This window comes from Enterobacter sp. D2 (genome assembly GCF_034427575.1).
Lineage (GTDB): Bacteria > Pseudomonadota > Gammaproteobacteria > Enterobacterales > Enterobacteriaceae > Enterobacter > Enterobacter cloacae_M.
Genome location: NZ_JAXQPP010000003.1, coordinates 1 through 57,671, shown reverse-complemented (window position 1 = coordinate 57,671; position 57,671 = coordinate 1). Strand labels below are relative to the sequence as shown.

General features: G+C 55.4%; 50 protein-coding genes and 1 rRNA gene (1 of these 51 running past the window's edge). 35 read left to right on the top strand and 16 right to left on the bottom strand.

Annotated elements, in window-relative coordinates; translation table 11 throughout:
- The 5 genes from mrcB to fhuB form a co-directional block, all read left to right on the top strand.
- Positions 1 to 2,227 carry the 3' portion of a bifunctional glycosyl transferase/transpeptidase gene (gene mrcB / locus SPG90_RS15730; RefSeq protein ID WP_023310439.1) on the top strand. It extends 299 nt beyond the left edge of the window, so only the last 2,227 of its 2,526 coding nucleotides appear in the window; its start codon lies beyond the left edge, outside the window; the stop codon is at positions 2,225 to 2,227.
- Positions 2,228 to 2,462: 235 nt separating this feature from the next.
- Positions 2,463 to 4,712: a ferrichrome porin FhuA gene (gene fhuA / locus SPG90_RS15725; protein WP_239631937.1), complete on the top strand. Its 2,250-nt coding sequence runs from the start codon at positions 2,463 to 2,465 to the stop codon at positions 4,710 to 4,712.
- 50 nt (positions 4,713 to 4,762) lie between these two features.
- Positions 4,763 to 5,560 (top strand): Fe3+-hydroxamate ABC transporter ATP-binding protein FhuC, encoded by a 798-nt coding sequence (gene fhuC / locus SPG90_RS15720; RefSeq protein WP_033144663.1) that lies wholly within the window; start codon positions 4,763 to 4,765, stop codon positions 5,558 to 5,560.
- Entirely contained in the window at positions 5,560 to 6,450 is an 891-nt protein-coding gene (gene fhuD, locus SPG90_RS15715) for a Fe(3+)-hydroxamate ABC transporter substrate-binding protein FhuD (protein WP_023310442.1), read from the top strand. Before fhuC ends, fhuD begins: the two co-directional genes overlap by 1 nt.
- Positions 6,447 to 8,429: a Fe(3+)-hydroxamate ABC transporter permease FhuB gene (gene fhuB / locus SPG90_RS15710; RefSeq protein WP_239631941.1), complete on the top strand. Its 1,983-nt coding sequence runs from the start codon at positions 6,447 to 6,449 to the stop codon at positions 8,427 to 8,429. The genes fhuD and fhuB overlap by 4 nt, the downstream gene beginning before the upstream one ends.
- Before the next feature lie 93 nt (positions 8,430 to 8,522).
- Here fhuB and hemL read toward each other — a convergent pair whose 3' ends face one another.
- Positions 8,523 to 9,803 (bottom strand): glutamate-1-semialdehyde 2,1-aminomutase, encoded by a 1,281-nt coding sequence (gene hemL, locus SPG90_RS15705; RefSeq protein WP_023310444.1) that lies wholly within the window; start codon positions 9,801 to 9,803, stop codon positions 8,523 to 8,525.
- A gap of 177 nt (positions 9,804 to 9,980) precedes the next feature.
- Between hemL and clcA the strand changes: the two genes are divergently transcribed.
- Together clcA and erpA are read left to right on the top strand one after the other, a co-directional pair.
- A complete protein-coding gene (gene clcA / locus SPG90_RS15700) occupies positions 9,981 to 11,381 on the top strand; it encodes a H(+)/Cl(-) exchange transporter ClcA (protein WP_126303551.1) in 1,401 nt (466 codons plus the stop codon).
- A 79-nt stretch (positions 11,382 to 11,460) separates the two neighbouring features.
- Positions 11,461 to 11,808, top strand: a complete 348-nt coding sequence (gene erpA, locus SPG90_RS15695; protein ID WP_023310446.1) for an iron-sulfur cluster insertion protein ErpA — start codon at positions 11,461 to 11,463, stop codon at positions 11,806 to 11,808.
- A 93-nt stretch (positions 11,809 to 11,901) separates the two neighbouring features.
- On the opposite strand, the gene SPG90_RS15690 is transcribed toward erpA, so the two are convergent.
- From SPG90_RS15690 to mtnN, 3 genes are read right to left on the bottom strand one after another with little or no spacing between them, the layout of a single operon-like run.
- A complete protein-coding gene (locus SPG90_RS15690) occupies positions 11,902 to 12,525 on the bottom strand; it encodes a TRIC cation channel family protein (RefSeq protein WP_023310447.1) in 624 nt (207 codons plus the stop codon).
- Positions 12,526 to 12,552: 27 nt separating this feature from the next.
- Positions 12,553 to 13,353, bottom strand: a complete 801-nt coding sequence (btuF, locus tag SPG90_RS15685) for a vitamin B12 ABC transporter substrate-binding protein BtuF (protein WP_248162664.1) — start codon at positions 13,351 to 13,353, stop codon at positions 12,553 to 12,555.
- Positions 13,346 to 14,044: a 5'-methylthioadenosine/S-adenosylhomocysteine nucleosidase gene (gene mtnN / locus SPG90_RS15680; RefSeq protein ID WP_014882620.1), complete on the bottom strand. Its 699-nt coding sequence runs from the start codon at positions 14,042 to 14,044 to the stop codon at positions 13,346 to 13,348. The genes btuF and mtnN overlap by 8 nt, the downstream gene beginning before the upstream one ends.
- 82 nt (positions 14,045 to 14,126) lie before the next feature.
- Here mtnN and dgt point away from each other — a divergent pair, with 82 nt between their 5' ends.
- From dgt to cdaR, 3 genes are all read left to right on the top strand, one after another.
- Positions 14,127 to 15,641 (top strand): dGTPase, encoded by a 1,515-nt coding sequence (dgt, locus tag SPG90_RS15675; protein WP_248184080.1) that lies wholly within the window; start codon positions 14,127 to 14,129, stop codon positions 15,639 to 15,641.
- 131 nt (positions 15,642 to 15,772) lie between these two features.
- A complete protein-coding gene (degP, locus tag SPG90_RS15670; protein WP_322408227.1) occupies positions 15,773 to 17,209 on the top strand; it encodes a serine endoprotease DegP in 1,437 nt (478 codons plus the stop codon).
- Between the two features lie 146 nt (positions 17,210 to 17,355).
- Positions 17,356 to 18,513, top strand: a complete 1,158-nt coding sequence (cdaR, locus tag SPG90_RS15665; RefSeq protein WP_045355183.1) for a DNA-binding transcriptional regulator CdaR — start codon at positions 17,356 to 17,358, stop codon at positions 18,511 to 18,513.
- Between the two features lie 92 nt (positions 18,514 to 18,605).
- Here cdaR and SPG90_RS15660 read toward each other — a convergent pair whose 3' ends face one another.
- From SPG90_RS15660 to map, 4 genes are all read right to left on the bottom strand, one after another.
- Positions 18,606 to 18,992 carry a DUF3461 family protein gene (locus SPG90_RS15660; RefSeq protein WP_014168696.1) on the bottom strand — a complete coding sequence of 129 codons (387 nt, stop codon included), beginning with the start codon at positions 18,990 to 18,992 and terminating at the stop codon, positions 18,606 to 18,608.
- Positions 18,993 to 19,103: 111 nt separating this feature from the next.
- The gene (gene dapD / locus SPG90_RS15655) at positions 19,104 to 19,928 is read right to left on the bottom strand and encodes a 2,3,4,5-tetrahydropyridine-2,6-dicarboxylate N-succinyltransferase (protein WP_008501915.1); all 825 of its coding nucleotides are present in this window, start codon (positions 19,926 to 19,928) and stop codon (positions 19,104 to 19,106) included.
- Between the two features lie 32 nt (positions 19,929 to 19,960).
- Entirely contained in the window at positions 19,961 to 22,636 is a 2,676-nt protein-coding gene (glnD, locus tag SPG90_RS15650; protein ID WP_029741204.1) for a bifunctional uridylyltransferase/uridylyl-removing protein GlnD, read from the bottom strand.
- Between the two features lie 63 nt (positions 22,637 to 22,699).
- Entirely contained in the window at positions 22,700 to 23,494 is a 795-nt protein-coding gene (map, locus tag SPG90_RS15645) for a type I methionyl aminopeptidase (protein ID WP_023310454.1), read from the bottom strand.
- A 321-nt stretch (positions 23,495 to 23,815) separates the two neighbouring features.
- Between map and rpsB the strand changes: the two genes are divergently transcribed.
- The 20 genes from rpsB (at position 23,816) to tilS (ending at position 47,297) form a co-directional block, all read left to right on the top strand.
- Positions 23,816 to 24,541, top strand: coding sequence for a 30S ribosomal protein S2 (gene rpsB, locus SPG90_RS15640; protein WP_003856207.1), 726 nt, complete (start codon positions 23,816 to 23,818; stop codon positions 24,539 to 24,541).
- A 117-nt stretch (positions 24,542 to 24,658) separates the two neighbouring features.
- Entirely contained in the window at positions 24,659 to 25,510 is an 852-nt protein-coding gene (tsf, locus tag SPG90_RS15635; protein ID WP_014882627.1) for a translation elongation factor Ts, read from the top strand.
- Positions 25,511 to 25,660: 150 nt separating this feature from the next.
- Entirely contained in the window at positions 25,661 to 26,386 is a 726-nt protein-coding gene (pyrH, locus tag SPG90_RS15630; RefSeq protein WP_008501910.1) for a UMP kinase, read from the top strand.
- A 167-nt stretch (positions 26,387 to 26,553) separates the two neighbouring features.
- Positions 26,554 to 27,111 carry a ribosome recycling factor gene (gene frr, locus SPG90_RS15625; protein ID WP_003856180.1) on the top strand — a complete coding sequence of 186 codons (558 nt, stop codon included), beginning with the start codon at positions 26,554 to 26,556 and terminating at the stop codon, positions 27,109 to 27,111.
- Between the two features lie 95 nt (positions 27,112 to 27,206).
- Positions 27,207 to 28,406 (top strand): 1-deoxy-D-xylulose-5-phosphate reductoisomerase, encoded by a 1,200-nt coding sequence (ispC, locus tag SPG90_RS15620; RefSeq protein ID WP_239631945.1) that lies wholly within the window; start codon positions 27,207 to 27,209, stop codon positions 28,404 to 28,406.
- 186 nt (positions 28,407 to 28,592) lie between these two features.
- Positions 28,593 to 29,351, top strand: a complete 759-nt coding sequence (gene ispU / locus SPG90_RS15615) for a (2E,6E)-farnesyl-diphosphate-specific ditrans,polycis-undecaprenyl-diphosphate synthase (protein ID WP_024907522.1) — start codon at positions 28,593 to 28,595, stop codon at positions 29,349 to 29,351.
- Positions 29,352 to 29,363: 12 nt separating this feature from the next.
- On the top strand, positions 29,364 to 30,221 hold the full coding sequence (gene cdsA / locus SPG90_RS15610) for a phosphatidate cytidylyltransferase (RefSeq protein ID WP_023310457.1): 858 nt from the start codon (positions 29,364 to 29,366) through the stop codon (positions 30,219 to 30,221).
- A gap of 11 nt (positions 30,222 to 30,232) precedes the next feature.
- Complete coding sequence (gene rseP / locus SPG90_RS15605; RefSeq protein WP_045401105.1) at positions 30,233 to 31,585, top strand: sigma E protease regulator RseP; 1,353 nt, start codon at positions 30,233 to 30,235, stop codon at positions 31,583 to 31,585.
- A gap of 29 nt (positions 31,586 to 31,614) precedes the next feature.
- Entirely contained in the window at positions 31,615 to 34,032 is a 2,418-nt protein-coding gene (gene bamA / locus SPG90_RS15600; RefSeq protein WP_023310459.1) for an outer membrane protein assembly factor BamA, read from the top strand.
- A gap of 121 nt (positions 34,033 to 34,153) precedes the next feature.
- Positions 34,154 to 34,648, top strand: a complete 495-nt coding sequence (skp, locus tag SPG90_RS15595; RefSeq protein ID WP_023310460.1) for a molecular chaperone Skp — start codon at positions 34,154 to 34,156, stop codon at positions 34,646 to 34,648.
- Between the two features lie 3 nt (positions 34,649 to 34,651).
- The gene (lpxD, locus tag SPG90_RS15590) at positions 34,652 to 35,677 is read left to right on the top strand and encodes a UDP-3-O-(3-hydroxymyristoyl)glucosamine N-acyltransferase (RefSeq protein WP_045355193.1); all 1,026 of its coding nucleotides are present in this window, start codon (positions 34,652 to 34,654) and stop codon (positions 35,675 to 35,677) included.
- 102 nt (positions 35,678 to 35,779) lie between these two features.
- The gene (gene fabZ, locus SPG90_RS15585; protein WP_010426706.1) at positions 35,780 to 36,235 is read left to right on the top strand and encodes a 3-hydroxyacyl-ACP dehydratase FabZ; all 456 of its coding nucleotides are present in this window, start codon (positions 35,780 to 35,782) and stop codon (positions 36,233 to 36,235) included.
- 3 nt (positions 36,236 to 36,238) lie between these two features.
- A complete protein-coding gene (gene lpxA / locus SPG90_RS15580) occupies positions 36,239 to 37,027 on the top strand; it encodes an acyl-ACP--UDP-N-acetylglucosamine O-acyltransferase (RefSeq protein WP_023310462.1) in 789 nt (262 codons plus the stop codon).
- Positions 37,027 to 38,175, top strand: coding sequence for a lipid-A-disaccharide synthase (gene lpxB, locus SPG90_RS15575; RefSeq protein WP_045619397.1), 1,149 nt, complete (start codon positions 37,027 to 37,029; stop codon positions 38,173 to 38,175). The genes lpxA and lpxB overlap by 1 nt, the downstream gene beginning before the upstream one ends.
- Positions 38,172 to 38,768: a ribonuclease HII gene (gene rnhB, locus SPG90_RS15570; RefSeq protein ID WP_023310464.1), complete on the top strand. Its 597-nt coding sequence runs from the start codon at positions 38,172 to 38,174 to the stop codon at positions 38,766 to 38,768. Before lpxB ends, rnhB begins: the two co-directional genes overlap by 4 nt.
- Positions 38,769 to 38,806: 38 nt before the next feature.
- The gene (gene dnaE, locus SPG90_RS15565) at positions 38,807 to 42,289 is read left to right on the top strand and encodes a DNA polymerase III subunit alpha (protein WP_045355195.1); all 3,483 of its coding nucleotides are present in this window, start codon (positions 38,807 to 38,809) and stop codon (positions 42,287 to 42,289) included.
- Between the two features lie 12 nt (positions 42,290 to 42,301).
- The gene (gene accA, locus SPG90_RS15560; protein ID WP_023310466.1) at positions 42,302 to 43,261 is read left to right on the top strand and encodes an acetyl-CoA carboxylase carboxyl transferase subunit alpha; all 960 of its coding nucleotides are present in this window, start codon (positions 42,302 to 42,304) and stop codon (positions 43,259 to 43,261) included.
- Positions 43,262 to 43,361: 100 nt separating this feature from the next.
- Positions 43,362 to 45,494 (top strand): lysine decarboxylase LdcC, encoded by a 2,133-nt coding sequence (locus SPG90_RS15555; protein ID WP_322408226.1) that lies wholly within the window; start codon positions 43,362 to 43,364, stop codon positions 45,492 to 45,494.
- Positions 45,495 to 45,559: 65 nt separating this feature from the next.
- Positions 45,560 to 45,949: a VOC family protein gene (locus SPG90_RS15550; protein ID WP_023310468.1), complete on the top strand. Its 390-nt coding sequence runs from the start codon at positions 45,560 to 45,562 to the stop codon at positions 45,947 to 45,949.
- A gap of 58 nt (positions 45,950 to 46,007) precedes the next feature.
- Positions 46,008 to 47,297: a tRNA lysidine(34) synthetase TilS gene (tilS, locus tag SPG90_RS15545; protein ID WP_047173301.1), complete on the top strand. Its 1,290-nt coding sequence runs from the start codon at positions 46,008 to 46,010 to the stop codon at positions 47,295 to 47,297.
- 28 nt (positions 47,298 to 47,325) lie between these two features.
- Here the strand turns inward: tilS and rof are convergent, their stop codons facing one another.
- The gene (gene rof, locus SPG90_RS15540; RefSeq protein ID WP_008501890.1) at positions 47,326 to 47,586 is read right to left on the bottom strand and encodes a Rho-binding antiterminator; all 261 of its coding nucleotides are present in this window, start codon (positions 47,584 to 47,586) and stop codon (positions 47,326 to 47,328) included.
- Complete coding sequence (locus SPG90_RS15535; protein WP_008501889.1) at positions 47,573 to 47,773, bottom strand: YaeP family protein; 201 nt, start codon at positions 47,771 to 47,773, stop codon at positions 47,573 to 47,575. The genes rof and SPG90_RS15535 overlap by 14 nt, the downstream gene beginning before the upstream one ends.
- Before the next feature lie 196 nt (positions 47,774 to 47,969).
- Between SPG90_RS15535 and SPG90_RS15530 the strand changes: the two genes are divergently transcribed.
- The 3 genes from SPG90_RS15530 to nlpE are packed head-to-tail and all read left to right on the top strand — an operon-like array spanning position 47,970 to position 49,667.
- A complete protein-coding gene (locus SPG90_RS15530) occupies positions 47,970 to 48,515 on the top strand; it encodes a YaeQ family protein (protein WP_115876397.1) in 546 nt (181 codons plus the stop codon).
- Positions 48,512 to 48,934: an alternative ribosome rescue aminoacyl-tRNA hydrolase ArfB gene (gene arfB / locus SPG90_RS15525; protein ID WP_126303735.1), complete on the top strand. Its 423-nt coding sequence runs from the start codon at positions 48,512 to 48,514 to the stop codon at positions 48,932 to 48,934. Before SPG90_RS15530 ends, arfB begins: the two co-directional genes overlap by 4 nt.
- 34 nt (positions 48,935 to 48,968) lie before the next feature.
- Entirely contained in the window at positions 48,969 to 49,667 is a 699-nt protein-coding gene (gene nlpE / locus SPG90_RS15520) for an envelope stress response activation lipoprotein NlpE (RefSeq protein ID WP_126303546.1), read from the top strand.
- Positions 49,668 to 49,715: 48 nt separating this feature from the next.
- Here the strand turns inward: nlpE and proS are convergent, their stop codons facing one another.
- The 6 genes from proS to metN all read right to left on the bottom strand — a co-directional run bounded on the left by proS (position 49,716) and on the right by metN (position 55,295).
- Positions 49,716 to 51,434: a proline--tRNA ligase gene (proS, locus tag SPG90_RS15515; RefSeq protein WP_126303545.1), complete on the bottom strand. Its 1,719-nt coding sequence runs from the start codon at positions 51,432 to 51,434 to the stop codon at positions 49,716 to 49,718.
- A gap of 112 nt (positions 51,435 to 51,546) precedes the next feature.
- A complete protein-coding gene (gene tsaA, locus SPG90_RS15510; protein ID WP_126303544.1) occupies positions 51,547 to 52,254 on the bottom strand; it encodes a tRNA (N6-threonylcarbamoyladenosine(37)-N6)-methyltransferase TrmO in 708 nt (235 codons plus the stop codon).
- Positions 52,251 to 52,655 carry an Rcs stress response system protein RcsF gene (gene rcsF, locus SPG90_RS15505; RefSeq protein ID WP_008501883.1) on the bottom strand — a complete coding sequence of 135 codons (405 nt, stop codon included), beginning with the start codon at positions 52,653 to 52,655 and terminating at the stop codon, positions 52,251 to 52,253. Before rcsF ends, tsaA begins: the two co-directional genes overlap by 4 nt.
- 106 nt (positions 52,656 to 52,761) lie before the next feature.
- A complete protein-coding gene (metQ, locus tag SPG90_RS15500) occupies positions 52,762 to 53,577 on the bottom strand; it encodes a methionine ABC transporter substrate-binding lipoprotein MetQ (RefSeq protein WP_014168729.1) in 816 nt (271 codons plus the stop codon).
- A 40-nt stretch (positions 53,578 to 53,617) separates the two neighbouring features.
- The gene (locus tag SPG90_RS15495) at positions 53,618 to 54,271 is read right to left on the bottom strand and encodes a methionine ABC transporter permease MetI (protein ID WP_003856130.1); all 654 of its coding nucleotides are present in this window, start codon (positions 54,269 to 54,271) and stop codon (positions 53,618 to 53,620) included.
- Entirely contained in the window at positions 54,264 to 55,295 is a 1,032-nt protein-coding gene (gene metN / locus SPG90_RS15490; protein ID WP_023310475.1) for a methionine ABC transporter ATP-binding protein MetN, read from the bottom strand. The genes SPG90_RS15495 and metN overlap by 8 nt, the downstream gene beginning before the upstream one ends.
- Before the next feature lie 188 nt (positions 55,296 to 55,483).
- On the opposite strand from metN, the gene gmhB reads away from it, so the two are divergent.
- Together gmhB and SPG90_RS15480 are read left to right on the top strand one after the other, a co-directional pair.
- Complete coding sequence (gene gmhB / locus SPG90_RS15485; RefSeq protein ID WP_029741186.1) at positions 55,484 to 56,050, top strand: D-glycero-beta-D-manno-heptose 1,7-bisphosphate 7-phosphatase; 567 nt, start codon at positions 55,484 to 55,486, stop codon at positions 56,048 to 56,050.
- 369 nt (positions 56,051 to 56,419) lie between these two features.
- Positions 56,420 to 57,671: ribosomal RNA gene (locus SPG90_RS15480) — 16S ribosomal RNA — on the top strand; the annotation flags it as partial.

Genomic DNA, 57,671 nt, shown 5'->3' with positions numbered 1-57,671 from the left:
GCTACCTGCGGCAGTGTATGGCCGTATGGTGAACCTTGAGCCAGATATGTCCATCACCAAGAACGAGATGGTCAAACTGCTGGAAGCCACCCAGTATCGTCAGGTGTCTAAAATGACCCGTCCTGGCGAATTTACCGTGCAGTCCAACAGCATTGAGATGATCCGTCGCCCGTTTGATTTCCCGGACAGCAAAGAGGGGCAGGTGCGCGCGCGTCTGACCTTTGACGGCGATCGTCTGGACACCATCGAGAATATGGATAACAACCGTCAGTTCGGTTTCTTCCGCCTCGATCCGCGTCTGATCACCATGCTTTCGTCAGCAAACGGCGAGCAGCGCCTGTTCGTGGCGCGTAACGGCTTCCCGGATCTGCTGGTTGATACCCTGCTGGCAACCGAAGACCGTCACTTCTACGAGCACGATGGCATTAGCCTCTACTCGATTGGTCGTGCGGTGCTGGCTAACCTGACTGCCGGTCGTACCGTGCAGGGAGCGAGTACGCTGACCCAGCAGCTGGTGAAAAACCTGTTCCTCTCCAGCGAACGCTCTTACTGGCGTAAAGCGAACGAAGCCTACATGGCCGTGCTGATGGATGCGCGCTACAGCAAGGATCGTATCCTTGAGCTGTACATGAACGAGGTGTACCTCGGTCAGAGCGGCGATAACGAAATCCGCGGCTTCCCTCTGGCGAGCCTGTACTACTTTGGCCGTCCGGTAGAAGAGCTGAGCCTGGACCAGCAGGCGCTGCTGGTGGGCATGGTGAAAGGGGCGTCCATTTATAACCCGTGGCGTAACCCGAAACTGGCGCTGGAACGTCGTAACCTCGTTCTGCGTCTGCTGCAACAGCAGCAGGTGATTGACCAGGAGCTGTACGACATGCTGAGCGCGCGTCCGCTAGGCGTTCAGCCGCGCGGTGGCGTGATTTCGCCTCAGCCTGCGTTTATGCAGCTGGTGCGTCAGGAGCTGCAAAGCAAGCTCGGTGATAAGGTCAAAGATCTCTCCGGCGTGAAGATCTTCACCACCTTTGACTCCGTGGCACAGGATGCGGCCGAAAAAGCGGCCGTTGAGGGCATTCCGGCGCTGAAGAAACAGCGCAAGCTGAGCGATCTGGAAACCGCGATGGTGGTGGTTGACCGTAACTCCGGTGAAGTTCGCGCCATGGTGGGCGGTGCCGAGCCGCAGTTTGCAGGCTACAACCGCGCCATGCAGGCGCGTCGCTCAATCGGCTCTCTGGCAAAACCGGCAACCTACCTCACAGCCCTGAGCCAGCCAAATCAGTATCGCCTGAATACCTGGATTGCGGATGCGCCGATCTCCCTGCGCCAGCCTAACGGCCAGGTCTGGTCACCGCAGAACGATGATAAACAGTTCAGCGGCCAGGTCATGCTGGTGGATGCGTTGACCCGTTCCATGAACGTGCCAACGGTGAACCTGGGCATGTCGCTGGGACTGCCGGCGATTGTCGATACCTGGCAAAAACTGGGCGTGTCGAAAGATCAGCTGCACCCGGTGCCGGCGATGATCCTCGGCGCGCTTAACCTGACGCCGATCGAAGTGGCGCAGGCGTTCCAGACCATTGCCAGCGGGGGCAACCGCGCGCCGCTGTCTGCCCTGCGTTCGGTGATTGCCGAAGATGGTTCCGTGCTGTATCAGAGCTTCCCGCAGGCGGAGCGTGCCGTTCCTGCTCAGGCCGCCTATATGACGCTGTGGACGATGCAGCAGGTCGTGCAGCGCGGTACCGGGCGTCAGCTTGGCGCGAAGTATCCGGGTCTGCATCTGGCGGGTAAAACCGGAACCACCAACAACAACGTCGATACCTGGTTTGCCGGTATTGATGGCCGCGAAGTGGTGATCACCTGGGTAGGCCGCGACAACAACCAGCCGACCAAGCTGTACGGCGCGAGCGGGGCGATGTCGATTTACCAGCGCTATCTGGCGAATCAGTCTCCTGTGCCGCTGAATCTGGTCGCGCCGGAAGATATCGTTGATATGGGCGTGGACAGCTCCGGTAACTTCGTCTGCGGCGGTGGAATGCGTACGCTGCCTGTCTGGACCGCAAACCCGGACTCGCTGTGCCAGCAAAGCCAGCCAGAACAGCCAACGGGTAACCCGTTCGACCAGTCTTCTCAACCACAGCAGCCGCAGCAGCAACAGCCGCAGCAGCAGAATGAGAAGAAAGACAGCGACGGTGTCGCGGGCTGGATTAAAGACATGTTCGGCGGTAACTAAGCTTTCAAAGCCCTCTTCCCTGGAAGGGGGCTTTTTTTACCCGTAAACCTCATTTCGTTAACCCTCGCTTTAATTCTGATTAACCCTTCGTTTTCTCTTGATGATTTCTTAAACCCTTAATTCTCATAGGGCCGCTTACTGCTTGCTATGCAACCAGCGTTTCGCATATTATTCTGGCGCTCATAATAATAATTCTCGTTTACGTTATCATTCACTTTCACATCAGAGATTCAACATGGCGCTTTCCAATACTGCTCAGCCAATGAATACGTCGCTGCGTAAGCTCGCGGTCGTCGTCGCCACAGCGGTTGCCGGCATGTCTGCTTATGCTCACGCGGCCGAAACCCCGAAAAAAGAAGAAACCATTACGGTAACCGCAGCACCTGCGGCACAGGAAAGTGCCTGGGGGCCTGCTGCGACCATCGCCGCACGGCAATCCGCGACCGGAACCAAAACGGATACCCCTATTCAAAAGGTTCCGCAGTCTATTTCTGTGGTCACGGCCGAAGAGATGGCGCTGCATCAGCCTCGCTCGGTGAAAGAAGCCCTAAGCTATACGCCGGGCGTTGCGGTAGGCACGCGCGGCGCGTCTAACACCTATGACTATTTGATCATTCGCGGCTTCGCGGCCGATGGTCAGACGCAGAATAACTACCTCGACGGCATGAAAATGCAGGGGAACTTCTATAACGACGCGGTGATTGATCCTTATATGCTGGAGCGCGCCGAGATCATGCGCGGTCCGGTTTCCGTTCTGTACGGCAAAAGCAGCCCGGGCGGCTTGCTGAACATGGTCAGTAAGCGCCCAACAACTGAGCCGCTGAAAGAGATCCAGTTCAAAGTCGGCACGGATAGCCTGTTCCAGACCGGGTTTGACTTTAGCGATGCGATCGACGACGACGGCGTTTACTCTTATCGCTTAACGGGCGTTGCGCGTTCTAATAACGCCCAGCAGGAGCGTGCGGAAGAGCAGCGTTACGCCATCGCGCCATCGTTCTCCTGGCGTCCGGATGATAAAACCACCTTCACGTTCCTCTCCTACTTCCAGAACGAGCCTGAAACGGGCTACTACGGCTGGCTGCCAAAAGAGGGAACGGTTGAGCCGCTGCCGAACGGCGATCGTCTGCCGACGAACTTCAACGAAGGCGCGAAGAACAATACCTATTCCCGTAACCAGAAAATGGTGGGATACAGCTTCGACCACGAGTTCAACGATACCTTTACCGTGCGTCAGAACCTGCGCTTTGCCGAGAACAAAACCTCGCAAAACAGCGTATACGGTTATGGCGTCTGTACCGACCCGGCAAACAGCGGCAACAAACAGTGTGCCGCGCTAGCGCCATCGGACAAAGGCCATTATCTGGCGCGTAAATACGTTGTCGATAACGAAAAGCTGCAGAACTTTACCGTTGATACCCAGCTGCAGAGCAAATTCTCAACCGGCGAGGTGGACCACGTCCTGCTGACCGGCGTTGACTTTATGCGCATGCGAAATGACATCAACTCCTGGTTCGGTTACGACGACTCTGTTCCGCTGCTGGATCTCTACAATCCGGTGAACAGCGATTTTGATTTCGGCTCAAAAGATCCCGCGACCTCCGGTCCATATCAGATCCTCAACCGTCAGAAACAGACGGGGCTGTACGTTCAGGATCAGGCGCAGTGGGATAAAGTGCTGGTAACCCTGGGCGGCCGTTATGACTGGGCCGATCAGGAATCCTACAACCGCGTGACGAACACCACCTCCAAACGTGATGATACCCAGTTCACCTGGCGCGGTGGCGTTAACTATCTGTTTGATAACGGCGTAACTCCGTACTTTAGCTACAGCGAATCGTTTGAACCGGCTTCGCAGACCGATGCCCAGGGCAAGCTGTTCTCGCCGTCTAAAGGCAAACAGTACGAAGCGGGCGTGAAATACGTGCCGAACGATCGTCCGATCGTCGTCACCGGCGCGTTGTACCAGCTGACCAAAACCAACAACCTGATGGCGGACCCGGCGGGCTCCTTCTTCTCGGTTCAGGGCGGTGAAATCCGCGCGCGTGGCGTAGAACTGGAAGCGAAAGCGGCCCTGTCTGCGAGCGTCAACCTGGTGGGGTCTTATACCTACACCGATGCGGAATACACCACGGACACCACCTACAAAGGCAACACGCCTGCTCAGGTGCCAAAACACATGGCATCGTTGTGGGGCGATTACACCCTGTTTGACGGTGCGCTGTCTGGTCTGACGCTGGGTACCGGCGTGCGTTACACGGGCTCAAGCTATGGCGATCCGGCGAACTCCTTCAAGGTGGGCAGCTACACCGTTGTCGATGCGCTGGTCAGATACGATCTGGCACGCGTTGGACTGGCTGGCTCAAACGTGGCGCTGCACGTGAACAACCTGTTCGATCGTGAGTACGTTGCCAGCTGCTTCAATACCTACGGCTGCTTCTGGGGTGCTGAACGTCAGGTTGTTGCCACCGCGACCTTCCGCTTCTAATCTCTCTTCGGGCACGGTTCGCCGTGCCCTTTTTATTTAAGTTGGCTGATATGCAGGACATTCAAACGCAACCCGACACCACCTTTACGCTCAACCATCTCTCCTTTCGCGTACCCGGGCGCACGCTGCTGCATCCGCTCTCTCTGACGTTTCCGGCCGGTAAAGTGACGGGACTGATTGGTCACAACGGTTCCGGTAAATCCACGCTGCTCAAGATGCTGGGGCGCCATCAGCCGCCTTCAGAAGGCGATATTCTGCTGGATGACCAACCGCTGGAGAGCTGGAGCAGTAAAGCCTTTGCCCGCAAAGTGGCCTATCTGCCGCAGCAGCTGCCGCAGGCGGAAGGGATGACGGTGCGTGAGCTGGTGGCGATTGGGCGTTATCCGTGGCACGGTGCGCTTGGGCGCTTCGGCGTCGCCGACAGAGAGAAGGTGGAAGAGGCGATTGCGCTGGTCGGGCTAAAACCGCTGGCGCACCGTCTGGTGGATAGCCTGTCCGGCGGCGAACGTCAGCGCGCGTGGATCGCGATGCTGGTGGCGCAGGACAGCCGCTGTCTGCTGTTGGATGAACCGACCTCTGCGCTGGATATCGCCCATCAGGTCGACGTCCTGGCGCTGGTGCATCGCCTGAGCCAGCAGCGTGGCCTGACGGTCATTGCGGTCCTGCACGATATCAACATGGCCGCGCGCTATTGTGACTACCTCGTCGCGCTGCGCGGGGGCGAGATGATTGCCCAGGGGACACCGGCCGAGCTGATGCGCAGCGAAACGCTGGAACATATTTACGGTATTCCGATGGGTATTCTGCCTCACCCGGCCGGGGCTGCACCGGTGAGCTTTGTCTACTGATGCTGAATAACACACGCATTAGCCGCCGTCGCCTGCTGACGGCGATGGCGCTCTCGCCGCTGCTGTTAAAAATGAATACGGCGCGTGCCGCCGCCGTCGATCCGCACCGTATTGTGGCCCTGGAGTGGCTGCCGGTCGAACTGATGATGGCGCTCGGCGTTACGCCCTATGGCGTAGCGGACATTCCTAACTATAACCTCTGGGTGAACGAGCCAAAGCTGCCGGACTCGGTAATCGACGTCGGTCTGCGAACGGAGCCAAACCTTGAGCTGCTCACCCAGATGAAACCTTCGTTCCTGTTCTGGTCAGCGGGCTACGGCCCGTCAGAGGAGACTATGGCGCGCATTGCGCCAGGACGTGGATTTGCTTTCAGCGACGGTAAAAAACCGCTGGCCGTGGCGAAAAACTCGATTAACGAGATGGCGCATTTCCTCAACCGCGAAGCGGAGGCCAAAAAGCATCTCGACGAATTTGATGCCCTGATCGACTCCCTGAAGCCGCGCTTTGCTCACCGGGGCGATCGTCCGCTGCTGATGGTGACGCTGCTGGATGCCCGCCATATGCTGGTCTTCGGTAAAAACTGTCTGTTCCAGGAGGTGCTGGACAGCTTCGGCATTCGCAATGCCTGGGAAGGGGAGATGACCTTCTGGGGCAGTACCGCCGTGGGTATCGATCGTCTGGCGGCGTTTCGCGATGTGGACGTGCTCTGTTTCGACCACGGTAACGAACGCGACATGCAAACCCTGATGGCGACCCCGCTCTGGCAGGCGATGCCGTTTGTACGCGAGAAGCGCTTCCAGCGCGTCCCGGCGGTCTGGTTCTACGGTGCGACGCTGTCGGCCATGCATTTTGCCCGCGTGCTGGATAACGCCCTGGGAGGTAAAGCATGAGTACGCGTATCGCCCGCTTCCCGGCGCTGCTGTTATCCCTGCTTTTTCTGGTTGCGCTGGTATTAACCGGATTCAACCTCTCCGCGGCCTTACCACGCGCGCAGTGGGGGGCCGCTCTGGCCTCGCCGGATATCGACAATATTCAGCAGATGCTGTTCCACTACAGCCTGCTGCCGCGTCTGGCGATCTCCCTTTTGGTCGGGGCCGGCTTAGGGCTGGTGGGCGTGCTGTTCCAGCAGGTTTTACGTAACCCGCTGGCAGAGCCAACCACGCTCGGCGTCGCGACCGGCGCGCAGCTTGGGATCACCATCACCACGCTGTGGGCGCTGCCGGGAGCGTTAACCTCGCAGTTTGCGGCACTCGCGGGGGCGTGCGTGGTGGGCGCGCTGGTCTTTGGCGTGGCCTGGGGCAAGCGCCTTTCTCCTGTAACGCTTATTCTGGCCGGGCTGGTGGTGAGCCTGTACTGCGGGGCGATTAACCAGCTGCTGGTGCTGTTCCATCACGATCGGCTGCAAAGCATGTTCCTGTGGAGTACCGGCACGCTCACCCAAACCGACTGGAGCGTTGTCCTGCACCTGTGGCCGCAGCTGGCTGGCAGCGTCGTGCTGACGCTGCTGCTCCTGCGCCCTCTGACGCTCATGGGGCTGGATGATGGCGTGGCGCGTAACCTGGGGCTGGCGCTGTCGCTGGCTCGTCTGGCGGCGCTGACGCTGGCGATTGTATTAAGCGCCCTGCTGGTCAACGCGGTCGGCATCATCGGGTTTATCGGCCTGTTTGCGCCGCTGCTGGCGAAAATGCTCGGGGCGCGTCGCCTGCTGGCGCGTCTGATGCTGGCGCCGCTGATTGGGGCCCTGATCCTCTGGCTTTCCGATCAGCTTGTTCTCTGGCTGGCGCAGGTCTGGAGGGAAGTGTCCACCGGCTCGGTGACCGCGCTTATCGGGGCGCCGCTGCTGCTGTGGCTGCTCCCGCGCCTGCGCAGCATGAGCGCACCGGCGATGGATGCCGGCGATAAAGTTTACGCTGAACGTCGGTCGGTGCTGTGGTTTAGCCTTGCCGGTCTGGCTGTGCTGATTATCGCTTCGTTTGCGGCGCTCTCATTTGGACGCGATGCCGTGGGCTGGCACTGGGCGACGGGGGATTTACTCAATGAACTGGTGCAGTGGCGCTGGCCGCGTATCTTCGCTGCGCTGATCGCAGGGGTAATGCTGGCGGTGGCGGGGTGCATTATTCAGCGTCTGACCGGCAACCCGATGGCAAGCCCGGAAGTGCTCGGGATCAGCTCTGGCGCCGCCTTTGGCGTGGTGCTGATGCTGTTCTTTGTGCCGGGGAATGCGTTTGGCTGGCTGATGCCTGCCGGCAGTATCGGTGCGGCAGTCACGCTGATGATTATCCTTATTGCCGCCGGTCGCGGTGGATTTTCACCGCACCGCATGCTGCTGGCCGGGATGGCGCTCAGCACCGCGTTTACCATGCTGCTGATGATGCTGCAGGCCAGCGGCGATCCGCGTATGGCGAAGATCCTGACCTGGATTTCCGGCTCAACCTACAACGCCACCGGCAGCCAGGTGGTCTGGTCCGGGATCGCGATGCTCGTGCTGCTGGCGATGGTGCCGCTGTGCCGCCGCTGGATGACCATTCTGCCGCTCGGCGGCGAAACCGCGCGCGCGGTGGGAATGGCGCTGACGCCAGCGCGCGTGGCCCTGCTGCTGCTGGCGGCGTGCCTGACGGCTGTGGCAACCCTGACGATTGGACCGCTGAGTTTTGTCGGATTAATGGCGCCGCACATTGCCAGAATGATGGGGTTCCGCCGGACGATGCCGCATATTGTGATGTCGGCATTGACGGGCGGGATGATGCTGGTGTTTGCGGACTGGTGCGGAAGAATGGTGCTGTTCCCGTATCAGATCCCGGCGGGTCTGCTGTCGACCTTTATCGGTGCGCCGTACTTTATTTATCTGTTGAGAAAGCAGAGCCGGTAATAAAAGTAAACGGTAATCCTTAGATTGCCGTTTTTGTGTTTGCTCCCTCTCCCCGTGGGAGAGGGTTGGGGTGAGGGCATCAAGCCGCACATCTTACAGCTTCGCAAACACCTTGCGCGCCGCGTCGATGGTGTTGTTGATATCTTCTTCGCTGTGCGCCACGGACATAAAGCCCGCTTCGAACGCGGACGGCGCCAGGTACACGCCTTCTTCCAGCATCAGGTGGAAGAAGCGCTTGAAGCGTTCAACGTCGCACTTCACCACGTCCTGATAGCAGGTCACGGTTTTCGCATCGGTGAAGAAAATCCCGAACATGCCGCCCACGTGGTTGACCACCAGAGGGATACCGGCCTCTTCTGCGGCTTCCAGCAGACCGTTTGCCAGCTGCGTGGTCAGGTCGGTCAGGGTTTCGTGAATACCCGGCTGTGCCACTTCGGTCAGGCAGGCAAAGCCCGCCGCCATGGCGATGGGGTTACCGGAGAGCGTGCCCGCCTGGTAAACCGGACCGGTTGGCGCCAGGGCTTCCATCACGTCCTTACGACCACCGAAAGCGCCGACCGGCATGCCGCCGCCGATGATTTTGCCGAGGCAGGTCAGGTCCGGCACGACGTCGTAGTAAGACTGGGCACCCGCCAGCGCGACGCGGAAGCCGGTCATGACTTCATCGATGATCAGCAACGCGCCGAACTCATCGCACAGGGCGCGCAGGCCCGGCAGGAAGTCAGGCTGCGGTGGGATGCAGTTCATGTTGCCGGCAACCGGCTCAACGATGATGCAGGCGATCTCCTGCGGATACTGCTCGAACGCCGCGCGAACGGTAGCAAGATCGTTGTAGGTGCAGGTCAGGGTGTGCTTCGCGAAATCTGCCGGTACGCCAGGCGAGTTCGGCTGGCCGAGCGTCAGCGCGCCGGAACCGGCTTTCACCAGCAGGCAGTCCGCATGACCGTGGTAGCAGCCTTCGAACTTGATGATTTTATCGCGACCGGTAAAACCGCGCGCCAGGCGGATGGCGCTCATGGTGGCTTCGGTACCGGAGTTCACCATACGCACCATGTCCATGGTAGGCACCAGCTCGGTCACCAGCTCCGCCATTTTCACTTCCATTTCGGTTGGCGCACCGAAGCTCAGGCCACGCTGGGCGGCTTCAATCACCGCGTTACGAATGGCAGGGTGGTTGTGCCCCAGCACCATCGGTCCCCAGGAACCTACATAATCGATATAGGCTTTGCCATCGACATCATACAGATACGCGCCGTCAGCACGTTCGATAAACAGCGGCGTACCGCCCACGCCGGTGAAGGCGCGCACAGGTGAGTTCACGCCACCCGGAATAAGCTCGCGGGCTGCACTGTAGAGGTTTTCAGACTTGCTCATGGCGTCGTTCCTGGTTCGAATAAAATGGTTAAGCCCACTATTCTATGTGATTCGATGAAGGTTATGAAATTTTTAGCCGGGCAATGCTTTAAGATTTGTTAAGTAATTTTCAGGAGACGGTGGGGCCGTCTCTGGTAAAATCCTTGCGGCTTTTTGTGTGACAAATAAGAACAGGACATGAAATCAGATTCTCCGTCTTTTGAAGAACAACAGTTTACGCGCGCCCAGCACCGAATCAGCATTCGGCGGCTGCTCAATCGCGATAAAACACCGCTGGCGATCCTGCTGGCCGCTGCCGTGGTGGGCACTCTCGCGGGCCTGGTTGGCGTAGCGTTTGAAAAAGCGGTTAATGCCGTACTCAACTGGCGAGTGGGCACCGTGGCCGGTTTCGCCGACAGCGAATGGCTGGTCTGGATGTGGGCATTCGGGCTGTCCGCGCTGTTTGCCATGGTGGGGTATTTTCTGGTGCGTAAATTCGCGCCGGAAGCGGGGGGATCGGGCATCCCGGAAATTGAGGGCGCGCTCGAGGAGCTGCGTCCGGTGCGCTGGTGGCGGGTGATTCCGGTTAAGTTCATCGGCGGCATGGGGACTCTGGGCGCGGGAATGGTGCTTGGACGGGAAGGACCCACGGTACAGCTGGGGGGGAACGTCGGCCGCATGGTGGGCGATCTGTTTCGGATGCGAAGCGCCGAAGCGCGCCATACGCTGCTGGCAACCGGCGCGGCGGCGGGGCTTTCCGCCGCGTTTAACGCGCCGCTGGCGGGCATTTTGTTTATTATTGAAGAGATGCGCGCGCAGTTCCGCTACAACCTGATCTCGATTAAAGCGGTGTTTACCGGCGTCATTATGTCGAGCATCGTGTTTCGCATCTTTAATGGCGAGGGCGCGGTCATTGAGGTGGGTAAACTCACCAACGCGCCGGTCAATACCCTGTGGCTTTACCTGATCCTCGGCATGATTTTTGGCGTAGTGGGGCCGCTGTTTAACACCTTTATCCTGCGCGCTCAGGATATGTTCCAGCGCATTCACGGCGGGAACACCACGAAATGGGTGCTGATGGGCGGTCTGCTGGGCGGAATGTGTGGCGTACTCGGGTTTATCGAGCCGAATGCCGCAGGCGGCGGGTTCGGGCTGATTCCCATTGCGGCGGCGGGGAATTTCAGCGTGGGTCTGCTGCTGTTTATGTTTATCTCCCGGGTTATCACGACGGTACTGTGCTTCTCTTCCGGCGCGCCCGGGGGGATTTTTGCCCCGATGCTGGCGCTGGGTACGCTGCTCGGGACCGCATTTGGTATGGCGGCTGAAGTGGGCTTTCCCGCCTATCACCTTGAAGCCGGGACCTTTGCGGTGGCCGGAATGGGGGCGCTGCTGGCCGCGTCCCTGCGTGCGCCCTTGACCGGGATCGTGCTGGTGCTGGAGATGACGGACAATTACCAGCTCATTTTGCCAATGATCATTACCTGCCTCGGCGCGACACTATTAGCCCAGTTCCTGGGTGGAAAACCGCTATACTCCACCATCCTCGCGCGTACCCTGGCGAAACAAGAGGCTGAACGGGCCGCCACGCAGAATACTTGAATGAATTACCAGGGTATTAGATAATGAGACAAAGAATTGGGTGAATTTTACCCAATAGCAGTATTCATGGGAGCATAAGATGAGTGATGACGTAGTAGCTGTACCGCTCGAATTTACCGAAGCAGCAGCCAACAAAGTGAAAGTCCTGATTGCCGACGAAGACAATCCGGATCTGAAACTGCGTGTCTATATTACCGGTGGCGGCTGCAGCGGCTTCCAGTATGGTTTTACCTTTGACGATCAGGTTAACGATGGCGATATGACTATCGAGAAACAGGGCGTCGCGCTGGTGGTTGACCCGATGAGCCTGCAATATCTGGTGGGTGGTTCGGTGGATTACACCGAGGGTCTGGAAGGTTCGCGCTTTGTGGTCACTAACCCGAATGCGACAAGCACCTGCGGGTGTGGATCTTCGTTCAGCATCTAAGAGAGTGCGGGCTGATGCCGTTACTCCGTCCCTTTCTCACAGGGATAGGGCGTAAATACTCAAAACGGTAACCTTGCGGTTACCGTTTTGCTTTTACCTGCCATTATCATCCAGCGCAAACGTCGGCAGCTTCAGGTGCCAGCGTATCGCCGCTAAGCGTATCACCAGCGTCACGACCATCCCCAGCATCGCGGCATTTTCCAGCGGGAGGGCAAAGGTGTAGTACGCGGTAGCGTGAACAATCCCGCCCACGATGCAGGCCGTTGCGTAAATTTCAGTACGCAGGATCATCGGCACTTCACGCGCCAGAATGTCGCGAATGATCCCACCGCCCACGCCGGTTAATACGCCCATGCAGATTGCCACCATCGGACCGGTTCCCGCATTAAACGCCTTGTTGACGCCAATACCGACAAACACGGCCAGACCCACGGCATCCAGTACCGGCAATATCCACTTGGGTAAGCGGCGGGGCTGGCGAACCAGCACAATGGTTAACAGACAGGTGACCATCGCGACCACCAGATCGGTAGGATCTTTTACCCAAAACACCGGGCCATTCGCCAGCGCCATATCGCGGATTGTCCCGCCTCCCACGGCGGTCACCACGCCGAGCACCAGCACGCCAAACGGATCCATGCGTAGTTTTCCGGCGAGCAGGACGCCGGAGATAGCAAAAACGGCTGTGCCAAGAATATCCAGCCAATAAACGAGCATCGTTAAATCCTCGAAAAGGGTCTTATGTTAGTGACTCTCTGCCAGCGCGGCACAGAGCTGTTTTGCGGCGAGGATAATACGCGGGCTGGCGCGTTCAAACCAGTCGCTGTTGAGCGGGATCACCGGAATTTTTAGCTGCCTTTGCCAGAATTGTTCAATTTTAGGAATCTCGCTCGCATTTCCGACCACGACGATGGCCTGCGGCTGGCGCGCCAGAACCTGCTCGCGGCTCACCTGCGGCCAGGGTACCCGGCTGGCAGCAAAGATGTTTTCACCGCCGCAGACTTCCAGCACCTGGTTCTGAATCGACCCTTTTCCGGTGGTAAACAGCGGCTGGCTGCCAAACTGCAGGAAGATGCGCTTTTTAACAGGGGTATCGTATCGGGATTTCAGCGCGGCGTAGGCGCTCAGCATCTGATTCGCCGCAGCCTCGGCTTTTTTAGGTGTAGGGCTATAGGGTGCCAGGGCGCGTAGCGCCTGAGCGACCTGCTCAATGCTGACGGCATCAATCCACATGACCTTTATGCCAAGCGAGGTGAGCTGGTTGACCTGCCGCTCGGCGTTGCCGCCGCGCCAGGCCAGCACGAGATCCGGTTTAAGCGCCACGATGCGCTCAAGGTTCATCCCCTGCCAGGTTGCCACCTGTTCAATACCCGCGGCCTGCGGTGGGTAATCCGAAAAGCTACTCACGCCAACGGGCGTGATCCCGGCGGCAAACGCCAGTTCAGTATTTGCGGGAGAGAGGGTAATCACGCGCGGTAACGCATAGAGCCACAGCGGTGCGAGAAGAAGCAGGGCGGCCAGCGCCCTGACGGTATGTTTAGCCACGTGCCAGATTCTGCACCAGGCGCTCCACCATCACGGTGGACTGTTTTGCCGCAACGGTCAGGAACTCGTCGAAGCTGATGTGGGACTGCTGGTCTGCCACGTCAGAGATGGCGCGAACCACCACGAAGGGTACGCTGAAGTTATGGCAGACATGAGCGATCGCGGTCGCTTCCATCTCAACGGCAACCGCCTGAGGGAAGTTATGACGAATTTTCGCCAGCCCAACGGAGCCGTTGATGAAGGCATCACCGCTGACAATCAGACCGCGTACCGCGTTGAGGTTGAGTTCTGCGATGCAGGTCTCTGCCGCCGCAATCAGCTTGTCGTCAGCTTTAAAACCAGCAGGGCAGCCCGGGAGCTGTCCGTACTCGTAACCGAACGCGGTGACGTCGGCATCGTGGTAACGCGCTTCGTCGGAGACAACGATATCGCCCACCTTCAGCGTCGGCGCCAGGCCGCCCGCAGAGCCGGTATTCACGATCACGTCCGGCTTGCAGCGCTCAAGCAGCAGGGTTGCACCCAGCGCAGCAGCCACTTTACCGATGCCTGATTTCAGCAGAGCCACGTCAACACCGTTCAGCTGGCCGGTGTAGATCTCACAACCTCCCAGAGAGAGGGTCTGACGGTTCTCAATTTTGTCACGCAGCAGCGTAACTTCTTCTTCCATTGCACCAATAATGCCGATTTTCATAGATTTACTCGCGATGTGCCTTGTTAAGATGCATAGTCTATCATGCGGTTAAGGGGAAACGCATTCTCACGCGGGGGAGCACATGTCACCAATCGATTTTCGTACCAAAATTAACTGGCACCGACGTTTCCGTTCGCCGCAGGGCGACAAGAGCGAACATGAGATCCTGCGTATCTTCGAGAGCGATCGCGGGCGGATCGTTAACTCGCCTGCCATCCGCCGTCTGCAGCAAAAAACTCAGGTGTTCCCGCTGGAGCGTAACGCTGCGGTACGCACGCGCTTAACCCACTCGATGGAAGTGCAGCAGGTCGGGCGCTACATTGCCAAAGAGATTTTGAGCCGTCTCAAAGAGCAGCGTTTACTGGAAGCCTATGGTCTGGACGAGCTGACGGGGCCCTTCGAGAGCATCGTTGAGATGGCCTGCCTGATGCATGACATCGGCAACCCGCCTTTCGGCCACTTTGGTGAGGCGGCGATCAATGACTGGTTTAAGCAGCGGCTTTATCCTTCGGATGCGGTAAGCCAGCCCCTCAGCGATGACCGCTGCATCGTACGCGATTTACGCCTGCGTGAAGGTGAAGAGCGGCTGAACGACCTGCGCCGCAAAGTGCGCCAGGATTTGTGTCACTTCGAGGGCAACGCGCAGGGGATCCGGCTGGTCCATTCCCTGATGCGCATGAACCTGACCTGGGCACAGGTTGGCTGCATTCTGAAATACACGCGACCCGCGTGGTGGATGGGGGATACGCCCCCGTCCCACAGCTATTTAATGAAAAAACCGGGCTATTACCTTTCCGAAGAGGCCTATATTGAACGGTTACGTAAAGAACTTTCATTGACGCCAAACGGCCGCTTTCCATTGACCTGGATTATGGAAGCCGCGGATGATATTTCCTATTGCGTGGCCGATCTGGAAGATGCCGTGGAGAAAAGAATCTTCAGCGTCGAGGAGCTTTATCAGCATCTTTATGCGGCCTGGGGCACCCATGAAAAAGGTTCGCTGTTTGCGCAGGTTGTCGAAAATGCCTGGGAAAAATCGCGCTCAAATACATTAAGCCGCAGTACGGAAGACCAGTTCTTTATGTATTTGCGGGTCAATACATTAAATAAACTGGTGCCGTATGCGGCGTCGCGTTTTATTGATAATTTGCCGCTCATTTTCAGCGGGGAATTCAACCACGCGCTGCTGGAAGATGACAGCAGTTTCAGTCAACTCCTTGAGCTTTATAAACATGTGGCGATGCGGCATGTATTCAGCCATCCGGATGTCGAGCAGCTGGAGCTGCAGGGCTATCGGGTAATCAGTGGGTTACTGGAAATTTATTCCCCGTTGCTTCAGCTGTCGGTCAATGAATTCAGCGAACTGGTGGAACACGAGCGCGTGCGCAGAATACCCATCGAATCGCGGCTTTATCAAAAACTCTCTACCCGGCATCGTCTGGCGTATGTCGAAGCGATTGGCAAGCTGGAACGCAACTCTCCCGAATGGCCGGTGATGGAATATTATTATCGCTGCCGTCTTATCCAGGACTATATCAGCGGCATGACGGATTTGTATGCCTGGGATGAATACCGCAAGCTGATGGCGGTGGAATAATTCCGGAGTTTTGTAAAGACGGCCAATAAATTTTTACCTTTTCCATAAACTTATCGCCGGAACTAAGCGGTATAAAACGAATCTGAGTTACACAGCAATTTTGCGTTACCTGTAAATCGAGATTGAGAAACATGAAAAAAACCACATTAGCAATGAGTGCACTGGCTCTGAGTTTAGGTTTAGCGCTGTCTCCTCTGACTGCTACTGCAGCCGAGACCGCGTCGTCGGCAGCAACCGCGCAGCAGATGCCAAGCCTGGCACCGATGCTCGAAAAAGTGATGCCATCGGTGGTGAGTATTAACGTTGAGGGCAGCACGACCGTCAATACGCCGCGTATGCCGCGTAACTTCCAGCAGTTCTTCGGCGACAACTCGCCGTTCTGCCAGGACGGTTCGCCATTCCAGAGCTCTCCGTTCTGTCAGGGCGGCGGTGCCGGGGATGACAGCCAGGGCGGCGGCCAGCAGCAGAAATTCATGGCGCTTGGCTCGGGGGTAATTATTGATGCGGCGAAAGGCTACGTCGTCACTAACAACCACGTTGTCGATAACGCGAACAGCATTAAGGTTCAGCTGAGCGATGGCCGCAAGTTTGACGCCAAAGTGGTGGGTAAAGACCCGCGCTCCGACATTGCGCTGATCCAGATTCAGGATCCGAAAAACCTGACGGCGATTAAAATTGCCGACTCTGACGCGCTGCGCGTGGGCGACTATACCGTGGCGATCGGTAACCCGTTCGGCCTGGGTGAAACCGTGACATCCGGTATCGTCTCTGCGCTGGGTCGTAGCGGCCTCAACGCGGAAAACTACGAAAACTTCATCCAGACGGATGCGGCGATCAACCGCGGTAACTCCGGCGGTGCGCTGGTGAACCTGAACGGTGAGCTGATCGGTATCAACACCGCTATCCTGGCTCCGGACGGCGGCAACATCGGTATTGGTTTTGCTATCCCAAGTAACATGGTGAAAAACCTGACCTCGCAGATGGTGCAGTATGGTCAGGTGAAACGCGGCGAGCTGGGTATCCTCGGTACGGAGCTGAACTCCGAACTGGCTAAGGCGATGAAAGTTGACGCTCAGCGCGGGGCATTCGTCAGCCAGGTGATGCCGAATTCCTCCGCGGCGAAAGCGGGCATTAAAGCGGGGGATGTGATCACCTCCCTGAACGGTAAACCGATCAGCAGCTTTGCTGCCCTGCGTGCCGAAGTGGGCTCGATGCCGATTGGCAGTAAAGTGACCCTCGGCCTGCTGCGCGACGGTAAGCCGGTTAACGTGAGCCTGGAGCTGCAGCAGAGCAGCCAGAATCAGGTGGATTCCAGCACCATCTTCAGCGGGATTGAAGGTGCCGAGATGAGCAACAAAGGCGCAGACAAAGGCGTGGTGGTGAACAACGTGAAAGCGAATTCACCGGCAGCCCGTATCGGCCTGAAAAAAGGCGATGTGATCATGGGCGCTAACCAGCAGCCGGTGAAAAACATCGCTGAACTGCGCAAAATTCTTGAGAGCAAGCCTTCCGTACTGGCGCTGAATATTCAGCGTGGTGATAGCTCTCTTTATCTGCTGATGCAGTAATTCTCTTAAGCCCCTGTTCGCAGGGGCTTTCTCGTTTCTGTGATTCTTGCCACAACTCCATACTTCTCCCTCTCTCTTTGTGCATTCGCACAATGCAGCCGTCGCTGAACTTCCCTATGCTTGAGCTCTGCTCACGGGAGGGTTACATGGCTGGCTGGCATCTTGATACAAAAATGGCGCAGGATATCGTGGCGCGCACCATGCGCATCATTGATACCAATATCAACGTAATGGATGCCCGCGGGCGCATTATTGGCAGCGGCGATCGCGAGCGTATTGGGGAATTGCACGAAGGTGCGCTGCTGGTGCTTTCTCAGGGGCGGGTCGTGGATATCGACGATGCGGTAGCGAAACACCTGCACGGCGTACGTCAGGGCATCAATTTACCGCTGCGTCTTGAAGGCGAAATTGTGGGGGTAATCGGCCTCACCGGCGAGCCCGAGTCACTGCGAAAATACGGTGAGCTGGTCTGTATGACGGCTGAGATGATGCTGGAGCAGTCGCGCCTGATGCACCTGCTTGCCCAGGACAGCCGCCTGCGTGAAGAGCTGGTGATGAACCTTATTCAGGCGGAAGAGCATACGCCTGCGCTCAGCGAATGGGCGCAGCGTCTGGGGATCGATCTCAACCAGCCGCGCGTGGTAGCGGTCATTGAGGTCGATAGCGGCCAGCTTGGCGTGGACAGCGCGATGGCCGAGCTGCAGCAGCTGCAAAATGCGCTGGCGACGCCGGAGCGCGACAACCTTGTAGCGATAGTCTCACTGACGGAAATGGTGGTGCTCAAGCCCGCGCTCAATCAGTTTGGACGCTGGGATGCAGACGATCATCGCCGTCGCGTGGAGCAGCTGATCTCCCGGATGGAGGAGAACGGCCAGCTGCGTTTTCGCGTTGCGCTGGGCAACTACTTTACCGGGCCGGGCAGTATCGCCCGCTCCTGGCGTACCGCGCGCACCACCATGATGGTGGGCAAGCAGCGGATGCCGGAGAGCCGCAGCTATTTTTATCAGGATCTGATGCTGCCGGTGCTGCTCGACAGCCTGCGCGGGGGCTGGCAGGCCAATGAGCTGGCGCGGCCATTGGCGCGTCTGAAAGCCATGGACAACAACGGCCTGCTGCGCCGGACGCTGCAGGCGTGGTTCCGCCATAACGTGCAGCCGCTGGCGACCTCAAAGGCGCTGTTTATTCACCGCAATACGCTTGAGTATCGGTTAAACCGGATTTCAGAGCTGACGGGGCTGGATCTGGGAAACTTTGACGACAGGCTGCTGCTGTATGTGGCGCTTCAGCTGGACGAGCAGAGATGACTGAGTGCGGTCTGGTACCCTCACCCCATCCCTCTCCCACGGGGAGAGGGCGCAAACACTAAAAACGGCAATCAAGGATTGCCGTTTTGCTTTTATTTCCGCGTTAATTTCTCAAGATCCGCTTCAATCTCGCTGATCTTATTTGTTACAACGCTTTCAAGGTGACGCAGATCGTCAAGGATCTTACGCTTGAGATCGACTTCGGTGCGGTCGCGCTGGCAGATCTGATCGAGTTCATCGATCACATAGCGCAGGTTAGGGCTGATTTCCTGTACTTCTTTGTAGCCCTGTCCTACACCGTCAGCCACAACGGTCTTACGCTGGCGTGGATATTTAAACTTCACGCTTTTGGCGAAAAACTCTCCTTTGTCCTTGTGAAAATAGATTTTCAGAATATCGTTATTGGCCTCCTGACGGAGGCTGTAACGATCAATTTCATCAGGATTGGTAATGCCCAGACTTTTCAGATTATCGTACATAGCGGTACCCTTGATCTCAACATAACCTTTGAATAATTAACGAAAAAATCTATTTTCGCCACCCTCAGATATAAAAAAAGCGGGGTTGCCCCCGCTTTTTGTTATACCCGATTAATCGATGGTGCGCAGCAATTCGTTGATGCCCACTTTACCGCGCGTTTTCGCATCCACTTTCTTCACGATAACCGCACAGTACAGGCTGTATTTGCCATCTTTTGACGGCAGGTTGCCGGAAACCACCACGGAGCCCGCCGGAACGCGACCGTAGTGAACTTCACCGGTTTCACGGTCGTAAATACGGGTGCTCTGACCGATGTAAACGCCCATGGAGATCACGGAGCCTTCTTCAACGATCACGCCTTCAACCACTTCAGAGCGCGCGCCGATGAAGCAGTTGTCTTCGATAATGGTCGGGTTAGCCTGCAGTGGCTCCAGAACACCACCGATGCCCACGCCGCCGGACAGGTGAACATTTTTACCGATCTGCGCGCAGGAACCGACGGTCGCCCAGGTGTCGACCATGGTGCCTTCGTCAACGTAGGCACCGATATTCACGTAGGATGGCATCAGCACGGTGTTACGTGCGATGAACGCACCCTGGCGAACCGCCGCAGGCGGTACCACGCGGAAGCCTTCTTTCTGGAAACGCGCTTCGTCGTAGTCAGCGAATTTCATTGGCACTTTATCGAAGTAGCGGCTTTCTGCTCCGTCGATAACCTGGTTATCGTTGATGCGGAAAGAGAGCAGCACGGCTTTCTTCAGCCATTGATGAGTGACCCACTGACCGTCGATTTTTTCTGCCACGCGCAGCGCGCCGGAATCCAGAAGGGAAATCACCTGGTTTACCGCTTCACGGGTCACGGTATCCACATTTGCCGGGGTAATCTCGGCGCGACGCTCAAAAGCGGACTCAATAACGTTCTGTAACTGCTGCATTGTTTACTCTTTCCATTTCACTAAAAAACATATCACCCTTTATCGTTTGGATTGAGGGCTGCTGTCAACCGTTGTTGCACTTCAAGCTGCAGGTCATTATTAAGGGCACGCCGGTCCGCTGTCGCGATTATAAATAAATCTTCTACTCGCTCGCCAATCGTTGTAATTCGGGCCCCATGGAGCGAAATTCCCAGATCGGCAAAAACCTGGCCGACGCGGGCAAGCAGCCCTGGCTGGTCGAGCGCGATCAGCTCCAGGAACGATTTACGGTCGGTGTGGGTCGGCAGGAAATTGACCTCGGTATCGACGGTAAAGTGGCGCAATTTCGCCGGCTGGCGACGCGGCTGCGGGGGCTGCCAGCTACGCTGGGTAATCGCCTGTTCCAGACCAAAACGTATCCCTTCATGCCTGTCCGACGAGAGCGGGCTGCCGTCCGGCTCAAGCACGATAAAGGTGTCCATCGCCATGCCGTCGCGGGTGGTGAATATCTGCGCGTCGTGAACGCTCAGGTTACGCCTGTCCAGCTCGGCGCAGACCGCAGCAAACAGGTAAGGTCGGTCCGGGCTCCAGATGAAAATCTCCGTCCCGCCGCGGGTGGCCTGCGGGCTCAGCAGGATCATCGGCTGGGACAGATCGTGCTTGAGCAGATGCCGCGCGTGCCACGCAAGCTGGTTTGGACTATGGCGGACAAAATAGTTGGCGCGGCAGCGGGCCCAAATCTGATGCAGTGCCTCTTCATCAATATTATCCATCCGCAGCAGCGCCAGCGCCTGCAGCTGGTGATGACGCACGCGTTCGCGCATGTCCGGGGTGTTTTGCATCCCGCGACGCAGCTGTTTTTCGGTGGCGAAGTACAGCTCGCGCAGCAGGCTCTGCTTCCAGCTGTTCCACAGGGTCTCGTTGGTGGCGCAGATATCGGCCACCGTCAGGCAGACCAGATAGCGCAGACGGTTTTCCGTCTGAACCTCTTCAGCGAACTGCTTGATCACTTCCGGATCCTGAATGTCACGACGCTGCGCGGTGACCGACATCAGCAGGTGATGGCGCACCAGCCAGGCCACCAGCTGCGTTTCACGCGAGTTCAGGCCGTGCAGTTCGGCAAATTTCAGCACGTCCTGTGCGCCCAGCACCGAATGGTCACCGCCGCGACCTTTGGCGATATCGTGGAACAGGGCGGCAATCAGGATCAGTTCCGGATGGGTCAGGCGCGGCCACAGCTCCACGCAGAGCGGGTGGCGAGAGCGCGTCTCTTCTTTCGCAAAGCTTTCCAGCTTGAGCATCACGCGGATCGTGTGTTCATCCACCGTGTAGGCGTGGAACAGATCGAACTGCATTTGCCCGACAATGTGCGACCACTGCGGCATATAGGCCCACAGCACGCTGTGGCGGTGCATTGGCAGCAGGCCGCGGCTGACGGCGCCCGGGTGGCGGAGCATGCTCAGGAACAGCGAACGCGCTTCCGGGATATAGCACAGCGGCTGCGTCAAATGACGGCGCGCATGGCGCAGATGGCGCAGGGTGGTGGAGTAGATGCCTGTGATGGTGCTGTTGCGCACCATGGTATAGAACATCCGCAGAATCGCTTCCGGCTCGCGGATGAACAGCGTTTCGTCGCGCAGGTCGATAAGCGTGCCGCGCAGCTGGAATTCGTCATCAATCGGGCGCGGTTTTTCGTCCGCCGTCAGGGCCAGAATGGCCTCGTCGAACAGCTGCAACAGCATCTGGTTCAGCTCGGTCACCCGGCGGGTGACGCGGAAGAAATCCTTCATCATGTGCTCAACCGGCTCGTTGCCTTCGCCCTGATAATTCAGGCGCTGCGCCACGCTGAGCTGGCGGTCAAACAGCAGGCGGTTATCGTAGCGGGTGACTTCCAGATGCAGGGCAAACCGGATGCGCCACAGCAGGTGCAGGCACTCGTTCAGCTCGTTACGCTCGGCCTCGGTTAAAAAGCCGAAGCCGACCATCTCGTCCATCGAGGTGGCGCCAAAATGGCGGCGGGCGACCCACTGCAGGGTGTGGATGTCGCGCAGGCCGCCGGGGCTGCTTTTTATATCGGGTTCAAGATTATAGCTGGTGCCGTGGTAGCGCTGGTGGCGCTGATTTTGCTCCTCGACCTTCGCGGCGAAGAACTTTTCTGACGGCCAGAAGCCGTCGCTGAAGATGTGTTTTTGCAGCTCCAGGAACAGAGCGACGTCACCGATCAGCAGGCGGGTTTCAATCAGGTTGGTGGCGACGGTCAGGTCCGATAACCCTTCCAGCAGACACTCTTCCAGGGTGCGCACGCTGTGGCCGACTTCCAGCTTTACGTCCCAGAGCAGCGTCAGCAGTTCGCCAATTTTTTGCGCCTGTTCGTCCGGCAGCTTTTTGCGGCTTAAGATCAGCAGATCGATATCGGAAAGCGGATGCAGCTCACCGCGGCCATAGCCCCCGACGGCAACCAGCGCAACGTCGCTGATTTGCCCAAACCCGTAATCGATCCACAGGCGCTGCAGCAGCTGGTCGATAAATTCGGTGCGCGCTTCAATGAGCTGCTCGGCCGACACGCCTGCGTCGAAGGCGCTGCCCAGCCAGCGATGGAAAACATCCATATGGGCTTTAATATGCGCGCAGGTCAGCTCGTGCGACGGCCAGACGCCCGGGTTATCGGGCTGGTCGGGGAGGGTGGGAAGTGCTGTGTTAGCATACTGTTCGGGTAAAAGATTACTCATCGTGCGCCACCCATAAGAAAAAGCTATAGCCATTAAAAAAGCCGGCATTTGCCGGCTTTTTTATCATTCATCGTGCGTCAGTATCGCCGGGATGGTGTCATCCTTGCGCAACGTCATAATTTCGCAGCCGTTGTCTGTTACCACAATAGTATGCTCGTACTGCGCAGACAAGCTTCTGTCTTTGGTTTTCACCGTCCAGCCGTCTTTCATGGTACGGATGCGGTAATCACCCGCGTTGACCATCGGCTCAATGGTAAAGGTCATGCCTTTTTGCAGCACCACGCCGCCGTCATCTGCGTCATAGTGCAGGACCTGCGGTTCTTCATGGAAGACGCGACCAATGCCGTGACCGCAGTACTCGCGCACCACGGAGAAACCTTCTGCTTCCACAAACTTCTGGATTGCCGCACCGATGGTACGCAGGCGAATACCCGGTTTAACCATTTTCAGCGCCAGATAGAGGCTCTCTTGCGTCACTTTGCACAGACGCTCGCCAAGAATAGTCGGTTTGCCAACGATGAACATTTTTGAGGTGTCACCGTGGTATTCGTCTTTAATGACGGTCACGTCGATGTTAACGATGTCGCCGTCTTTCAGCAGTTTTTCATCGTCCGGAATACCGTGACACACCACTTCATTAATAGAGATGCAGACGGATTTCGGGAAACCGTGGTAGCCGAGGCAGGCGGAAACCGCGTGCTGCTCGTTCACGATATAGTCGTTACAGATACGGTCCAGCTCACCGGTGCTGACGCCCGGCTTCACGAACGGCTCGATCATTTCCAGCACTTCCGCGGCCAGACGACCGGCGACGCGCATCTTTTCAATTTCTTCAGGTGTCTTAATAGAGATAGCCATGTAATCTGTCCATCGGTGTCGATTTTTTCGACAATACTAGTCTAAGTGTCGTCAATGGTATCAGTCAGGCACGCTCCGTGCCAAATTGAGAATCATTAACAGCACACTCCGCCAACAACTGTTGGTTTCTGGTCGTGTTTTGTGATATAAAGCGCGCCGGACTTCCGATCCATCTCAGATACACAGGCTGGACGGAAGCGACAAATCTCACTTTGTGTAACAACACACACGTATCGGCACATATTCCGGGGTGCCCTTCGGGGTCGGTAATATGGGATACGTGGAGGCATAACCCCAACTTTCAATATAGAGGTTTTAAACATGGCAACTGTTTCCATGCGCGACATGCTCAAGGCTGGTGTTCACTTTGGTCACCAGACCCGTTACTGGAACCCGAAAATGAAGCCTTTCATCTTCGGCGCACGTAACAAAGTTCACATCATCAACCTTGAGAAAACTGTACCAATGTTCAACGAAGCCCTGGCTGAGCTGAACAAGATCTCTTCCCGTAAAGGTAAGATTCTGTTCGTTGGTACTAAGCGCGCTGCAAGCGAAGCTGTGAAAGATGCTGCTAACAGCTGCGACCAGTTCTTCGTGAACCATCGCTGGTTGGGCGGCATGCTGACCAACTGGAAAACTGTTCGTCAGTCCATCAAACGCCTGAAAGATCTGGAAACCCAGTCTCAGGACGGTACTTTCGACAAGCTGACTAAGAAAGAAGCGCTGATGCGCACTCGTGAACTGGACAAGCTGGAAAACAGCCTGGGCGGTATCAAAGATATGGGCGGCCTGCCAGACGCGCTGTTCGTAATCGATGCAGACCACGAGCACATCGCAATCAAAGAAGCTAACAACCTGGGTATCCCGGTATTCGCTATCGTTGATACCAACTCCGATCCGGACGGTGTTGACTTCGTTATCCCGGGTAACGACGACGCAATCCGTGCTGTTAGCCTGTACCTGAGCGCTGTAGCTGCTACCGTTCGTGAAGGCCGTTCCCAGGATCTGGCTTCTCAGGCGGAAGAAAGCTTCGTAGAAGCTGAATAATAAGGTTTTACCCCTTATTAGTACCGTGTATGAATAGGGGCCCATTACCGGCCCCTTTTTTCAATTTACACTGTTTGGCCTCCGGCCGGGCAGTTCACATCTCCCGAGGATTTAAGAATGGCTGAAATTACCGCATCCCTGGTAAAAGAGCTGCGCGAGCGTACTGGCGCAGGCATGATGGATTGCAAAAAAGCGCTGACTGAAGCGAACGGCGACATCGAGCTGGCAATCGAAAACATGCGTAAATCCGGTGCGATCAAAGCAGCTAAAAAAGCAGGCAACGTTGCTGCTGACGGCGTGATCATCACTAAGATCGACGGCAACTACGGCATCATTCTGGAAGTTAACTGCCAGACTGACTTCGTTGCTAAAGATGGTGGTTTCCAGGCATTTGCTAACAAAGTTCTGGACGCAGCTGTTGCTGGTAAAATCACTGACGTTGAAGTTCTGAAAGCACAGTTCGAAGAAGAACGTGTTGCGCTGGTTGCTAAAATCGGTGAGAACATCAACATCCGTCGCGTATCTTCTCTGGAAGGCGACGTTCTGGGCTCTTACCAGCACGGTGCACGTATCGGTGTTCTGGTTGCGGCTAAAGGTGCAGACGAAGAGCTGGTTAAACAGCTGGCTATGCACATCGCTGCAAGCAAACCAGAATTCGTTAAGCCAGAAGACGTGTCTGCTGAAGTGGTAGAGAAAGAGTACCAGGTTCAGCTGGACATCGCGATGCAGTCTGGTAAGCCAAAAGAAATCGCAGAGAAAATGGTTGAAGGCCGCATGAAGAAATTCACCGGCGAAGTTTCTCTGACTGGCCAGCCATTCGTAATGGACCCAAGCAAGTCTGTTGCTCAGCTGCTGAAAGAGCACAACGCTGACGTAACTGGCTTCATCCGCTTCGAAGTGGGCGAAGGCATCGAGAAAGTTGAGACTGACTTCGCAGCAGAAGTTGCTGCAATGTCCAAGCAGTCTTAATGATTGAAAAGGAGCCGCCTGAGGGCGGCTTCTTTTTGTCACCCGTCACAGGAAATCAGACAGGCTCCAGTATCGCTGTGCTGATTTGCGGCATATCATGTCGCCAGAATTAACCCCCATCTTAATCGTTGACAGTCTCAGGAAAGAAACATGGCTACCAATGCAAAACCCGTGTACAAACGCATTCTGCTTAAGCTGAGTGGCGAAGCGCTGCAGGGATCGGAAGGCTTCGGTATTGACGCAAGCATCCTTGATCGCATGGCACAGGAAATCAAAGAACTGGTCGAACTGGGTATCCAGGTTGGCGTGGTCATTGGCGGTGGCAACCTTTTCCGTGGTGCTGGTCTGGCGAAAGCGGGGATGAACCGCGTAGTGGGCGACCACATGGGTATGCTGGCAACCGTCATGAATGGCCTGGCAATGCGTGATGCACTGCATCGCGCCTATGTGAATGCCCGCCTGATGTCCGCGATTCCGCTGAATGGCGTTTGCGATAATTACAGCTGGGCAGAGGCTATCAGCCTGCTGCGCAATAACCGCGTGGTGATCCTCTCCGCCGGTACGGGTAACCCGTTCTTTACAACCGATTCCGCCGCCTGCCTGCGCGGTATCGAGATCGAAGCCGATGTGGTACTGAAAGCGACCAAAGTAGACGGCGTGTTTACTGCCGACCCGGCAAAAGATCCTTCTGCCACCATGTACGATCAGCTGAGCTACAGCGAAGTGCTGGATAAAGAGCTGAAAGTGATGGATCTTGCCGCCTTCACGCTGGCTCGCGACCACAAACTGCCGATCCGTGTCTTCAACATGAATAAGCCTGGCGCACTGCGTCGCGTGGTCATGGGCGAAAAAGAAGGCACTTTGATCACGGAATAATTTCCGTTGACGATAAATACAGGTAAGATTCCGCTTTATTTTGTAGTGGTATCTTACCCGGGCGCGCCTTTGGCGTTGTCATGAATTAAACGCGACTATACTTAGCACACCTGTAGCGCTGTGCTGGCGGATAGTCTGCCTGAGACAAGTTTTCAAGGATTCGTAACGTGATTAACGACATCAGAAAAGATGCTGAAGTACGCATGGACAAATGCGTAGAAGCGTTCAAAAACCAAATCAGCAAAATCCGTACTGGCCGTGCTTCCCCAAGCCTGCTGGATGGCATCATCGTAGAATATTACGGTACGCCAACCCCTCTGCGCCAGCTGGCGAGCGTGACGGTAGAAGATACCCGTACGCTGAAAATTAACGTCTTCGACCGCTCTATGAGCCCGGCCGTTGAGAAAGCGATTATGGCCTCTGACCTCGGACTGAACCCAAGCTCTGCGGGCGCAGACATCCGTGTTCCACTGCCTCCGCTGACGGAAGAGCGTCGTAAAGATCTGATCAAAGTCGTTCGTGGCGAAGCTGAGCAGGGTCGTGTATCCGTGCGTAACGTACGTCGCGACGCGAACGATAAAGTGAAAGCACTGCTGAAAGAAAAAGAGATCAGCGAAGATGACGATCGTCGTTCTCAGGACGACATTCAGAAAATGACCGACGCGGCCATCAAGAAAATTGATGCGGCGCTGGCAGAAAAAGAAGCGGAACTGATGCAGTTCTGATTTCTGTCGTACACTGATAAACGCCGTTCAGAGGGACTTCAGGTCTTGCTGGCGGCGTTTTGCTTTTATCTGGTCTAACTTTTTTCGGGCATCCCATGAAGCATTTAATACTCCTTGGCTCAACCGGCTCTATCGGTTGCAGCACTCTCGACGTCGTTCGCCATAATCCTGAACTTTACACCGTGACAGCGCTGGTGGCCGGTAAGAATGTGCAGCGAATGGTCGAGCAGTGCCTGGAGTTTGCGCCCCGCTATGCGGTGATGGATGACGAAGAGAGCGCACGTCTGCTGAAAGCACAGCTGCGTGAAAAGGGCTGCCGAACCGAAGTGCTGAGTGGCCAGCAGGCGGCCTGCGAGATGGCGGCGCTGGACGAGGTGGATCAGGTGATGGCGGCCATTGTCGGCGCGGCAGGGCTGCTGCCGACGCTTGCCGCGATTGATGCCGGTAAGGATGTTTTGCTGGCCAATAAAGAGTCGCTGGTCACCTGCGGACGCCTGTTTATGGATGCGGTGAAGCAGCGCGGCGCGCGTCTTTTGCCGGTCGACAGCGAACACAACGCGATTTTTCAGAGTTTACCGCAACCTTTTCAACAGAACCTGGGGTACGCTGACCTGGAGCAGAATGGCGTGGTGTCTATTCTGCTTACCGGGTCTGGTGGCCCGTTCCGTGAAACGCCACTGTCTGAACTGCGTGCAATGACACCCGATCAGGCGTGCCGTCATCCGAACTGGTCGATGGGGCGTAAAATCTCCGTTGATTCTGCCACCATGATGAACAAAGGTCTGGAATACATTGAAGCACGCTGGCTGTTTAATGCGTCAGCGAAACAGATGGAAGTACTGATTCACCCGCAATCGGTGATTCACTCGATGGTGCGTTATCAGGATGGCAGCGTGCTGGCACAGTTGGGCGAGCCGGATATGCGTACGCCGATTGCCCATTCAATGGCGTGGCCAAATCGAGTGAAATCCGGCGTGAAGCCGCTTGATTTCTGCAAGCTAAGTTCCCTGACGTTCAGTGAACCAGACTACGACCGCTATCCTTGTCTGAAGCTTGCGATGAATGCCTTTGACCAGGGGCAGGCGGCGACGACGGCACTTAATGCAGCCAATGAAATTACCGTTGAGGCATTTCTGAATCAGCAAATTCGTTTTACCGATATCGCGTCGTTAAATTTATCGGTGCTGGAGATGATGGATTTGCGCGAACCACAAAGCGTGGAAGAGGTGCTGGCGGTGGATGCAGCTGCGCGTAATATTGCGCGCCAACAGGTGACACGTCTCGCAAGCTGGTGATAAAGCAAGCACTAGTCGTCGTGCTATTTGTTAGCGTTGGGCTTCAGTGATATAGTCTGCGCCACCTGATCGCAGGTATTTGACTTAATGTGGTCAGGTGAGCCGTGGTTTGACACGGCTTTTTTATGTATAGGCTTCAGTATTCCTGAGTACCGTTAAATCCTTTTCAGGGACAAAAAACGCGTTATGTTGTCTGCGAATCAACCAATAAGCGAAAATTTGCCAGCTCATGGCTGCCGTCATGTAGCAATCATTATGGATGGCAATGGCCGCTGGGCGAAAAGACAAGGGAAGATACGAGCCTTTGGGCATAAAGCGGGGGCGAAATCCGTTCGCCGCGCCGTTTCTTTTGCCGCTAACAACGGCATTGATGCGTTAACGCTCTATGCTTTTAGCAGTGAAAACTGGAATCGACCTCTGCAGGAAGTGACTGCGTTGATGGAATTGTTTGTGTGGGCGCTAGACAGCGAAGTAAAAAGCCTGCACCGCCACAACGTTCGCCTGCGCATCATTGGCGATACCAGTCGTTTTAACTCACGTTTGCAGGAACGGATTCGTAAAGCTGAAGCGCTGACGGAAAATAATACCGGTCTTACGCTGAATATTGCGGCGAATTACGGTGGACGCTGGGATATTATCCAGGGCGTTCGGCATCTGGCCGAACAGGTTCAGGAAGGGCTGTTGAGACCCGACCAAATTGATGAAGAGGCGCTGAGCAAGCAAATCTGCATGAATGAACAGGCACCTGTGGATTTGGTAATTAGGACAGGGGGGGAACATCGCATAAGTAACTTTTTGATATGGCAAATTGCCTATGCCGAACTTTACTTTACGGATGTTCTTTGGCCCGATTTTGATGAACAAGACTTTGAAGGTGCGCTGCATGCCTTTGCCAATCGAGAGCGTCGTTTCGGCGGCACCGAGCCTGGTGGCGACAAAGCCTGATGGGGGTAGCTTTTGCTGAAGTATCGCCTGATTTCCGCTTTTGTATTAATACCCATTGTCATAGCGGCGCTGTTTTTACTGCCCCCGGTGGGATTCGCTATTGTCACGCTGGTGGTGTGCATGCTTGCCGCGTGGGAATGGGGACAGTTTAGCGGCTTTACCTCGCGCACTCAGCGAGTATGGCTTGCGGTACTTTGTGGCTTTATCCTGGCCATAATGCTGTTTACGTTGCCTGAGTATCACCATGATATTCATCAGCCCCTGGTTGCCGGTTCCTTGTGGATATCGCTGGCCTGGTGGGTTGCCGCGCTGTTGCTGGTTCTTTTTTATCCGGGTTCAGCGGCATTATGGCGTAATTCAAAAGTGCTGCGACTGATTTTTGGCTTGCTCACAATTATTCCTTTTTTCTGGGGGATGGTTGCGCTGCGAGCTTGGCACTACGACGAAAACCACTACAGCGGTGCGATCTGGCTGCTTTATGTGATGATTCTGGTCTGGGGGGCTGACTCCGGGGCCTATATGTTTGGTAAACTGTTTGGCAAACATAAGCTGGCACCGAAGGTTTCCCCGGGCAAAACCTGGCAAGGATTCATCGGCGGCCTGTTTACGGCAGCGATCATCTCCTGGGGCTACGGCGTCTGGGCGAATCTTGAAGTGGCACCGTCAATACTGCTGGTGTGCTCGATTTTTGCTGCGCTTGCCTCCGTGCTCGGTGATTTAACCGAAAGTATGTTTAAGCGTGAAGCAGGGATTAAGGACAGCGGACACCTGATTCCAGGGCATGGCGGTATACTGGATCGCATTGATAGCCTGACAGCGGCTGTTCCAGTGTTTGCGTGTTTGCTTTTACTGGTATTCGGGACGATTTAACGGAAGGTTTTATGCTGAGCATTCTCTGGAATCTGGCGGCGTTCATAGTTGCACTGGGTGTACTGATTACCGTGCATGAATTTGGCCATTTCTGGGTTGCTCGCCGCTGTGGCGTGCGCGTAGAGCGGTTTTCCATCGGCTTTGGGAAATCACTCTGGACGCGCACCGACCGCCACGGCACGGAATTTGTCATCGCCCTTATCCCGCTGGGCGGCTACGTCAAAATGCTCGACGAACGCGTCGAGCCTGTCGCTCCTGAGCTGCGACACAGCGCATTCAACAATAAAACCGTTGGACAACGCGCCGCCATCATTGCTGCCGGACCGGTAGCCAACTTCATCTTTGCGATTGTCGCTTACTGGCTGGTGTTTATCATCGGCGTCCCTGGCGTACGTCCGGTGGTGGGTGAAATTGCCCCCAATTCCATCGCGGCGAGTGCGCAAATTACATCCGGGATGGAACTTAAAGCGATTGATGGCATCGAAACCCCTGATTGGGATGCCGTGCGACTGCAGCTGGTAGCTAAAATTGGCGATCCGCAGACCACCATCAGCGTATCGCCGTTTGGTTCAGATACGCGTCAGGACAAAGTACTCGATTTACGTCACTGGCGTTTCGAGCCAGACAAAGAAGATCCCGTCGCTGCGCTGGGCATTCGTCCACGCGGCGCGCAGATCGAGCCGGTATTAGCCGAAGTACAGGCAAATTCGGCGGCGAGCAAAGCGGGTTTGCAAGCGGGCGACAGGATCGTTAAAGTCGATGGTCAACCATTAACAGAGTGGATGACCTTTGTTACTCTGGTGCGCGATAATCCGGGAACGTCTCTCGCGCTGGAAGTTGAAAGGCAGGGCAGTCCGCTTTCGCTGACGCTGATCCCGGATACGAAGTCGGTCGGCAAAAAGGCAGAAGGGTTCGCAGGCGTTGTGCCGAAAGTGATCCCGCTGCCAGATGAGTACAAGACAATACGCCAGTATGGGCCGTTCAGCGCCATCCTTGAAGCCACGGATAAAACATGGCAACTGATGAAGCTGACGGTCAACATGTTGGGGAAATTGATAACCGGTGATGTGAAACTGAACAACCTCAGTGGGCCAATTTCGATTGCTCAGGGGGCTGGGATGTCAGCGGAATTCGGGGTGATTTACTATCTCATGTTCCTCGCGCTCATTAGCGTGAACCTTGGGATAATCAACCTGTTCCCGCTTCCCGTTTTAGACGGGGGTCATCTGCTGTTTTTGGCGATTGAAAAGCTAAAAGGCGGACCGGTATCCGAGCGAGTTCAAGACTTTAGTTATCGCATTGGCTCGATTTTGCTGGTGCTGTTAATGGGGCTTGCACTTTTCAATGATTTCTCTCGGTTGTAAGAGAGTGTTAGGAAGAACGCATAATAACGATGGCGATGAAAAAGTTGCTCATAGCGTCGCTGCTGTTTAGCAGCGCCACCGTATACGGTGCTGACGGGTTCGTAGTGAAAGACATTCATTTCGAAGGCCTCCAGCGTGTCGCCGTTGGTGCGGCCCTCCTCAGTATGCCTGTACGCCCCGGCGATACGGTTAATGATGATGATATCAGTAACACCATCCGTGCTCTGTTTGCCACCGGCAACTTTGAGGACGTCCGCGTCCTGCGCGATGGTGATACGCTGCTGGTACAGGTAAAAGAACGTCCGACGATCGCCAGTATCACTTTCTCCGGTAACAAGTCGGTGAAAGATGACATGCTCAAGCAGAACCTTGAAGCATCCGGTGTTCGTGTGGGTGAGTCCCTGGACCGCACAACCCTTTCAGACATTGAAAAAGGTCTGGAAGACTTCTACTACAGCGTCGGTAAATACAGTGCCAGCGTGAAAGCGGTTGTCACTCCGCTGCCGCGTAACCGTGTTGACCTGAAGCTGGTCTTCCAGGAAGGTGTTTCTGCGAAGATCCAGCAGATCAACATTGTCGGCAACCACGCGTTCAGCACCGACGAACTGATCTCCACCTTCCAGCTGCGCGATGAAGTGCCATGGTGGAACGTGGTAGGCGATCGCAAATACCAGAAACAAAAACTGGCAGGCGACCTTGAAACTCTGCGCAGCTACTATCTCGATCGTGGCTATGCGCGTTTCAACATCGACTCGACTCAGGTCAGTCTGACTCCGGACAAGAAAGGCATCTACATTACGGTTAACATCACCGAAGGCGAGCAGTACAAGCTTTCTGGTGTTGAAGTGAGTGGTAACCTTGCGGGGCATTCTGCTGAAATCGAATCGCTGACCAAAATTCAGCCGGGCGATCTGTACAGCGGTTCCAAAGTAACCAAAATGGAAGACAGCATTAAGAAGCTGCTCGGCCGCTATGGTTATGCCTATCCGCGCGTACAGACTCAGCCGGAAATCAATGACGCGGATAAAACCGTTAAGCTGCACGTGAATGTGGATGCGGGCAACCGTTTCTACGTGCGTAAGATCCGCTTCGTCGGTAACGACACCTCCAAAGATTCCGTTCTGCGTCGCGAAATGCGTCAGATGGAAGGCGCATGGTTGGGAAGCGACCTCGTTGATCAGGGTAAAGAGCGTCTGAACCGTCTGGGCTATTTTGAAACGGTGGATACCGATACCCAGCGCGTACCGGGCAGCCCGGATCAGGTTGATGTCGTATATAAAGTGAAAGAGCGCAACACCGGTAGCTTTAACTTCGGTGTGGGCTACGGTACTGAAAGCGGCGTCAGCTTCCAGGTCGGCGTGCAGCAGGATAACTGGCTGGGTACGGGTTACTCTGTCGGTATTAACGGCACCAAAAACGACTACCAGACCTACTCTGAGTTCTCTGTGACGAACCCATACTTCACCGTAGACGGTGTGAGCCTGGGCGGTCGTATCTTCTATAACGACTTTAAAGCAGATGACGCGGACCTGTCTTCATACACCAACAAGAGTTACGGTGTAGACGGTACGCTTGGCTTCCCGGTTAACGAATACAACACCCTGCGTGCAGGCTTGGGCTACGTGCATAACGACCTGTCCAACATGCAACCGCAGGTGGCAATGTGGCGTTACCTGGACTCTATTGGTCAGTCGGCAAGTAAGTCCAGTGATAATAACGGTTTCGCTGCGGATGACTTCACCTTTAACTACGGCTGGACCTATAACCGCCTTGACCGTGGTTACTTCCCAACGGAAGGTTCTCGCGTCAACCTGAACGGTAAAGTTACCGTGCCGGGTTCCGATAACGAGTTCTACAAGGTCACGCTGGATACCGCATCCTACTTCCCGATTGATGACGATCATAAGTGGGTAGTCCTGGGTCGTACCCGTTGGGGCTATGGAGATGGTCTGGGTGGCAAAGAAATGCCATTCTACGAAAACTTCTATGCGGGTGGTTCCAGCACCGTTCGTGGCTTCCAGTCCAATAACATTGGTCCGAAAGCGGTCTACTACGGCGGGAACGACAAAGACAACTGTTATAAGTCTTCCTCCTCCGAAGTCTGTAGCTCTGATGATGCGGTGGGCGGTAACGCAATGGCGGTGGCCAGCCTGGAGTTCATCACACCAACGCCGTTTATCAGTGATAAATACGCGAACTCTGTCCGTACGTCCTTCTTCTGGGATGCCGGTACAGTATGGGATACCAACTGGCAGAATACAGCCCAGATGCGTGCGGCAGGCGTTCCAGATTATAGCGATCCGAGCAATATTCGCATGTCTGCCGGTATCGCATTACAATGGATGTCACCGCTGGGGCCGTTGGTCTTCTCTTACGCCCAGCCGTTTAAGAAATATGATGGAGATAAGTCGGAGCAATTCCAGTTTAACATTGGTAAAACCTGGTAATAATCCGCTGCAAAGGAATGCGTTGGCAGTGTAGCGCTGACAACTGGCGATCGGAAAACGGTCGCCTTGCCACGCAAAGAACGGTACCTTCTGGTGCCAATGGGATGGTAAGGAGTTAATTGTGAAAAAGTGGTTATTAGCTGCAGGTCTCGGTTTAGCGATGGCAACTTCTGCTCAGGCAGCAGACAAAATTGCAATCGTCAACATGGGTAATTTGTTCCAGCAGGTTGCACAGAAAACGGGTGTTTCTGCGACTCTGGAAAACGAATTCAAAGGCCGTGCAAGCGAACTGCAGGGTATGGAAAACGATCTTCAGTCCAAAATGCAGCGTCTGCAGCGTGATGGTTCTACCATGAAAGCAAGCGAGCGCAGCAAACTGGAAAAAGACGTAATGGCTCAGCGTCAGACGTTCTCCCAGAAAGCTCAGGCTTTCGAGCAGGATCGTCAGCGTCGTTCTAACGAAGAACGTGGCAAGCTGGTGACTCGCATTCAGACTGCTGTTAAAGCAGTAGCTGCCGATCAGAGCATCGATCTGGTTGTTGATGCGAACGCCGTCGCTTTCAACAGCAAAGATGTTAAAGACATCACCGCTGATGTTCTGAAACAGGTTAAATAAGTAATGCCTTCAATTCGACTGGCTGATTTAGCTCAGCAGTTGGATGCAGAATTACACGGTGATGGCGATCTCGTCATCACCGCTGTTGCGTCCATGCAATCTGCTAAAGCTGGCACGATTACCTTCATGGTAAGCCCTAAGTACCGTGAGCAACTGGCTCAATGCCAGGCGTCAGCTGTTGTTCTGACGCAGGACGATCTTCCATTTGCCACTGTAAGCGCGCTGGTAGTGAAAAACCCCTACCTGACGTATGCACGCATGGCTCAAATTCTTGATACCACGCCGCAGCCGGCCCAGAACATTGCTGCCAGCGCAGCGATTGATCCGACGGCTAAGCTGGGTAACAACGTCGCCGTTGGCGCAAATGCGGTTATCGAATCCGGCGTTGTGCTGGGCGATAACGCCGTCATTGGCCCGGGCTGCTTCGTTGGGAAAAATACGAAAATCGGCGCCGGGACCCGTTTATGGGCCAATGTGTCCGTTTATCATGATGTTGAAATTGGCGAAAATTGCCTTGTCCAGTCCAGCACCGTCATTGGTTCTGATGGCTTTGGTTACGCTAACGATCGCGGTAACTGGGTTAAGATCCCGCAGCTTGGTCGCGTTATTATTGGCGATCGCGTGGAGATCGGCGCCTGTACCACCATTGACCGTGGCGCGCTTGACGACACGATCATTGGCAATGGTGTTATCATCGATAACCAGTGCCAGATTGCGCATAACGTTGTGATTGGCGACAATACCGCGGTTGCGGGTGGCGTCATCATGGCAGGCAGCCTGAAAATTGGCCGTTATTGCATGATTGGCGGCGCGAGCGTGATTAATGGCCATATGGAAATATGCGACAAGGTGACTGTGACGGGAATGGGCATGGTAATGCGTCCTATCACTGAACCTGGCGTGTATTCCTCAGGTATTCCGCTACAACCCAACAAGGTATGGCGTAAAACAGCAGCTCTGGTGATGAACATTGATGATATGAGCAAGCGCCTCAAGTCTCTTGAGCGTAAGATCGATCAACAAGATTAAGCGTCATCCGTTGAACGCTATTTTTCCCGGCCTGTCGGCTTTCTAATAAACCGGCAGGCCGTGTTATTATTGTTATCAGTACATTTTGACAGGAAGAGTATTTTGACTACTGACACTCATACTCTGCATATTGAAGAGATTTTAGAACTTCTGCCGCACCGCTACCCGTTTCTGCTGGTAGACCGTGTGCTGGATTTTGAAGAAGGTCGTTTTCTGCGCGCAGTGAAAAATGTTTCCGTGAACGAGCCGTTCTTCCAGGGGCACTTCCCTGGTAAGCCTATCTTCCCGGGTGTGTTGATTCTGGAAGCGATGGCTCAGGCTACCGGTATTCTGGCGTTTAAAAGCGTCGGCAAACTGGAGCCAGGTGAGCTGTATTACTTCGCGGGTATTGATGAAGCGCGCTTTAAGCGCCCTGTCGTGCCTGGTGATCAGATGATCATGGAAGTCACTTTTGAAAAAACGCGTCGTGGCCTGACTCGCTTCAAAGGCGTAGCGCTGGTTGACGGCAAAGTTGTTTGCGAAGCGACGATGATGTGTGCTCGTAGCCGGGAGTCCTGATACGTGATTGATAAATCCGCCTTTATTCATCCTACCGCTATTGTGGAAACCGGTGCCATCATTGGCGCTAACGTCCACATTGGCCCGTTTTGTATTGTTGGACCCCATGTCGAAATTGGTGAGGGTACAGTACTGAAATCTCACGTTGTCGTGAATGGTCATACGACCATTGGCTGCAATAACGAGATCTATCAGTTCGCTTCCATCGGCGAAGTTAACCAGGATCTGAAATATGCTGGTGAGTCGACCCGTCTGGAAATTGGCGATCGTAACCGTATTCGCGAAAGCGTCACTATTCATCGTGGAACAGTACAGGGTGGTGGGTTGACGAAGGTGGGCAGCGATAACCTGTTTATGGTTAATGCGCATATCGCGCACGACTGTACCGTGGGTGACCGCTGTATTCTTGCCAACAACGCAACGCTGGCAGGACACGTATCGGTTGATGACTTCGCAATTATTGGCGGCATGACCGCAGTCCATCAATTCTGCATCATTGGTGCGCACGTGATGGTAGGCGGATGCTCCGGTGTGGCGCAGGACGTTCCACCGTATGTGATTGCGCAGGGCAACCATGCCACGCCGTTTGGCGTGAACATCGAAGGCCTCAAGCGTCGTGGTTTTAGTCGCGAAGCGATTACTGCCATCCGCAACGCGTACAAACTGCTGTACCGTAGCGGTAAAACGCTGGAAGAGGCGAAGCCGGAAATTGCCGAGCTGGCGAATAAGCACCCGGAAGTGAACGCGTTCATGGAATTCTTTGACCGTTCAACAAGGGGTCTGATTCGTTAATGGTCGACAGTCGTCCGCTTACGATAGCCCTGGTCGCCGGAGAAACCTCCGGCGATATTCTTGGTGCCGGTCTCATCCGCGCGCTTAAGGCGCGTGTACCCAATGCTCGCTTTGTCGGCGTTGCTGGCCCGCTGATGCAGGCCGAAGGCTGTGAAGCCTGGTATGAAATGGAAGAGCTCGCCGTGATGGGCATCGTTGAGGTGCTGGGACGGCTACGCCGTTTGCTGCACATCCGCGCCGATCTCACCCGTCGTTTTACCGAACTCAAACCCGATGTGTTTGTCGGTATCGATGCGCCTGATTTCAACATTACCCTCGAAGGGAATCTGAAAAAGCAGGGTATCAAAACGATTCACTACGTCAGTCCGTCCGTCTGGGCGTGGCGACAGAAACGCGTTTTCAAAATCGGACGGTCCACCAACCTGGTGCTGGCTTTCCTGCCTTTCGAAAAAGCGTTTTACGACAGATTTAATGTTCCGTGCCGTTTTATCGGTCATACCATGGCGGATGCGATGCCATTGGATCCGGATAAAAACGCGGCGCGCGACGCGCTGGGCATCCCGCATGATGTGCACTGTCTGGCACTGCTGCCAGGCAGCCGTGGTGCAGAAGTTGAGATGCTGAGCGCCGATTTCCTCAAAACAGCGCAAATTATTCGCCAGACCTATCCGGATCTTGAAGTGGTTGTTCCGCTGGTAAATGCCAAGCGCCGCGAGCAGTTTGAGCGCATCAAAGCGGAAGTCGCCCCGGATCTTCACGTCCGTCTTCTGGACGGGAAAGGGCGGGAAGCGATGTATGCGAGCGATGCCGCGCTGCTGGCCTCCGGTACGGCGGCGCTGGAATGTATGCTGGCGAAATGCCCTATGGTGGTCGGCTATCGCATGAAGCCGTTCACCTTCTGGCTGGCAAAACGTCTGGTGAAAACGGATTATGTCTCCCTGCCAAACCTGCTTGCCGGGCGCGAGCTGGTGAAAGAGCTGCTGCAGGATGAGTGCCAGCCGCAGGCGCTTGCCGATGCGCTGCTGCCGCTGCTCGCCAACGGCAAGACCAGCCACCAGATGCACGATACCTTCCGCGAACTTCATCAACTGATCCGCTGTAATGCTGATGAGCAAGCGGCTGATGCGGTGCTGGAGCTAGCAAAATGATGGAATTTGTTTATCCTCACACTCGCCTTGTGGCGGGCGTGGACGAAGTGGGTCGCGGCCCGTTGGTCGGGGCAGTGGTGACCGCCGCGGTGATCCTCGATCCGGATCGCCCGATTATCGGGCTGAACGACTCTAAAAAATTGTCAGAAAAGCGCCGTCTGGCGCTGTTTAGTGAGATCCAGGAGAAGGCGCTGGCCTGGAGCCTGGGGCGCGCTGAACCGCATGAAATAGACGAGCTGAATATTTTGCATGCCACGATGCTGGCGATGCAGCGTGCGGTTGCAGGTCTGAAAATTTCCCCGGAATATGTTCTGATTGACGGCAACCGCTGTCCGGCATTGCCCATGCCATCAATGGCGGTCGTTAAAGGCGATAGCCGGGTCGCAGAAATTAGCGCAGCTTCTATCATTGCCAAAGTGACGCGCGACGCCGAAATGGCCGCGCTGGACCTCACTTATCCTCAGTATGGTTTCGCCCAGCATAAGGGGTATCCCACACCTTTCCACCTGGAAAGGCTGGCTGAACATGGCGCAACCGAACATCACCGGCGCAGTTTTGGCCCGGTGAAGCGCGCGCTGGGACGGGTGTCCTGAATCAATACGCAAGCAATTAAGTAACGCGGAATCTGAAGATGGCTGAACCACGTTTCGTACACCTGCGGGTGCATAGCGACTACTCCATGATCGATGGGCTGGCGAAGACCGGGCCGCTGGTAAAAAAGGCGGCCTCCCTTGGTATGCCCGCGCTGGCGATCACCGATTTTACCAACCTGTGTGGCCTGGTGAAGTTCTACGGAACGGCGCACGGCGCGGGGATGAAGCCCATCGTCGGCGCAGATTTTCACGTGCAAAGCGATCTCATCGGCGATGAAATGACGCAAATCTCCGTGCTGGCGATGAACAACACGGGCTATCAAAACCTTACGCTGCTGATCTCAAAAGCCTATCAGCGCGGTTATGGCGCGCTGGGGCCGTGGATCGACCGTGACTGGCTGGCTGAACTGAACGAAGGGCTGCTGCTGATCTCGGGTGGCCGTATGGGTGACGTCGGCAAATGTCTGCTGCGCGGCAATAGCGCGCTGGTGGATCAATGCGTCTCGTTCTATGAAGAATATTTCCCGAATCGTTATTACCTGGAGTTGATCCGTACCGGCCGTCAGGATGAAGAGAGCTATCTTCATGCCGCGGTGGCGCTCGCAGAGGAGCGCGGTTTGCCCGTGGTGGCCACCAACGACGTGCGGTTCCTTGAGGCGGGTGATTTCGACGCGCATGAGATTCGCGTGGCGATCCACGATGGCTTCACGCTCGACGATCCGAAGCGGCCGCGTAATTACTCCGCGCAACAGTACATGCGCAGCGAGGAGGAGATGTGTGAGCTCTTCTCCGATATCCCCGAAGCGCTGGAAAACAGCGTAGAGATTGCCAAGCGCTGCAACGTCACCGTTCGCCTCGGCGAATACTTCCTGCCGCAGTTCCCGACGGGTGACATGACCACGGAAGATTTCCTGGTCGCGAAATCAAAAGAAGGCCTGGAAGAGCGTCTGGAATTCCTGTTCCCGGATGAAGAAGAGCGTAAAAAGCGTCGCCCTGAGTATGACGAACGCCTGGACATTGAACTCCAGGTAATCAACCAGATGGGCTTCCCGGGCTACTTCCTGATCGTTATGGAGTTCATCCAGTGGTCGAAGGATAACGGCGTGCCGGTTGGACCGGGCCGTGGCTCCGGTGCGGGCTCGCTGGTGGCGTACGCGCTGAAAATTACCGACCTCGATCCGCTGGAATTCGACCTGCTGTTCGAACGTTTCCTTAACCCGGAACGTGTCTCTATGCCCGACTTCGACGTCGACTTCTGCATGGAGAAACGCGATCAGGTCATTGAGCACGTGGCCGATATGTACGGCCGTGATGCGGTATCGCAGATTATTACCTTCGGTACGATGGCGGCGAAAGCGGTTATCCGCGACGTGGGACGCGTGCTGGGCCACCCGTACGGGTTTGTCGATCGTATTTCTAAGCTGGTGCCGCCCGATCCGGGCATGACGCTGGCAAAAGCGTTTGAAGCCGAACCTCAGCTGCCGGAAATCTACGAAGCTGACGAAGAGGTCAAAGCGCTGATCGACATGGCGCGCAAGCTGGAAGGCGTCACGCGTAACGCCGGTAAGCATGCGGGGGGCGTGGTTATCGCCCCAACTAAAATTACGGATTTTGCACCGCTTTACTGTGACGAAGCGGGCCAACACCCGGTAACCCAGTTTGACAAGAACGACGTGGAATACGCCGGGCTGGTAAAGTTCGACTTCCTGGGCCTGCGTACGTTGACCATCATCAACTGGGCGCTGGAGATGATTAACGCCCGCCGCGAGAAGAACGGCGAACCGCCGCTGGATATCGCGGCCATCCCGCTGGATGACAAGAAAAGTTTCGATATGCTGCAGCGCTCGGAGACCACCGCCGTCTTCCAGCTTGAATCCCGCGGCATGAAAGATCTGATTAAGCGCCTGCAGCCCGACTGCTTCGAAGATATGATCGCACTGGTTGCCCTGTTCCGTCCGGGCCCGCTGCAGTCAGGGATGGTAGATAACTTTATCGACCGTAAGCACGGTCGCGAAGAGATTTCTTACCCGGACGTTCAGTGGCAGCATGAAAGCCTGAAGCCGGTACTGGAGCCCACCTACGGCATCATCCTGTATCAGGAACAGGTCATGCAGATTGCTCAGGTGCTTTCCGGCTATACGCTCGGCGGCGCGGACATGCTGCGTCGTGCGATGGGTAAGAAAAAGCCGGAAGAGATGGCCAAGCAGCGTTCCATCTTTGAAGACGGGGCGAAGAAAAACGGCGTTGACGGCGAGCTGGCGATGAAAATCTTCGACCTGGTGGAGAAATTCGCCGGGTACGGGTTTAACAAATCCCACTCCGCCGCCTATGCTTTGGTGTCGTATCAAACGCTGTGGCTGAAAGCGCACTATCCTGCTGAATTTATGGCGGCGGTAATGACGGCCGATATGGACAACACCGAGAAGGTGGTTGGCCTGGTGGACGAGTGCTGGCGTATGGGGCTGAAGATCCTGCCGCCAGATATTAACTCAGGGCTCTACCACTTCCACGTCAACGACGACGGAGAGATCGTTTACGGGATCGGCGCGATCAAAGGCGTGGGCGAAGGTCCGATCGAGGCGATCATCGAAGCGCGTAACAACGGCGGGTATTTCCGCGAGCTGTTCGATCTTTGCGCTCGTACCGACACCAAAAAACTGAACCGTCGCGTGCTGGAAAAACTGATCATGTCCGGCGCGTTTGACAGACTCGGGCCGCATCGCGCCGCGCTGATGAATTCCCTCGGCGACGCGCTGAAAGCGGCGGATCAGCATGCAAAAGCGGAAGCCATTGGTCAGGCGGATATGTTCGGGGTGCTGGCGGAAGAGCCAGAGCAGATCGAACAATCTTATTCCAACTGCCAGCCGTGGCCAGAACAGGTCGTACTGGATGGGGAGCGTGAGACGTTAGGCTTGTACCTGACGGGGCACCCGATCAACCAGTACATCAAAGAAATTGAGCGCTATGTCGGCGGCCACAGGCTTAAAGACATGCATCCGACAGAACGTGGTAAAATCACCACGGCTGCGGGGCTCGTGATTGCCGCAAGGGTTATGGTCACCAAGCGCGGCAATCGTATCGGCATCTGTACGCTGGATGACCGTTCCGGGCGTCTGGAGGTGATGTTGTTCACCGACGCGCTGGATAAATACCAGCAATTGCTGGAAAAAGACCGCATACTTATCGTCAGCGGACAGGTCAGCTTTGATGACTTCAGTGGGGGGCTTAAAATGACCGCCCGCGAAGTGATGGACATTGACGAAGCCCGGGAAAAATATGCTCGCGGGCTTGCTATCTCGCTGACGGACAGGCAAATTGATGACCAGCTTTTAAACCGACTCCGTCAGTCTCTGGAACCCCACCGCTCGGGGACAATTCCAGTACATCTCTACTATCAGAGGGCGGATGCACGCGCGCGGTTGCGCTTTGGTGCAACGTGGCGTGTCTCTCCGAGCGATCGTTTACTGAACGATCTCCGTGGCCTCATTGGTTCGGAGCAGGTGGAACTGGAGTTTGACTAATACAGGAATACTATGAGTCTGAATTTCCTTGATTTCGAACAGCCGATTGCTGAGCTGGAAGCGAAAATTGATTCTCTGACAGCGGTAAGCCGTCAGGATGAAAAACTGGATATTAACATCGACGAAGAAGTGCATCGTCTGCGCGAGAAAAGCGTAGAGCTGACGCGCAAAATCTTTGCCGATCTCGGCGCATGGCAGGTGGCACAGCTGGCCCGCCATCCACAGCGTCCGTACACCCTGGATTATGTCCGCCTGGCGTTTGACGAATTTGACGAACTGGCAGGCGATCGCGCATACGCTGACGATAAAGCTATCGTTGGCGGTATCGCGCGTCTGGACGGACGCCCGGTGATGATCATTGGTCATCAGAAAGGTCGTGAAACCAAAGAGAAAATCCGTCGTAACTTCGGTATGCCAGCACCAGAAGGCTACCGTAAAGCCCTGCGTCTGATGGAGATGGCTGAGCGTTTCAACATGCCAATCATCACCTTCATCGACACCCCGGGTGCATACCCTGGCGTGGGCGCGGAAGAGCGCGGCCAGTCTGAAGCTATCGCGCGCAACCTGCGCGAGATGTCTCGTCTGAAGGTGCCGGTCATCTGTACCGTTATCGGTGAGGGTGGTTCCGGCGGTGCGCTTGCGATTGGCGTGGGCGATAAAGTGAATATGCTGCAGTACAGCACCTATTCCGTTATTTCCCCGGAAGGCTGCGCATCCATTCTGTGGAAAAGCGCCGACAAAGCGCCGCTGGCTGCGGAAGCAATGGGCATCATTGCGCCACGCCTGAAAGAGCTTAAGCTGATCGACTCCATCATCCCGGAACCACTGGGTGGTGCACATCGTAAGCCGGAAGTGATGGCAGCGTCCCTGAAAGCGCAGCTGCTGGCTGACCTGGCAGACCTGGACGTGCTGAGCAAAGACGATCTGCTCAACCGTCGTTACCAGCGTCTGATGACCTACGGTTACGCGTAAGCTTCACAATTATCTGAAAAGCCGCACACTGTTGCGGCTTTTTTTATACCTGCGGTTTAGCCGGACTATGCTTAGCTAATGTTTTTTAAGGAGGAAGCCCATGAATATCATTGCCGTTATGGGGCCACACGGCGTCTTTTATAAAGATGAGCCGATTAAGGAGCTGGAGCAAGCCCTGCAGTCGCGCGGGTATCAGCTAATCTGGCCGCACAACAGCGCCGATCTGCTGAAGTTCATCGAGCATAACCCGCGTATCTGCGGCGTGATCTTCGACTGGGACGAATATGATCTTGAACTGTGCAGCGATATCAACAGGCTGAACGAATACCTTCCGCTGTACGCGTTTATTAATACTCACTCAACCATGGACGTCAGCGCCAACGATATGCGTATGGCGCTGTGGTTCTTTGAATATTCGCTCGGCGTGGCTGAAGATATTGCGACCCGAATTCAGCAATACACGAATGAATATCTCGATAACATCACTCCGCCCTTTACCCGCGCGCTCTTCACCTACGTGAAGGAGGGGAAATATACCTTCTGTACGCCAGGTCATATGGCGGGAACGGCCTATCAAAAAAGCCCGGTGGGCTGCCTGTTTTATGATTTCTTCGGTGGCAACACCCTGAAAGCGGACGTGTCGATTTCAGTCACCGAACTAGGCTCTCTGCTGGATCACACCGGCCCGCATCTGGAAGCCGAAGAGTATATCGCCCGCACCTTTGGCGCCGAGCAGAGCTATATGGTGACCAACGGCACTTCGACCTCGAACAAAATCGTCGGGATGTACGCTGCGCCTGCTGGCAGCACCTTGCTAATTGACCGTAACTGCCATAAATCGCTGGCACACCTGCTGATGATGAGCGACGTCGTACCGCTCTGGCTGTCGCCCACGCGTAACGCGCTCGGTATTCTTGGCGGTATTCCGCGCCGGGAGTTCACCCATGACGCCATTGAACGTAAGGTTGCGGCAATTCCTGGCGCAAGCTGGCCTGTCCATGCGGTGATCACCAACTCCACCTACGACGGTCTGCTGTACAACACGAACTGGATCAAACAGACGCTGGACGTGCCGTCGATCCACTTCGATTCCGCATGGGTGCCATACACTAATTCCCATCCGATTTACGCCGGCAAAAGCGGCATGAGCGGTGAACGCGTGCCGGGTAAAGTGTTCTTCGAAACGCAGTCGACCCATAAAATGCTCGCGGCGTTTTCCCAGGCTTCGCTTATTCACATCAAAGGCGAGTACGACGAAGACACGTTCAACGAAGCCTTTATGATGCATACCACCACCTCACCGAGCTATCCGCTGGTAGCCTCCATAGAAACGGCCGCGGCAATGCTGCGCGGCAATCCGGGCAAACGACTCATCAACCGTTCGGTAGAACGCGCGCTGCATTTCCGCAAAGAGGTTCAGCGACTGAAAGATGAAGCCGACGGCTGGTTCTTTGATATCTGGCAGCCGGAAGAGATTGATGAAGCAGAATGCTGGCCCGTCTCGCCCGGAGAAGACTGGCATGGCTTCCGGGATGCCGATAGCGACCATATGTTCCTCGACCCGGTAAAAGTGACGATCCTGACGCCGGGTATGGATGAGCAGGGCAGGATGAGTGATGAAGGTATTCCGGCCGCGCTGGTCGCGAAATTCCTTGATGAACGTGGCGTAGTGGTGGAGAAAACCGGCCCCTATAACCTGCTGTTCCTGTTCAGTATTGGTATCGATAAAACCCGGGCGATGGGGTTGCTGCGCGGCCTGATGGAGTTTAAGCGCGCCTACGATCTCAACCTGCGGGTGAAAAACATGCTGCCGGATCTCTACGCGGAGGATCCTGACTTCTATCGAAATATGCGCATTCAGGATCTGACCCAGGGGATCCACAGGCTGATCCGTCAGCACGATCTGCCGCGTCTGATGCTTCAGGCGTTCGATGTCTTACCGGAGATGAAGTTTACCCCGCACAAAGCATGGCAGCGCCAGGTGAAAGGGGAGGTCGAAACCGTCGAGCTGGAAAACCTGGTCGGGCGCGTATCGGCTAACATGATCCTGCCATACCCGCCGGGCGTTCCGCTCCTGATGCCGGGAGAGATGATTACCGAAGAGAGTCGGGCCGTGCTCGATTTCCTGCTGATGCTCTGTTCGGTTGGGCGGCACTATCCCGGTTTTGAGACGGATATCCACGGTGCGAAGCGCGACGAGAACGGCGTTTACTGGGTGCGAGTCCTAAAATAAGGGTGACCGCTTGCCAGGTGCGGGTTTTCGGTTGTAACGTTCAGGCATCATAAAAAGGAGAAGCTATGCTGGGTTTAAAACAGGTTCATCATATTGCGATCATTGCGACCGACTACGCGAAAAGTAAGGCCTTCTACTGCGACATCCTGGGCTTTACGCTCATAAGCGAGGCCTACCGCGAGGAGCGTGACTCCTGGAAGGGCGACCTGGCGTTAAACGGGCAATATGTGATTGAGCTGTTCTCTTTTCCTTTTCCGCCTGCGCGTCCGTCCCGCCCGGAAGCCTGTGGACTGCGTCATCTTGCCTTCAGCGTCGATGACCTGGATAGCGCGGTAAAACATCTGGAGGCGCACGGCGTGACGTGCGAAGCGATACGCGTCGATCCGTTCACCGACAAGCGTTTTACCTTTTTCAACGACCCGGACGGCCTGCCCCTGGAGCTTTATCAGCAGTAATGGTTGTCCTGTGTGATAATGCCCGCTCAGTTCGGGCATTTTTTATGTGTAATCTCCTATGACCTTACCCGCTATCGCACAAGCCGTTTCACCGTACCGCCAGCTGCTGGTGGGGTTTAGCGGTGGCCTGGATTCTACCGTGTTGCTGCATCGTCTAAAGCTTTGGCGCGATCGGGAACCTGACGTCCAGCTTCGGGCGATGCATATTCACCACGGATTAAGTCCTCACGCAGAGGCGTGGGTGGCGCACTGCGAAGCCTTATGTGCGGCCTGGGCGATCCCGCTCATCGTTGAGCGAGTGACGCTTGCGGAGGAAGGGCTGGGCATCGAGGCGCAGGCGCGGAAAGCCCGCTATGCCGCGTTTGCCGGGGCATTACGTGCTGGAGAAGCGCTGGTCACGGCCCAGCATCTGGACGATCAGTGTGAAACCTTTCTGCTGGCGCTTAAGCGGGGTAGCGGGCCGGCGGGACTTTCTGCCATGCCGGCGCGTTCTGAATTTGCCGGCACAACGTTACTGCGTCCGCTGCTTGGCGAGACGCGTGCCTCACTGGAAGCCTGGGCGCGAGAACATCAGCTGAACTGGATCGAAGATGAGAGTAACCAGGATGACGGCTATGACCGTAACTTCCTGCGCCTGCGCGTCCTCCCGCTTTTGGGTGAGCGCTGGCCGCATTTCGCCGACGCGACGGCAAGAAGCGCCATGCTGTGCGCCGAACAGGAGTTGTTGCTGGATGAGCTGTTGAGCGACGAGCTGGCTGGGCTGATTTCTGCCGACGGGGCGCTGGCGATCGCACCGATGAAAGCGATGAGTCCGGTACGTCGCGCCGCGCTGCTACGACGCTGGCTGGCCTTTCATCGCGCCGCGATGCCGTCGAGGACAATGCTGAGCCGTATCTGGGAAGAAGTCGCTCTGGCGCGGGATGATGCTTCCCCGAGCGTCCACCTGAACGGTTTTGAGGTTAGACGCTATAAGGGGGAGCTCTGGTGGATAAAATCCATGCCCTCGCTGACCGATGTGGTGCTCGACTGGCTTTCTCCTGACGCGCCCCTGATATTGCCCTGTGAGGCAGGACGCGTTTCTCTTCTGTCGTCTGGTCATGTGCGGCTGCCGAAGCCCGGAGAACCTGTCACCGTGCGCTTTAAGGCTGGCGGCATGCTGCATATCGTCGGGCGCAACGGGGGACGGAAGCTGAAGAAAATATGGCAGGAGTGTAACGTGCCGCCGTGGCTGCGCGACACCACGCCGCTACTGTTCTACGGTGAAACGCTTATCGCTGCGGCAGGGGTTTTCATCACGGAAGAGGGGTGGTCAGAAGAGGGTGTCCGTTTTGAGTGGCAAAAAGCGTAACGGGCAGCCAGGCTGCCCGTTAGTGTCATCAGGATTCGCTCACCACGACGGTGCCGATTTGCGGGTGGCTGAAGCTGGCTATTTTGTCCAGACGCAGCTCACGCGTCGCACCGGCGTCTTCCACTATCAGGTATTCCACATTCTTTCGTGAAACCAGATCGCTGGCTTTCGCCTTCAACACTTCGCCATCTTTTAGCTCCAGCGTCAGTAATAAATGATGCTGGCAGGCGAGTTCGAGGTTGTCATAGTCATCACAATTGATGGGTTGATAAGTATCATTCATCGACATAATCGCTCACCAGTAAATTCGCCGCAGCATACGCTGCTTTTTCCCTGACCGACTCTGAAAGGCTCTCATCAGAGGCCACTTCATTAAGCACTTTCAATACACAGCCCAACGCGTCCGGGACATACCCCAGATCTCCGCTGGCGATTTCCGCATACCGTTTGCGAATTAACTCACAATAATTATTCACATCCCCTCCCGCCAGCGCACTGACTTACTGTGAGATATCATTAAGCCTACGAAGATAAACTCGGTTTAGCAAGGTGACTATACCATACTCATTTAAGCAATATCAGCGCCTTGATAGCGGTGTATTTATCACCCCATAACAGCCTTTTGCCGCGGTTTTCGCTACAATGAGTGCCTGATTCGAATGGAGTTCTCTCATGGCGCTGAAAGCGACAATTTATAAAGCAGTGGTCAATGTGGCCGATCTTGATCGCAACCAGTTCCTCGACGCGTCGCTTACGCTGGCACGCCATCCCTCCGAAACCCAGGAGCGCATGATGCTGCGCCTGCTGGCGTGGATTAAGTACGCCGACGAGCGTCTGCAGTTTACCCGTGGGTTAAGCGCAGAAGACGAGCCTGAAGCCTGGCTGCGCAACGATCATCTGGGTATCGACTTGTGGATCGAACTCGGCCTGCCTGACGAGCGCAGAATTAAGAAGGCCTGCACCCAGTCCGCTGAAGTGGCCTTATTCGCGTATAATCAGCGTGCTGCGGAGATTTGGTGGCAGCAAAACAAGAGCAAGTGCGGACAGTTTAAAAATCTCACGGTTTGGTATCTGGATGATGAGCAGCTGGCTCAGCTGAGCGAGTTTGCCAGCCGGACCATGGTGTTGCAGGCGACGATTCAGGATGGCGCCATCTGGCTCTCTGGTTCTCAGAATAATCTGGAAATTCATTTGACGGCGTGGCAGCCCGCGTCATGATCGTCTTGTCCCGTCACGTCAGCATTCCTGACAACGAGCTGGAGATTACCGCCATCCGTGCTCAGGGGGCCGGTGGGCAGCACGTCAACAAGGCGTCGACGGCTATCCATTTGCGTTTTGACATTCGGGCCTCGAGCCTGCCAGAGTATTATAAAGACAGCCTGCTTGCTGCCAGCCATCACCTGATCACCAGCGATGGTGTGATTGTGATCAAAGCCCAGGAGTACCGCAGCCAGGAGCTCAACCGGGAAGCGGCGATAGCCAGGCTGGTGGCGGTCATCAAAGAATTAACGGCAGTACAAAAAAGCCGCCGGGCAACGCGGCCAACCCGCGCATCGAAAGAGCGTCGGCTGTCCTCGAAGGCCCAAAAATCCACAGTGAAAGCACTACGCGGTAAAGTTCGTCGCCCAACAGAGTGACGAAAGGGAACACAATTTTCTTAAGGAATTCATTGTGAAAAAAGCATTATGGTCAGCGCTGGCAGCGAGTACGCTTTTTGCGCTTTTCGGGTGTAACAACCGCTCCGAAACGCAGATGTTACAACCCACGCAAACGGAAGAGTTAAAACCAATGCAGCAGAGCTGGCGCGGCGTATTGCCTTGCGCAGACTGCGAAGGCATTGAAACGTCTCTGTTCCTGCAAAAAGACGGCACCTGGGTAATGAACCAGCGCTATCAGGGCGCTAAAGAACCCTCGTCATTTGCAACTTACGGAACATGGGCGCGTACGGCTGAGAAGCTGGTTCTGACGGATATTTCCGGTGAGAAAACCTTTTTCCGCGCCAAAGGCGAGGGAATGGAGATGCTTGACCGCGAAGGCAACCCGATTGAATCCCAGTTCAACTACACGCTTGCGCCGGTAAAAGCGGCTCTGCCTGCCACGCCTATGGCAATGCGGGGGATGTACTTCTATATGGCGGATGCGGCGATCTTTACCGACTGCGCAACCGGCAGGAAGGTTAGCGTGGCAAACAATGCGCAGCTTGAACGTGATTACGCCGTGGCACGCGGTAATGACAGCAAGCCGGTATTGCTGACGGTTGACGGTCACTTTACGCTTGAACCAAACCCGGATAGCGGAGAGATGGTGAAAACGCTGGTGGCGGATAAAGGCGCGAAATTTATTGCGGGTAAAGACTGTAACAGTAAATAAGCTGACGTAGCACCATTAAAAAACCCCGCCTGAGCGGGGTTTTTTTGTTTAGCCTTTAATGGCTTTCACCAGGAAATCAAGGATGTCGCCGGTCTTGATCATCTGTTTTTCGCCGCTGCGACGGTATTTGTATTCAATCTCATCGCTGTCGAGGTTACGGTCGCCGATAACGACGGTGTGTGGGATGCCGATCAGTTCCATATCGGCGAACATCACGCCCGGACGCTCTTTACGGTCATCCATCAGCACTTCGATGCCCTGAGCGCGCAGCTCGGCATACAGCTTCTCGGCCAGCTCCTGCACGCGGTAAGACTTGTGCATGTTCATTGGCAGAATGGCGACCTGGAACGGCGCGATATTGTCCGGCCAGACGATGCCGCGCTCGTCGTAGTTCTGCTCAATCGCCGCAGCCACCACGCGCGTCACCCCGATACCGTAGCAGCCCATGGTCAGGATCTGGTTACGGCCATCTTCGCCCTGAACGGCGGCGTTCAGCGCTCGAGAGTATTTATCGCCCAGCTGGAAGATGTGACCGACCTCGATGCCACGCTTAATCATCAGGGTACCCTGACCGTCCGGGCTTGGATCGCCTGCAACCACGTTACGGATGTCAGCCACTTCCGGCGTCGCCACGTCGCGATCCCAGTTGATGCCGAAGTAGTGTTTACCGTCGATGTTCGCACCTGCAGAGAAGTCGCTCATTGCAGCAACCGTGCGGTCAATAACAACCGGCACCGGCAGATTGACTGGACCCAGTGAACCTGGACCCGCATTCACCACGGCGCGGATTTCCGCTTCCGTTGCGAAGGTCAGCGGGCTGGCTACCTGCGGCAGCTTCTCGGCTTTCACTTCGTTCAGCTCATGATCGCCACGCACCAGCAGGGCAACCAGCGGATAAGCGCTACCTTCGGTGGATTTCACCAGCAGGGTTTTCACGGTTTTTTCGACTGGCAGATTGAACTGCTCAACCAGCTCGGCGATGGTTTTCGCGTTTGGCGTATCAACCAGCGTCATCTCTTGCGTTGCCGCGCCGCGTGGTTCTTTTGGTGCCAGCGCTTCTGCAAATTCGATGTTCGCCGCGTAGTCTGAAGAGTCAGAGAAGATCACATCGTCTTCACCGCTCTGCGCCAGTACCTGGAACTCATGGGATGCGCTACCGCCAATGGAGCCGGTATCAGCCTGCACAGCGCGGAAATCCAGACCCATGCGGGAGAAAATTTTGCTGTACGCCGCGTACATTGCGTCGTAAGTCTCTTGCAGTGATTCCTGAGAGGTATGGAAAGAGTAAGCATCTTTCATCAGGAATTCGCGAGAGCGCATGACGCCGAAACGTGGGCGAACTTCGTCACGGAACTTGGTCTGGATCTGGAAGAAGTTCAGCGGCAGCTGTTTGTAAGAGCTCAGCTCGTTACGAATCAGGTCGGTAATGACTTCTTCATGCGTTGGGCCGAGAACGAAAGGACGCTCGCCGCGATCGACAAAGCGCAGCAGTTCAGGACCATATTGCTCCCAACGGCCGCTCTCCTGCCACAGGTCAGCGGGCTGAACCACAGGCATGGACACCTCGATAGCACCGGCGTTGTTCATCTCTTCACGCACGATGTTTTCGACTTTTTTCAGGACGCGCACGCCGGTCGGCAGCCAGGTGTATAACCCGGAGGCCAGCTTGCGGATCATCCCGGCGCGCAGCATCAGCTGATGGCTGATCACTTCGGCGTCGGCAGGCGTCTCCTTCAGAGTGGAGAGCAGATATTGGCTAGTACGCATGTTGTTACGGTTCCATTTCGACGATTGGAACAGGCTGAAACACCAGCCTGACACAAAAAAAGTGGTTTAGTTTACCAGTGTGGCAAAGATGCCAAAAGAGAGGAGAACAAAATTACCTGGGTTCAAGGGCAAACACTTCAAAACCTGCCCCGGTGACGCGCCAGCGAACATTGAAATCAAGCAGCCAGACGGCGTACGTTTTTCCTTCTTCCCCTTCTTTACGGTAGGCCGGACGCGGGTCCTGTGCCAGAACTTCAGTGATGAAATCCCGTAAGCGAGGATAGCGTTTCTCCAGCTGACCGAGCTGCGCGGTTATCTCTGGCGTAAAATAAACAGGCATGTCCGCCTGCGGCGCGTCCTGAGCATAGCTTGCACGCGCGTCCGGGAGCGCTTCGGCGAAGGGCAAATAGGGCTTGATGTCGATAACCGGCGTGCCGTCTACCAGGTCCAGACTACCTAACTCCAGTATCACCCGATCTTTCTGGCAGCGTATGCCTTTCAGTTCAACCAGCGACATTCCAACCGGGTTTGGGCGGAAGGTCGAGCGAGTCGCAAACACGCCCATTCTCGCATTTCCGCCAAGACGAGGAGGTCGCACGGTAGGTCGCCAGCCACCTTCCATCGTCTGGTGAAACACGAACACCACCCATAAATGGCTGAAAGCCTCGAGCCCGCGTACCGCATCGGCCTGATTGTAAGGCGCAATCAGGTGAAGCTCACCGCGTCCGCTGGTCACAAGACCGGGCTGGCGGGGGACGGCGAACTTCTCTTTATAAGGAGAGTGGATAACGCCTATCTGCTCGAACTGAAATGCACTCATTTCGCCGTGATGTTCAGCGCAGAGCCGATGCAAACCGCCTGACGGTAGCAGCCCGGCGTGCCGCTGGTGACTTCACAGCTGTGCAGCAGAACCGCGTTAGCTTTCATTTTTGCGGCATTAATCTGCATACGTTTACGCGCTGTCGGAATATTCGGTGGTGAGTCCTGATTGGTCGCCTGACAGGATTCGCCGCTCACTTCGCCCAGTTCACGGAACGGTTTACCGACGAGTTCGTCCGCTTTCGTGATAATACGAACCGGCGCAGGGCGAACCACTTTCGGTTTCGCAGGCTCGGTCTTTGGCGGGGTTGCCGTGCTTTGAACAGGTTCAACGGGAGATCTGCTTAGCATAGAACAGCCGCTCAGCATGAGTGCTAAAAGACAGATCGGTAAAGCACGCATAATATTTCCTCAATGGATAATCAAAACGTCAGATATTGAATCAGTTGACTGCACAAATGACAAGACGGGCATAAGCCCGTCCTGATGATATTACACTGAGGTGAGATTACCAGCCTTTAACAGCGCCGCCGTTAAACACTTTGTTGGCTTCCTGGTAAACTTCATCTGACTGATAGGCCTGAACGAATTTCTTCACGTTTTCCGCGTCCTTGTTGTCTTCGCGAGTCACGATCAGGTTAACGTACGGGGAGTCTTTATCTTCAACGAAGATACCGTCTTTGGCTGGCGTCAGGCCAATCTGGCTGGCGTAAGTGGTGTTGATAACGGCCAGGGCAATCTGCGCATCGTCCAGAGAACGTGGCAGCTGCGGTGCTTCCAGTTCAACAATTTTCAGATTTTTCGGGTTTTCGGTGACATCCAGAACGGTTGGCAGCAGGCCAACACCGTCTTTCAGTTTGATCAGGCCCACTTTCTGCAGGAGCAGCAGGGAACGGCCAAGGTTAGTTGGGTCGTTAGGTACGGCAACCTGAGAGCCTGGCTGCAGCTCGTCCAGAGATTTAATTTTCTTAGAATAACCGGCAATTGGATAAACGAAGGTGTTACCCACGCCCACCAGTTTATAGCCGCGATCTTTGATCTGCTGGTCCAGGTATGGCTTATGCTGGAAGGCATTCGCGTCGATATCGCCTTTGCTCAGCGCTTCGTTCGGCAGAACGTAATCGTTGAAGGTGACCAGCTCTACGTCCAGGCCATACTTCTCTTTTGCTACTTTCTGAGCAACTTCTGCAACCTGCTGTTCTGCACCCACGATAACGCCCACTTTAATGTGGTTTGGATCCTTTTCGTCCTGACCGCAACCCACCAGTGCCAGAGAGCCGATCAGTGCGCCTACTGCTGCGAAGGTCTTTAATTTAAACGCCATGTTTTATCCTTAACTCGTAGAGTTTGTGTTGTGTGTAACGTTATTTGTGCGTAACAGCCCGGACGATGCGATCGCCAGAGAACTGGATTAAGTAAACCAGAACAACCAGCAATACCAGAACGGTATTCATCACGGTAGCGTTATATCCAATATAGCCGTACTGGTAACCAATCTGACCTAAACCGCCGGCACCAACGGCACCGCCCATCGCGGAATAACCGACCAGGGTGATAAGCGTAATAGTTGCCGCATTCACCAGCCCAGGCAGCGCCTCAGGCAGCAGAACCTTGCGGACGATCTGCATCGGCGTGGCACCCATCGCGCGTGATGCTTCGATCAAACCGGTTGGGATCTCCAGCAGGGCGTTTTCCACCATACGGGCAATAAATGGCGCAGCGCCAACGGTCAGCGGAACGATAGCTGCCTGCAGGCCGATAGACGTTCCGACGATCACGCGGGTAAATGGAATCATCCACACCAGCAGAATAATGAACGGGATAGAACGGAAGATGTTTACCAGCGCGGAGAGCGTACGGTACAGTTTCGCGTTCTCAATGATTTGCCCCGGGCGCGTCACGTACAGCAACACGCCGACCGGCAGGCCAATCACAAAACCAAAGAAGCCAGAGACAAAGGTCATTGCCAGCGTTTCCCAAACGCCGCGAACCAGCAGCCACATCATCGGCTCAGACATAACCCAGTACCTCTACTTTTACATGGTGTTCTTGCAGCCAGGCAATCGCGGCCTGGGTTTCTTCTTGTGTGCCGTGCATTTCTGTCAGCATGATGCCGAACTTCACGCCACCGGCGTAATCCATCTGCGCGCTGATGATGTTGTTGTTCACGTTAAAGCGACGCGCGGTTTCGGAAAGCAGGGGAGCGTCAACGGACTGACCGGTGAACTCCATGCGCAGCATCGGGACGCTGTCTGCTGCGGGTTCGGTTTTCAAACGCTCCAGATAATCTTCCGGAATATCCAGATGTAGCGTGGACTGGATGAACTGCTGTGCCAGAGGCGTCTTCGGATGCGAAAACACTTCACTTACCGTGTCCTGCTCGATCAGTTCACCGTTGCTGATGACCGCCACGCAGTCGCAGATGCGTTTCACCACGTCCATCTCATGCGTAATAAGGAGGATCGTCAGGCCCAGGCGACGGTTAATGTCTTTCAGCAGTTCCAGAATAGAACGCGTGGTTGCCGGATCCAGTGCGCTGGTGGCTTCATCACACAGAAGTACCTTAGGGTTGCTTGCCAGCGCGCGGGCAATGGCCACACGCTGTTTCTGCCCACCGGACAGATTTGCCGGGTAGCTATCATGTTTGTCGCCCAGACCCACGAGGTCTAGCAGCTCGGTAACGCGACGCTTCACTTCTTCTTTCGGCGTGTTATCCAGCTCAAGCGGCAGGGCAACGTTGCCGAACACGGTGCGGGAAGCCAGCAGGTTAAAGTGCTGGAAGATCATGCCAATCTGACGACGCGCTTTGGTGAGTTCTTTCTCTGAGAGGGCGGTAAGTTCCTGGCCGCCAACTTCTACGCTGCCCTGGGTTGGGCGCTCAAGCAGGTTAACACAACGAATCAGCGTGCTTTTACCTGCACCCGATGCGCCAATGACGCCATAAATTTGACCAGCAGGAACATGCAGGCTGACGTTGTTCAGTGCCTGAATGGTTCGGTTCCCCTGCTGGAACACTTTGGTGATATTGGAAAGTTTAATCATTAGATTATTTTTATCGTATGTAAGTTAGCCGTGGCATTTTCTTCTGCCAGATACGGTTGATGACCGTAAACAAAACGGATGTTAAGGCATCCAGACGTCTAAATCAATCCAACTCTGTACGATGAGCACTTTATTGCGCTGCGATTCATGAGATACTAGTCGAACATGCCTTTTTCAGGAGCAAACCGGTGGCAAAATCAGTACCCGCAATTTTTCTCGATCGTGACGGCACTATTAATGTGGATCACGGTTATGTCCATGAGATTGATGAGTTCGAGTTTATCGAGGGCGTAATAGATGCCATGCGCCAGCTGAAAGAGATGGGCTATGCGCTGGTGGTGGTGACGAACCAGTCCGGTATTGCACGCGGTAAATTCACCGAAGCGCAGTTCGAAACGCTGACGGAATGGATGGACTGGTCGCTGGCCGACCGAGGCGTGGATCTCGACGGCATCTACTATTGTCCGCACCACCCGCAGGGAACGGTAGAAGCCTATCGCCAGACCTGTGACTGCCGTAAGCCGCATCCGGGGATGTTCATCTCTGCGCAGGAGTTCCTGCACATTGATATGTCTGCTTCTTATATGGTGGGCGATAAACTGGAAGATATGCAGGCAGCCGCCGCAGCGGGTGTAGGGACCAAAATATTAGTTCGCACCGGTAAGCCAGTGACGCCAGAAGCTGAGAATGCGGCGGATTGGGTGATTAATAGTCTGGCCGACCTGCCAAAAGAGATTAAAAAGCACCAAAAATAGCCTTTTTGGTGAAAAGGTGAGCGGTTGAAATAAAAATGCATTTTTCCGCTTGTCATTCCTCGGCGGCCCCCTATAATGCGCCTCCATCGACACGGCGGATGTGAATCACTTCACACAACAAGCGGTTCGGTTGAAGAGAAAAAATCCTGAAATAACGGGTTGACTCTGAAAGAGGAAAGCGTAATATACGCCACCTCGCAACGGTGAGCGAAAGCCGCGTTGCACTGCTCTTTAACAATTTATCAGACAATCTGTGTGGGCACTCAAAGTGACATGGATTCTTAACGTCGCAAGACGAAAAATGAATACCAAGTCTCTGAGTGAACATGCGTAATTCATTACGAAGTTTAATTCACGAGCATCAAACTTAAATTGAAGAGTTTGATCATGGCTCAGATTGAACGCTGGCGGCAGGCCTAACACATGCAAGTCGAGCGGTAACACAGGGAGCTTGCTCCCGGGTGACGAGCGGCGGACGGGTGAGTAATGTCTGGGAAACTGCCTGATGGAGGGGGATAACTACTGGAAACGGTAGCTAATACCGCATAACGTCGCAAGACCAAAGAGGGGGACCTTCGGGCCTCTTGCCATCAGATGTGCCCAGATGGGATTAGCTAGTAGGTGGGGTAACGGCTCACCTAGGCGACGATCCCTAGCTGGTCTGAGAGGATGACCAGCCACACTGGAACTGAGACACGGTCCAGACTCCTACGGGAGGCAGCAGTGGGGAATATTGCACAATGGGCGCAAGCCTGATGCAGCCATGCCGCGTGTATGAAGAAGGCCTTCGGGTTGTAAAGTACTTTCAGCGGGGAGGAAGGTGCTGAGGTTAATAACCTCAGCAATTGACGTTACCCGCAGAAGAAGCACCGGCTAACTCCGTGCCAGCAGCCGCGGTAATACGGAGGGTGCAAGCGTTAATCGGAATTACTGGGCGTAAAGCGCACGCAGGCGGTCTGTCAAGTCGGATGTGAAATCCCCGGGCTCAACCTGGGAACTGCATTCGAAACTGGCAGGCTAGAGTCTTGTAGAGGGGGGTAGAATTCCAGGTGTAGCGGTGAAATGCGTAGAGATCTGGAGGAATACCGGTGGCGAAGGCGGCCCCCTGGACAAAGACTGACGCTCAGGTGCGAAAGCGTGGGGAGCAAACAGGATTAGATACCCTGGTAGTCCACGCCGTAAACGATGTCGACTTGGAGGTTGTGCCCTTGAGGCGTGGCTTCCGGAGCTAACGCGTTAAGTCGACCGCCTGGGGAGTACGGCCGCAAGGTTAAAACTCAAATGAATTGACGGGGGCCCGCACAAGCGGTGGAGCATGTGGTTTAATTCGATGCAACGCGAAGAACCTTACCTACTCTTGACATCCAGAGAACTTAGCAGAGATGCTTTGGTGCCTTCGGGAACTCTGAGACAGGTGCTGCATGGCTGTCGTCAGCTCGTGTTGTGAAATGTTGGGTTAAGTCCCGCAACGAGCGCAACCCTTATCCTTTGTTGCCAGCGGTCCGGCCGGGAACTCAAAGGAGACTGCCAGTGATAAACTGGAGGAAGGTGGGGATGACGTCAAGTCATCATGGCCCTTACGAGTAGGGCTACACACGTGCTACAATGGCGCATACAAAGA

Bases quoted from the DNA above. Each gene is read 5' to 3' on its own strand.
- fhuA (WP_239631937.1), top strand. From the start codon at position 2,463: ATGGCGCTTTCCAATACTGCTCAGCCAATGAATACGTCGCTGCGTAAG.
- fhuC (WP_033144663.1), top strand. From the start codon at position 4,763: ATGCAGGACATTCAAACGCAACCCGACACCACCTTTACGCTCAACCAT.
- fhuD (WP_023310442.1), top strand. From the start codon at position 5,560: ATGCTGAATAACACACGCATTAGCCGCCGTCGCCTGCTGACGGCGATG.
- fhuB (WP_239631941.1), top strand. From the start codon at position 6,447: ATGAGTACGCGTATCGCCCGCTTCCCGGCGCTGCTGTTATCCCTGCTT.
- hemL (WP_023310444.1), bottom strand. From the start codon at position 9,803: ATGAGCAAGTCTGAAAACCTCTACAGTGCAGCCCGCGAGCTTATTCCG.
- clcA (WP_126303551.1), top strand. From the start codon at position 9,981: ATGAAATCAGATTCTCCGTCTTTTGAAGAACAACAGTTTACGCGCGCC.
- erpA (WP_023310446.1), top strand. From the start codon at position 11,461: ATGAGTGATGACGTAGTAGCTGTACCGCTCGAATTTACCGAAGCAGCA.
- SPG90_RS15690 (WP_023310447.1), bottom strand. From the start codon at position 12,525: ATGCTCGTTTATTGGCTGGATATTCTTGGCACAGCCGTTTTTGCTATC.
- mtnN (WP_014882620.1), bottom strand. From the start codon at position 14,044: ATGAAAATCGGCATTATTGGTGCAATGGAAGAAGAAGTTACGCTGCTG.
- dgt (WP_248184080.1), top strand. From the start codon at position 14,127: ATGTCACCAATCGATTTTCGTACCAAAATTAACTGGCACCGACGTTTC.
- degP (WP_322408227.1), top strand. From the start codon at position 15,773: ATGAAAAAAACCACATTAGCAATGAGTGCACTGGCTCTGAGTTTAGGT.
- cdaR (WP_045355183.1), top strand. From the start codon at position 17,356: ATGGCTGGCTGGCATCTTGATACAAAAATGGCGCAGGATATCGTGGCG.
- SPG90_RS15660 (WP_014168696.1), bottom strand. From the start codon at position 18,992: ATGTACGATAATCTGAAAAGTCTGGGCATTACCAATCCTGATGAAATT.
- dapD (WP_008501915.1), bottom strand. From the start codon at position 19,928: ATGCAGCAGTTACAGAACGTTATTGAGTCCGCTTTTGAGCGTCGCGCC.
- glnD (WP_029741204.1), bottom strand. From the start codon at position 22,636: ATGAGTAATCTTTTACCCGAACAGTATGCTAACACAGCACTTCCCACC.
- map (WP_023310454.1), bottom strand. From the start codon at position 23,494: ATGGCTATCTCTATTAAGACACCTGAAGAAATTGAAAAGATGCGCGTC.
- rpsB (WP_003856207.1), top strand. From the start codon at position 23,816: ATGGCAACTGTTTCCATGCGCGACATGCTCAAGGCTGGTGTTCACTTT.
- tsf (WP_014882627.1), top strand. From the start codon at position 24,659: ATGGCTGAAATTACCGCATCCCTGGTAAAAGAGCTGCGCGAGCGTACT.
- pyrH (WP_008501910.1), top strand. From the start codon at position 25,661: ATGGCTACCAATGCAAAACCCGTGTACAAACGCATTCTGCTTAAGCTG.
- ispC (WP_239631945.1), top strand. From the start codon at position 27,207: ATGAAGCATTTAATACTCCTTGGCTCAACCGGCTCTATCGGTTGCAGC.
- ispU (WP_024907522.1), top strand. From the start codon at position 28,593: ATGTTGTCTGCGAATCAACCAATAAGCGAAAATTTGCCAGCTCATGGC.
- rseP (WP_045401105.1), top strand. From the start codon at position 30,233: ATGCTGAGCATTCTCTGGAATCTGGCGGCGTTCATAGTTGCACTGGGT.
- bamA (WP_023310459.1), top strand. From the start codon at position 31,615: ATGGCGATGAAAAAGTTGCTCATAGCGTCGCTGCTGTTTAGCAGCGCC.
- lpxD (WP_045355193.1), top strand. From the start codon at position 34,652: ATGCCTTCAATTCGACTGGCTGATTTAGCTCAGCAGTTGGATGCAGAA.
- lpxB (WP_045619397.1), top strand. From the start codon at position 37,027: ATGGTCGACAGTCGTCCGCTTACGATAGCCCTGGTCGCCGGAGAAACC.
- rnhB (WP_023310464.1), top strand. From the start codon at position 38,172: ATGATGGAATTTGTTTATCCTCACACTCGCCTTGTGGCGGGCGTGGAC.
- dnaE (WP_045355195.1), top strand. From the start codon at position 38,807: ATGGCTGAACCACGTTTCGTACACCTGCGGGTGCATAGCGACTACTCC.
- accA (WP_023310466.1), top strand. From the start codon at position 42,302: ATGAGTCTGAATTTCCTTGATTTCGAACAGCCGATTGCTGAGCTGGAA.
- SPG90_RS15555 (WP_322408226.1), top strand. From the start codon at position 43,362: ATGAATATCATTGCCGTTATGGGGCCACACGGCGTCTTTTATAAAGAT.
- SPG90_RS15550 (WP_023310468.1), top strand. From the start codon at position 45,560: ATGCTGGGTTTAAAACAGGTTCATCATATTGCGATCATTGCGACCGAC.
- tilS (WP_047173301.1), top strand. From the start codon at position 46,008: ATGACCTTACCCGCTATCGCACAAGCCGTTTCACCGTACCGCCAGCTG.
- rof (WP_008501890.1), bottom strand. From the start codon at position 47,586: ATGTCGATGAATGATACTTATCAACCCATCAATTGTGATGACTATGAC.
- SPG90_RS15530 (WP_115876397.1), top strand. From the start codon at position 47,970: ATGGCGCTGAAAGCGACAATTTATAAAGCAGTGGTCAATGTGGCCGAT.
- arfB (WP_126303735.1), top strand. From the start codon at position 48,512: ATGATCGTCTTGTCCCGTCACGTCAGCATTCCTGACAACGAGCTGGAG.
- proS (WP_126303545.1), bottom strand. From the start codon at position 51,434: ATGCGTACTAGCCAATATCTGCTCTCCACTCTGAAGGAGACGCCTGCC.
- tsaA (WP_126303544.1), bottom strand. From the start codon at position 52,254: ATGAGTGCATTTCAGTTCGAGCAGATAGGCGTTATCCACTCTCCTTAT.
- rcsF (WP_008501883.1), bottom strand. From the start codon at position 52,655: ATGCGTGCTTTACCGATCTGTCTTTTAGCACTCATGCTGAGCGGCTGT.
- metQ (WP_014168729.1), bottom strand. From the start codon at position 53,577: ATGGCGTTTAAATTAAAGACCTTCGCAGCAGTAGGCGCACTGATCGGC.
- SPG90_RS15495 (WP_003856130.1), bottom strand. From the start codon at position 54,271: ATGTCTGAGCCGATGATGTGGCTGCTGGTTCGCGGCGTTTGGGAAACG.
- metN (WP_023310475.1), bottom strand. From the start codon at position 55,295: ATGATTAAACTTTCCAATATCACCAAAGTGTTCCAGCAGGGGAACCGA.